Source organism: Actinokineospora sp. PR83, from assembly GCF_021056305.1.
Lineage (GTDB): Bacteria > Actinomycetota > Actinomycetes > Mycobacteriales > Pseudonocardiaceae > Actinokineospora > Actinokineospora spheciospongiae.
In genome coordinates this window covers 1-42,453 of sequence record NZ_JAJCXD010000052.1, presented here as the reverse complement: position 1 = coordinate 42,453, position 42,453 = coordinate 1, and the positions used below count along the sequence as shown (strand labels likewise).

Here is a 42,453-nt window from a genome sequence, read left to right as displayed (position 1 = left end):
CCGACGCGCTGGCGCGGGTGCTGCGGGCGGAGGGCATCGGCGAGCCGCACGTGGTGCTGGCGCCGTCGGCGTACTGGCGGCCCGCCGCCGAGGAGCGGGAACTGGACGCGCGAGCGCGGGCGGCGCTGGCCGCCGAGGGCGTCGTGGACCGCCGGGGGCGGCTCGACGTGGAGGTGGCGGCGTCGCTGGCGGTGCTGTGCCGGGCGACGACCGAGTACTTCGGGTGGCTGACGTCCGGCCCGCGGTCGCACGGCGTGCTGGTCGCCGCGACCGGCCGGGAGGCGGTGCTGGCGGTCCGCGAGGGCGACACCGTGGTGTTGCGGCGGGCGCGCGCGTCCCGCCTGGCCGAGACGGTGGCCGAGCAGACGCCCGACACCCGGCCTGCGCAGGCCGAACGGGCGGTGCTGCACCGCGCCGTCCTCGCCGCGGCGACCGCCCCGGCGGACGGGGCGAGCCTGCTGCACCCGCCCCCGGTGAGCCCGGCCCTCCGCCTGGCCAGGCGGGTGGCGGCCCTGCCCGCCACCGGCGGCGGCCAGCTCCACGCGGCCCACCGCGACGGCGTGGGCAGGCGGGCGGTGAGCGCGTCGCCGGTCGGCTACCTCGACACCGAGCACGGCCGGTTCGTCAACGCCCCGCTCCCCGGCCCCGAGGAGCGCACGGTCCTCGCCCCCGGTGACCGCGGCACCCTGGCCCACCACTTGCACTCCGTCTACACGCGACTGTCCACAACAGTCAGACGGTAGAACGCGGCTGCGCATCGACCGGTCGGACCCCGCCCGGCGAAGTGCGAACCACGCGCCCTCGAAGGAGGGGCAACCCGACCGGTCAACGACACCGGACTGTCCACTTCGGCCAGACGAGTTCCACCGACCGGGTCCGGGAGCCCGACCTATGGGCGCAGGACCGACAGGTTGTTCATCGCCGAGCCCAGGTCGGGCACGATGCGCACCTGCATCCCCTCCGGCAGTTCGCCCGGGTCCGGGGGCACCAACGCCTTGGTGAAGCCCAGCCGCATCGCCTCGGTGAGGCGGGCGCGGACGCCGCTCACCCGGCGGACCTCCCCCGCCAGGCCGACCTCGCCCAGCACGACCAGGTCCGGGGGCAGGGCCACGTCCCGCGCCGCGGTGGCCACCGCCAGGGCTATGGCCAGGTCGGCGGCGGGTTCGGGGATCTTCATGCCGCCCACCGTGGCGGTGAACACGTCCGCGTCGCCCAGTTTGACGCCGCCGCGGCGTTCCAGGACGGCCAGGACCATCGCCACCCGTGCCGAGTCCAGGCCGCTCACCGCTCGGCGGGGGGTGCCCAGGGGGGACTTGGCCACCAGGGCCTGCACCTCGCCGAGCAGGGGGCGCTTGCCCTCGACCGCCACCGTCACCGCCGTGCCCGCGACGCCCGCCTCGCGCTTGTTGAGGAACAGGCCGGAGGGGTCCGGGACGCCCACGATGCCGCCCTCGACCAGTTCGAAGCAGCCGACCTCGTCGGCGGGGCCGAAGCGGTTCTTCACCCCGCGCAGCATCCGCAGGGACGAGTGGCGGTCGCCCTCGAAGTGCAGGACGACGTCGACCAGGTGTTCCAGGACGCGGGGGCCCGCGATGGAGCCCTCCTTGGTGACGTGGCCGACCAGGACCACCGGGAGGGCGCGCTCCTTGGCCAGGGCCACCAGGGCCGCGGTCACCGCGCGGATCTGGGTGACGCCGCCGGGGGTGCCCTCGGCGGCCGGGGAGGACATGGTCTGCACCGAGTCGACGACCAGCATCCCCGGTTTGACGGCGTCGACGTGGCCCAGGACGGCGGACAGGTCGCTCTCGGCGGCCAGGAACATGGCGCCGTGCACGTTGCCGGTGCGCTCGGCGCGCAGCCGCACCTGCCCGGCCGACTCCTCGCCCGTCACGTACAGCGTGGGGCCGTACTCGCCGTCGCGGGCGGCCCAGCGGTAGGCGACCTCCAGCAGCAGGGTGGACTTGCCGACGCCCGGTTCACCCGCCAGCAGCACCACCGCGCCGGGCACGAGACCGCCGCCGAGGACGCGGTCGAGTTCGGAGACGCCGGTGCGCCGGGCCCGGGCCGCCTCCACGTCGACCTCGTCGATCGGGCGGGCCGGGGTGCTCGGCGCCCCCGCGGCGATCCGGGCCAGGCCGGGGCGGGGGGCGCCGACCTCCTCCAGCGTCCCCCAGGCCTGGCACTCCGGGCAGCGGCCGAACCACTTGGCGACGCCGTGCCCGCACTCGGCACAGCGGTAGTTCGGCTTCGGGGTCTTGGTCGTGGCCACGGGGACAAAACTACGGGCGGGCACCGACAGTCGGCGCCCGCCCGTCCACGACCGGTGGGTCAGTGCTCCTCGGCGTGGTGCTCCTCGCGCGGCTCGCTGCTGGCCGCGATGGGCAGTTCGACGGTCACCGGGCCCGCGTTGGCGAAGACGAAGGTGACCGGCACGTTCTTGCCGGGGAACAGCCTGGTGTTGACGCCCTCGAGCACGATCTCCAGCGTGCCCAGCTTCTCGTTCGGGGCCTTGGCCGAGGTGGTCGGCGCGACCGAGCCGGGCGCCGTCGTGCTGCCGGGCGCCGAGGAGGGGGCGCCGGAGGGGGTGGGAGCGACCGAGGAGGACTTGCCGACCTCGACGTCCTCGCCGGGGGTGCCGACCTCGATGGCGAAGCCGCCGGGCAGGTCCTTGCTGCCGGTGACGGTGGCCGAGGCGGCGACCGGGCTGGTGACCTCGGTCAGCACGTCGTCGGCGGAGCCGGTGTTGACGATGGTGAGCACCAGCGGGGCCTCGGAGCCCTCGGGGTACGAGCCGCCCTCCGGGTAGGCGAGCACCGCGTTGCGCAGGGCGATGGCGCCCTGGGTGCGCTCAGCGCCGTTGACCGCGGGGAGCTGCGAGTCGGTCTGGGTGATCTGACCCGCCGAGCACCCGGTCACCCCGAGGACCGCGGCCAGGCCGAGGCCGGCCAGGGCCGGGGCCAGGCGCCGCCCACCGGTCAGGTTCTGCTGTCCACGACTCACGAAGGGCTCCTGCGTCCGCTGCCGACATTGCCGGGCGAAGCCTAGCCCGCGCAATGGATCGGAGCCGCGTGTGGTCCGCCATAGTGGCCCGCCGGGGCCGCCGCCACACCGTCCACAGTGGATCAAGCAGCCCCGATCGGGTGATGGCTGAGTACGCGACAGGGGCGTTTGTCAACCCCGAACATCTCCCCCATTTGGCCCTTGACCTGCGAAGACGGATCACAGGTCCATCACCGGCACCGCCCGACCCGTGTTAAGATGGAGTCAGCGAAAGGGGCAGAGGACACATGGTTTTCAAGGTCGGAGAGACCGTCGTCTACCCGCACCACGGTGCCGCACTCATCGAAGCGATCGAGACCCGGGTGATCAAGGGCGAGGAGAAGAAGTACCTCGTCCTCAAGGTCGCCCAGGGTGACCTCACGGTTCGCGTCCCCGCAGACAACGCCGAGATCGTGGGCGTGCGGGATGTCGTGGGTCAAGAGGGCCTCAACCGCGTCTTCGATGTCCTGCGCGCGCCGCACACCGAGGAGCCGACCAACTGGTCGCGTCGGTACAAGGCCAACCTGGAGAAGCTCGCCTCCGGCGATGTGAACAAGGTGGCCGAAGTGGTGCGAGACCTCTGGCGGCGAGAGAAGGACCGGGGCCTGTCCGCGGGTGAGAAGCGGATGCTGGCCAAGGCGCGCCAGATACTGGTCAGCGAGTTGGCGCTGGCCGAGGGGACCGACGAGGACAAGGCGGAAGTCCTGCTGGACGAGGTCCTGTCCACCGCGGCCGTCTGATCCCTGGCGAAAGACCCGGCAAGTCCCGACCGGGCCACCGCGCGACCCGGCCCGATTGAGACGCAGATGACACCCCGCAGGATGACGTCCCGGTGAGCACGGTTGTGCTGGTGCCTGCCGCGGGCCGAGGTGAACGCCTCGGCCACGGCATGCCGAAGGCGCTCGTCCCGGTGCGCGGTGTCGCACTGCTCGTCCATGCCGTGCGCGGCCTGCTCAACGCGGGCCGCGTGCGGCATGTCGTCGTCGCGGCCCCGCCCGCCGAGGTGGACGGCACCGCGGCGCTGCTGCGCGAGCACGGCCTGCGCGCGGAGGTCGTGCCCGGTGGCGCCGACCGCACCGAGTCCGTCCGGCTGGCGCTGCGGCACGCGCTGGCCGTGCACCCGGACGTGCGGGTCGTGCTGGTGCACGACGCCGCCCGCGCTTTCACCCCGCCCGCCGTCGTCGACGCCGTCGTCGCGGCCGTGGAGGCGGGTGCCCCCGCGGTGATCCCGGTGCTGCCGATGGCCGATACGGTCAAGCGCGTGGACATCGACGAGGTCGTCCAGGACACCCCCGACCGGGCCGCGCTGCGGGTGGTGCAGACCCCGCAGGGATTCACCGTCGACACGCTGAGCAGGGCATATGCCGCCGCGGGCGACTCGGCGACCGACGACGCGGGCCTGGTCGAGAAGCTCGGCGTGCCGGTGCTGGCGATCCCCGGCCACCCGCATGCGATGAAGATCACCACCCCGTTCGACCTCGCCATCGCCGAGGCCGTCCTCGCCGGGGAGCAGTCGCGGTGAGGGTCGGCATCGGCACCGATGTTCACCCGATCGAGCCCGGCCGCGCGTGCTGGATCGCGGGGCTGCTCTGGGAGGGCGTCGACGGCTGCGCGGGCCACTCCGACGGCGACGTCGCCGCGCACGCCCTGTGCGACGCGCTGCTGTCGGCCGCGGGCCTGGGCGACCTCGGCGCCGTCTTCGGCACCGGCGACCCGCGCTGGGCGGGCGCGCACGGCGCGGTCCTGCTGGCCGAGGTGCGCAGGCTCGTCGAGGCCGGGGGGTACCGGGTGGGCAACGCCGCGGTGCAGGTCATCGGCAACGCGCCCAAGATCGGCAAGCGCCGCGCGGAGGCCCAGGAGGCGCTGTCGGCGGCGGTCGGCGGGCCCGTGTCGGTGTCCGGCACCACCACCGACGGCCTGGGCCTGACCGGCCGCGGCGAGGGCATCGCCGCGGTGGCGACCGCGCTGCTCGTCCCGGCGGGCTGAACACCGCGCGGCCCGGCTCGCGCCGTCGTAGGTTCGAGCCATGGCAGCGCTGAGCGAGACCGCACGCAAGATCTTCGACGACCACAACCACGTCGTCCTGGCCACGATCAACCCCGACGGCAGCCCGCAGACCTCGGTGCTGTGGGCCAAGCGCGACGGCGACGACATCCTGCTCTCGACGGTGCGCGGCAGGAAGAAGGCCCGCAACCTCGAACGCGACCCGAGGGTCAGCCTGACCGCCTACGACCGGGAGAACCCGTACAGCTACGTGGAGCTCCGCGGGTCGGTGTCGATCACCGAGGAGGGCGGCCGGGAGCTGATCGAGGAGCTGTCGCAGGCCTACGCGGGCGAGTCCTACCCCGAGGAGCCGGAGGGCACCGTGCGCGTTGTGGTGCGCCTCACACCGGACCGGATTACAGGCAACGCCGCCTGACCCTCTAGCGTGGACGCCGTGGGCATCCGCGGCGTCCTGCTGGACTTCTCGGGCACCCTGTTCCGTCTGGAGCCGGGTGCCCGGCCCGACGACGACTTCTCCAGCCTCGACGGCAGCCCGCTGACCCCCGAACGGGTGGTCGAGCTGTTCGCGCTGATGACCATCCCGACCGGCGTGCCCGAGCACCTGCCCGCCGAGCTGCACGACACCTGGCACCGCCGCGACCTCGACCCGCAGGCGCACCGCACGGGCTACGAGGCATCCTTGGGCGCCCCGGCGCTGGCCCTGGCCCCGGACGTGCCGAGCAGGCTCTACGACCGGATGCTCGACCCGGAGTCCTGGCGGCCTTACCCGGACACCGGCGCCGTCCTGCGGCTGCTGCGCGAGCGGGGCATCCGGGTGGCCGTGCTGAGCAACATCGCCTGGGACCTGCGCCCGACCTTCGCCGCGCACGGCCTGCTCGACCTGGTCGACGAGTTCGTCCTCTCCTTCGCCGAGGGCGTGGTCAAGCCGGACCCGAAGATCTTCCGCCTGGCCTGCGAGCGCCTGGGGGTCGACCCGGCGGACGCGCTGATGGTCGGCGACAGCGCCGAAGCCGACGGCGCGGCCACCCGGATCGGCTGTCGATTCGAGCGGGTGGAGCCGCAGGCGACCGCGAACCGCCCCGACGCGCTGCTGCGCGCGGTGGGCGCCCACGGCATCGCGGGGTAAGTCAAGCCAAACCGGGCACGACCGCGTGTCGCGTTGCCCGTACCATTCTTCCCAAGAATCTCGTGCTCCCACCAGGAGATAACCGTGTCCCTGCACATCTTCGACAGCGCCAGCCGTTCGCTGCGCGAGTTCGCGCCGCGCGAGCACGGGATCGTCTCCATCTACGTCTGCGGCGCCACCGTGCAGGGCATCCCGCACATCGGGCACGTGCGCAGCAGCCTGAACTTCGACGTGCTGCGCCGCTGGCTGGCCCACCGGGGCGACGACGTGCGGCTGGTCCGCAACGTGACCGACATCGACGACAAGATCCTGACCAAGGCCGCCGAGGCGGGCAGGCCGTGGTGGGAGTGGGCGGCGACGCACGAGCGCGCCTTCGACGACGCCTACGACGTGCTCGGCTGCCTGCCGCCGTCGATCGCGCCGCGCGCCACCGGCCACATCACCCAGATGGTCGAGCTGATGGAGCGGCTGATCGCCGCGGGCCACGCGTACGCCGCCGACGGCGACGTGTACTTCTCGGTCGGCTCCTACCCGGCCTACGGCGAGCTGTCCCGGCAGAAGCCGGACGAGGTGCAGCAGGGCGAGGGCCCGGCCCTGGCGGGCAAGCGCGACCCGCGCGACTTCACGCTGTGGAAGTCCGCCAAGCCCGGTGAGCCGTCTTGGCCCACCCCGTGGGGCGCGGGCCGCCCCGGCTGGCACCTGGAGTGCTCGGCGATGGCGCGCACCTACCTGGGCGCCGAGTTCGACATCCACGGCGGCGGCCAGGACCTGGTGTTCCCGCACCACGAGAACGAGCAGGCGCAGTCGCGGGCGGCCGGTGACGGGTTCGCCCGGTACTGGATGCACAACGCCTGGGTGACCATCAGCGGCGAGAAGATGGCCAAGTCGCTGGGCAACACGGTGTCGATCCCGGAGATGCTCAAGCGGGTGCGGGCCCAGGAGCTGCGCTACTACCTGGTGGGCCCGCACTACCGCTCGAACATCGAGTACTCGGAGGCGGCGCTGGAGGAGTCGGTGCGCGCCTACCAGCGGGTCGAGTCGTTCCTGCGCAAGGTCGTGCAGCGCACCGGCGTGGTGCCCGAGGGCGACCCGGGCCCGGAGTTCGCCGCCGCCATGGACGACGACCTGGCCACCCCGGCCGCGCTGGCCGCGGTGCACAGCGCGGTCCGCACCGGCAACACCGCCCTCGACGGCGGCGACGACGCGGCGGCGCGGGCCGCGGCGGCGGCGGTGCGCGGGATGACCGGGGTGCTGGGCCTGGACCCGTTGTCGGCCAAGTGGTCCGATACCTCCACAGTGGACAACGGGCTGCGCGAGGCGGTCGGCGCCCTGGCCGACGGCCTCCTCGCCGAGCGGCAGCAGGCCAGGGCGAACCGCGACTTCGCGGCCGCCGACGCGATCAGGGACCGCCTGCAGAGCGCGGGCATCACCGTCGAGGACACCCCCGACGGTCCATTGTGGACATTGAAGGACAGCTGACGTGGCAGGGAACTCCAGGCGCCAGGGCGCGATGCGCAATCCGGGCACCAAGAAGGGCGCGGTCGTCGGCTCCGGCGGCCAGCGGCGCAAGGGGCTGGAGGGCAAGGGCCCGACGCCGAAGGCCGAGGAGCGCCCCGGGCACAAGAACTACCGCAAGCCCACCACCAAGCGCGTCGCGGGCAGCAAGGACAAGCCCACCAGCGAGCTGATCGCGGGCCGCAACCCGGTGGTGGAGTGCCTGCGCGCCCAGATCCCGGCCACGGCCCTCTACGTCGCCATCGGCGTCGAACCCGACGACCGGGTGGCCGAGTCCATCCGGCTGGCGGCCGACCGGGGCATCTCGGTCCTGGAGGTCTCCCGCCCGGAGCTGGACCGGCTGACCGCGGGCGCCATGCACCAGGGCCTGAGCCTGCAGGTGCCGCCGTTCGAGTACGCCCACCCCGACGACCTGCTGGAAGCCGCCGCGGCCACCGCGGAGCCCCCGCTGCTGGTCGCCCTGGACGGCGTCACCGACCCCCGCAACCTGGGCGCGGTCATCCGCTCGGCGGCGGCGTTCGGCGCCAACGGTGTGCTGCTGCCGCAGCGCCGCAGCGCGGGCATCACCGCCGTCGCCTGGCGCACCAGCGCGGGCACGGCTGCGAAGATCCCGGTCGCGGTGGCCACCAACCTGACCAGGGAACTGCGGGCCCTGGCCGCCAAGGGCCTGATGATCGTCGGCCTCGACGCCGACGGGACGATGGAGCTGGACAACCTGGACCTGGCCACCGGGCCCCTGGTGGTCGTGGTCGGCTCCGAGGGCCGGGGCCTGTCGCGGCTGGTCCGCGAGGCCTGCGACGCCACCATCAGCATCCCCATGTCGGCCGGGGTGGAGTCGCTCAACGCCTCGGTCGCCGCGGGCGTCGTGCTGGCGGAGGTGGCTCGGCGCCGCCGGGTGGCGGGTCGCATCTGACCGCGCCCCGGTGACCGCGGGTGAGCGGTCCCCCACGGGCCGCTCCCGCGGCGGAGCGAGCGGCGTGACCAGGCAGCCGACCCGTTAGGGTCTGGGAGCCGTTGGCACGCCGAGGGGGCAGAGGATGTCGTTCGCCAGTCCGTTGTTCCTCTGGTACTTCACCCCGGTCGTCCTCCTGGCGGTCCTGCTCTGCCCCCGCTCCTGGCGCAACGGGATCATCGCCGTCGCCAGCCTGCTGTTCTACTCGGCGGGGGCGGGGTCCACCACGCTCCTGCTGCTCACCTGCATGGTGGTCAACTACCTGGTGGGCCCCTGGCTGGAGCCCGACGAGTGGGACACCGACCGCGCGCGCAGGCGCAACGTCCTCGTCGGCGTCATCGGCTTCGACGTGCTGGTGCTGGTGGTCTGGAAGTACGCGGGCTTCGCCACCGAGCAGCTCGCGGGCTTCGCGGAGATCTTCGGCGGCGACTTCCCGGTGGTCCACCTGGCACTGCCGATCGGCATCTCCTTCTACACGTTCCACCACATCTCCTACGTGGTCGACGTGTACCACGGCGAGCGCCCGGCCAGCCGCGACCCGGTGTCGTTCATCGCCTACATCGCCATGTTCCCGCAGCTCGTGGCGGGTCCGATCGTGCGCTACCGGGAGATCGCCGACCAACTCCCGCAGCAGCGCACGCACCGCCTCGACGACATCTCCTCCGGCTTCCCGCGCTTCGCCCTCGGCCTGTGCAAGAAGGTGATCGTCGCCGACTCGCTGAGCCCGCTGGTCGAGCAGTGCTTCGCCACCCCGCCGGACCGGATGACCTTCGCCGTGGCCTGGCTGGGGGCCATCGCGTACACGCTGCAGCTCTACTTCGACTTCTCCGGCTACTCGGACATGGCGATCGGGCTGGGCCGGATGCTGGGCTTCCGGCTGCCGGAGAACTTCGCCCGCCCGTACTCGTCGGTCACCATCACCGAGTTCTGGCGCCGCTGGCACATGTCGCTGTCGCGCTGGTTCCGCGACTACGTCTACATCCCGCTCGGCGGCAACCGCGGCGGCGCCGCCCGCACCTACCGCAACCTGGGCATCGTGTTCGTGCTGACCGGCTTCTGGCACGGCGCGAACTGGACGTTCCTGGTCTGGGGCGTCTTCCACGGCGCGCTGCTGGTGGTCGAGCGCGGGTTCGGGCTGGAGCGGGCGCCGACCCGGCGGTGGCCGCGGCTGGGCAGGCGGGTGCTGACGATGCTGCTGGTCGTCGTCGGCTGGGTGTTCTTCCGGGCCGCCGACCTGGGACAGGCGCTGGTGGTGGTCGGGCACATGCTGCTGCCGGACTTCACCGGCCTGACCGACCAGGTGGACGTGGCGCTGGGCAACCAGGTGCTGGTGACGCTGCTGCTGGCGCTGGTGATCTTCGCGCTGCCCGCCGGACCGGTCACCGGGCCGCTGTTGGAGTCCTCGCGCGGCCGGTTGGCGCAGGCGCTGCGGGTCGCGGTCATGGTGCCGGGGCTGCTGTGGGCGGCGATTCTTGTCGCATCCGGCACGTTCAGCCCGTTCCTGTACTACCAGTTTTAGCACACCAATTGTGATCTGGATCACTGTTCATAAACTGCCCGGTACCGGTGGTTATGTTTTCCTGAGCAGTCAATTCCGGTGAATCGGCGCCCTGATCAGGCGGCCGGTGACGGCGCGGACAGAGGCGTCCGCGCGAAGGGAGAGATCCACCATGCGCATGCTTTCCACCTCGCGCGCCACCGCTGGGCTGATCGCCGCCGGGCTGATCAGCCTGGTCGGCGCGGTACCCGCCCTCGCCGCCCCGTCGGTCACCGCCCAGGCCGACCTCAACGGCGACGGCACCACCGACGCCATCACCCTCACCACCCAGACCGACGGCACCGAGCAGGTGCTCAGCGCCACCGTCGGCGGCCAGACCCGCACGCTGGTCCTGCCGCTGTCCTCGACCGACGGCACCCAGCCGATCCGCGTCGTCGACATCAACAAGGACCGCAAGGCCGAACTCCTGGTCACCGAGAGCACCGGCGACGGCACCACGACGTTCAACATCGTCGACCTCGGACCCGGCGGCTTCCGCGTCGCCACCACCCCGGACGGGCAGGCCCTGCGCTTCTTCGAGGGCGGCGGCCCCGGCGCCCGTTCCGGCTACACCTGCAAGGAGTTCTTCGGCATCCGCGAGTTCACCATCCTGTTCGCCGTGGCGACCAGCTCGGACCCGAACCCGGACTTCATCGGCACCCTCGCCTCCTACCGGTTCGCAGGCGGCGTGGCCACCCCCAGCTCGCAGATCCCGATCTTCGGCGTCAAGGGCGACAACCCGCAGCTCGTGGTGAACCCGAGCGCCTGCAACGCCTGACCCCGGCACCCCGACCGGCCCGCCCCCGAGCGGGGGCGGGCCGGTCCTCTGTGTCCACTTCCGCCGCACCGGCGCCGCGGCGTGCGAAACTGACCCGGCGGCGAGGGGGGTGATCGGGTGGACTGGCGGGCCGTCGCCGACGACATCGGCGAGCACTGGCACGTCTACCTGACGATGCCGCTCATCGCGGCGGTCATCGGGTACGTCACCAAGCGCGCGGCGATCGAGATGATGTACAAGCCGCTGGAGTTCGTCGGGATCGGCAGGCTGGGGTGGCAGGGGGTGATCCCGGCCAACGCCGAGCGGATGGCCTCGGTCGCCATGGACCTGATGACGACGAACCTGATCGACCCGAAGGAGGTCTTCTCCCGGCTCGACCCCAAGGCCGTGGTGGCCGAGCTGCGCGAACCCATCGAGCGGGTGGTCGAGGAGATCACCACCGAGCTGGTCAGCGAGTACCAGCCGAACCTGTGGGAGCGGCTGCCGAACCGGGCCAGGGCGCTGCTGCTGGCCAGGGTCCGCGCCGAGGCGCCGCGCATGGTCGAGCGGGTGATGCGCGAGCTGGCGGCCGACATCGACCAGGTGCTCGACGTCAAGGACATGGCGGTGCGCAACCTGGTCCGCGACAAGGCCGTGCTGAACCGCCTCATCCGCGACACCGCCACCCCGGAGATGCGGTTCATCGCCCGGTCCGGCATCTGGTTCGGCCTGGTGATCGGGCTGGTGCAGGTCGCGGTGTGGGCGCTGACCAAGAGCGCGTGGGTGATGCCGGTCTTCGGCGGCCTCACCGGCTGGCTGACCGACTGGCTCGCCCTGAAGATGATCTTCTTCCCCCGGCAGCCCACGCGCTTCCTGGGCCTGGTGACCTGGCAGGGCATGTTCCAGCGGCGCAAGTCCGAGGTGGCCGAGGACTACGGCGACCTCATCGCCAAGGAGGTCCTGACCGTCCACAACGTGCTGGAGGCCGTGCTCACCGGCCCCAAGTCCGACCGGCTGTTCGAACTGATCCACCGCGAGGTCCGCCGTTCCATCGACGCCCAGGCGGGCACGGTCAAACCGCTGGTCGTCGCCGCCGTCGGCTCCCGCCGCTACCAGGAGATGAAGCGCGCCGCGGCGCACAAGGCGGTGGCCCGCATCCCCGACACCGTCCGCCACGTCGAGGACTACGCCACCGGCGCCCTGAACATCCGCGACACCATCGTCGCCCAGATCCGGGCGCTGACGCCGATCCAGTACGAGGGCCTGCTGCGGCCCGCGTTCCGCCAGGACGAGTGGAAGCTCATCGCGGTCGGCGCCGTCATCGGGTTCCTGGTGGGTGAACTGCAGGTCCTGCTGGTGCTGCACTAACCTGGAAGCCCGCAGGCAAAGGGGTCCGCTTGAACATCGACGCGTTCCTCAGCGGCTTCGCGGCCAACTGGCCGGTCTACGCGTCGATGCCGTTCATCGCGGCGGTCATCGGGTACGTGACCAAGCGGGTGGCCATCGAGATGATGTTCCGGCCGCTGCGCTTCATCGGCATCGCCGAGCCCTACCTGGGCTGGCAGGGCGTGGTCCCGCGCAACTCGGCCAGGATGATCCGGGTCTCCGCCGACCTCATCACCGGCAAGCTGGTCGACCCCGCCGAGATCGTCGCCCGCCTCGACCCCGACGCCATCGCCCGCCAGATCCAGACCCCCCTGCTGCTCACCGTCGACCGGATCGCCCGCGAGGTGCTGGAGGAACACCACCCCCAGCTCTGGGAGATGCTCCCGGTCCTCGCCCAGGACCTGGTGGTCAAGCAGGTCCAAGCGGGCACCCCCGACCTGGTCCGCCGGGTCGTGGACGAGGTCCGCCGCAACATCGGCGAGGTCCTCGACGTCCAGCAGGTCGCCGTCACCGCCCTGGAGCGCGACAAGGAACTCCTGGTCCGCCTGGTCCGCGACATCTCCCGCCCGGAGATGTCGTTCATCGCCCGCTGCGGCATCTACTTCGGCTTCATCCTGGGCGTCGTGCAGACCGTCGTCTGGGCGCTGACCCAGCAGCCGTGGGTCCTCCCGGTCTTCGGCGCCGCCATCGGCTGGTTCACCGACTGGCTGGCCATCAAGCTGGTCTTCTTCCCCCGTTCCCCCGTCCTCGGCTTCCAGGGCGTCTTCCAGCGCAGGCGGGTGGAGGTGGCCCGCCAGTACGGCGACCTGATCGCCCGCGAGGTGATGACGGTCCCGAACCTGGTCGAGGGCGTGCTGAACGGTCCCCGGTCGGAGAAGCTGCTGACCTCGATCCAGAAGCTGGTGACCGACTCCGTGGAGGCGCAGGCCCGGCTGGCCCGGCCGTTCGTGTCGGTGGCGGTCGGCTCCCGCCGGTTCGAGGAGATCAAGGTCGCCGCCGCCCAGAAGGCCATGACCCACCTGAGCGCCACCGCCCTCGCCGCCGAGCCGTACGCCCGCGAGGCCCTGGACATCGGCAACACCATCGCCGCCAAGATGAACCAGCTCAGCCGCGTCGAGTACGAGGGCCTGCTGCGCCCGGCCTTCCGGCAGGACGAGTGGAAGCTGATCGCCGTGGGCGCCGTCATCGGCGCCCTGGTCGGCGAACTCCAGGTCCTGCTGCTCCTGGGCTGAGCTACGCCAGGGCGGTGCGGCGGGCTCGGCCGAAGAGCCAGCAGACCAGGTAGATCAGGAACGAGATCGCCGTGACGAAGGCGCTCACCGGTGCCCCGGGGGCCAGCGACAGCACGATCCCGCCCACCGCCGACACCTCAGCGAACACCACCGCCAGCACCGTCGCCCGCAGTGGACTGGCCGTCACCCGAGCCGCCGCGGCGGCGGGGGTGACCATCAACGCCAGCACCAGCAACGACCCGACCGTGCGGACCCCCAGCGCCGTGGCCACGCCCACCAGCACGGCGAACACCACCGCCAGCAGCGTCGTCGGGACGCCCCGGGCGCGGGCCACGTCAGGGTCGACGCTGGCGAACAGCAGCGGCCGGTAGACCACGGCCAGCACGGCCAGCACCACCACCGCGGCCCCGGTCAACAGCGCCATGCTGGCGAAGTCCTGCCCGACGATCTGCCCGGTGAGCAGGCCGAACTTGTTCGCCGCGCGCCCCTTGTAGAGCCACAGCATCAGCACGCCCAGGCCGAGCCCGAACGCCAGGACGACACCGATGACCGAGTCGTACTCGGAGCTGCGGCGGGTCAGCAGGCCCAGGACCAGTGCGGCGACGATCGCGCCCGCGAGCGCGCCGTTGCCGACGTCCCAGCCCAGCAGCAGGGCCGCGGCCCCGCCGGTGAGGGCCAGCTCGGAGGTGCCGTGCACGGAGAAGGCCATGTTGCGGCTGACGATCAGCGGGCCGAGGACCCCGGCGAGCAGGCCGAGGACGGCCGCGACGAGCAGGGCGCTGAGCACGAAGTCGAGGGAGAGCAGCTCCCAGGTGAGCCGGAAGTCGAAGATGTTCTCCACCGTCAGTGCTCCGCCATGTGGAAGTCCTCGCACACCGCGCCGTGCCCGCCGACGATGTGGACCTGGCCGCGGACGCGGAGGACGTCGACCTCGGTGCGGTAGAGCTCGGAGAGGGTTTCCGAGGTCATGACCTCGTCCGGGGGGCCGATGCGGAAGCGGCCGTCCACCAGGTACAAGACCCGGTCGACCAGGGGGAGGACCGGGTTGATCTCGTGGGTGACGAACAGGACGGCCGTGTCGGCGGTGCGGCGGCGGGTGTCGATCAGCTCGCTGACCGCGCGCTGGTGGGCCAGGTCGAGGGAGAGCAGCGGTTCGTCGCACAGCAGTACCGCCGGGTCTCCCACCAGGGCCTGGGCGACCCGGAGGCGCTGCTGCTCACCCCCGGAGAGCATCCCCACCGGGCGGTTGGCGAAGGTCTCCGCGCCGACCTCGGCCAGTGCGGTGTCGACGCGGCGGCGGCGTTCGCGGATGCCGGTGAGGCCCAGGCCCCAGTGGTGCCCGTCCCAGCCGAGGCCGACCAGGTCGCGGCCGCGCAGGGCCAGCGCCGGGTCGAGGGCGCGCTGCTGCGGGATGTAGCCGATCCGGCGGTTCGCCCGCCCCGGGGCCGCCCCGGCGACGGTCACCGTGCCCGAGCTGAGCGCGCGCAGGCCCAGCAGCACGCGCATCAGGCTGGTCTTGCCGGACCCGTTCGGGCCGAGCACGGCGATGAACTCGCCGGGGGCGACGTCGAGGTCCAGCCCGTCCCAGAGCACCCGGTCGCCGTAGGCGAGCCGGGCTCCGGACAGGGTGACCGCCGGGGTGGTGCTCATGATCCGGACACGGCTCCCGCGAGTGAGTCGACCTGCTTGGTCATCCACTCAAGGTATCCGGTGGCGTCGGCGGGGAGCGTCTCGGTCACCGCGACGACCGGGACGGCGACCGCGGCGGCCTTGTCCTTGAGCTGCTTGGTGACCGGGGTCTCGGTCTGTGCGTTGTAGACGACCGCGGCGACCTGCTTGCCGGTGACCAGGGCGTCGATGTCGGCGACGGCGGCGGCGGGCGGGTCGGTCTCCTCCTCGATGGCCTCGGCGAAGGCGGGCGGGGTGGCGTCGGCGAGCCCGGCGGCGGCGAACAGGTAGGCGGCGACCGGTTCGGTGGCGACGACCTTCGCGCCCGGCTTGGCCTTGCCGATGGCGGCGGCGGAGGTGGTGAGCTTGTCCAGGCCCTCGCCGAAGGACTTGGCGTTGGCGGCGAAGCGGTCCTTCTTGTCCGGTGCGATCTCGCCGAGCTGGGTGGCGAGGGTGTCGGCGACCTTGCGGACGGTCCCGAAGTCGTACCAGACGTGCTCGTTGACCTCCTCGCCGTCGGCCGGGTCCGCGTCGAGCAGGTCGAAGGCGACGATCTTGCGGGCGTCGGCGGCGCCCTGGGACAGGCCCGCGATGAAGTCGTCGTAGCCGCCGCCGTTGGACAGCACGACCTTCGCGCCGGTGAACTTGGTGGCGTCGGCGGGCTTGGCCTCGTACCCGTGCGGGTCCGCCGCCGGGTCGCTGAGGATCGCGTTCACGGTGACGCCGTCGCCGCCGACCGCCTGCGCGACGCTGGCCCAGACGTTGGTGGAGGCGACGACCACGACCTTGCCGTCGGCTGCCGCGCCGCTCCCGGGCGCCGGGGTGTCCTGTGAGCCACCACACGCCGTGACCGAGGCGAGGGTGACCGCTGTGAAGCCCACCGCGACGGCGAGTGGTCTGCGGGAACGGGGTGTCATGAGGCTCTCCCAGGGCAAGCGCGATCCATGATCACGGTAATGGTAATCGTTGTCGGTTTCAGACTACGTCAGCTCGCGCAGCGCCACTCATCCGACCGGGTGACGCCAACCGCGCGACCGGGCGGTAACCGGGCTTCTACTAGTGGTTCTGAACCGTTACGGTCAGTCCATGGCGCGGTCAATGCACGTTCGACGCCCGGCGACCCTCGCGTCCCTCGCGGCGGAACTCGGAGTCTCCCGGACCACGGTTTCCAACGCCTACAACCGACCCGACCAGCTCTCACCGGAGCTGCGCAGGCGCGTACTGGAAACCGCCCGGCGCCTCGGCTACCCCGGCCCGGACCCGGTGGCCCGGTCACTGCGGACCCGCAAAGCGGGCGCGGTGGGGCTGCTGCTGACCGAGAACCTGTCCTACGCCTTCCGCGACCCGGCCGCGCTCGGCTTCCTGGAGGGGTTGGCGCTGGCCTGCGAGGACGCGGGCCAGGGCCTGCACCTGGTGCCGGTCAACCCCGAGCGCGAGGACGTCGCCGCTGTGCACCGCGCGGGCGTCGACGGCTTCGTCGTCTACTCGGTGCCCGACGACGACCCGCACCTGGCCGCCGTGCTGTCGCGGCCGGTGCCGACCGTGGTCGCCGACCAGCCTGTCGTCGACGGCGTGGACCGGGTCGGCATCGACGACCGGGCCGCCATCACCGCCCTCGCCCAGCGGCTGATCGCGCTGGGCCACCGCCGCGTCGGCGTGGTCTGCATGCGGCTGGCCCGCGACCGCAACGACGGCTTCGCCTCGGTCGAGCGCCAGCACGCCGCGCACTTCCACGTCCAGCGGGCCCGGCTCGCCGGGATCGCGGACGCCTTCACCACCGCGGGGGTGGAGTGGTCCAGGGTGCCGGTGGTCGAGCGCTTCGACCACAGCACCGCCAGCGGCGCCTCCGCCGCCGCCCAGCTCCTCGACTCCGACCCGCAGGTCACCGCCCTGGTCTGCACCTCCGACATCCTCGCCCTCGGCGCCCTCACCGAGGCCAAGCGGCGCGGCCTGCGGGTGCCGCAGGACCTCACCATCACCGGTTTCGACGGCATCCCCGACGGGGAGCGCATCGGCCTGACCACGGTGCGCCAGCCGGTCCTGGAGAAGGGCAAGGCCGCGGGCAAGCTGCTGCTCGGCTCCGTCGACCCGACCCGGCCGCGCGAGATCACCCTGGAGACCGAGCTGATCACCGGCGCCACCGCCGCCCCGCCGCGCACCGCAGAGGAGCGCTGGTTCGGGCCCTGAGCGCGGACCCGTCACGGGAGCAGCGCGAGCGGCACCCCGGTGCCCACGAGCGCCCCGAGCCGCGGCACCACCAGGTAGTTCCCCGGCGGGACCGCGGTCCGCGACAGCGGGCAGCCGGGTGCCGAGGTGCGCCCCGCCCAGTTGACCTCGAACACCAGCCGCTCCCCCGGCTGCAGCACCTGCGGCTGCTGCCCGGACACGCGCGCGCAGTCGTTGTTCGACCACACCCGGGTGACGCCGTCCGCGCCGGTCACGACCAGTTCGCGCAGCGCGCGGCCGACGTCGCGGGTGCACGGGACCGCCCCGGCGTTGGTCACCACCAGCCGCAGCGCGGGACGCCGGCCCACCCGGTACGACGGCGCCTCCACCTCCGCGGTCACCGCCACCGCCGCGTCGGGGCACGGCAGGTTCGGGTCCGGCGGTGGCGGGGGCGGGGCGGGACTGGGTGGCGGTTCGGGCGCCGCGGTGGTGGACGACGACGGCGGGGGTGTGAGCGCGGAGGTGGACGGCGGCGCGCTGGTCGGCTGGTCCTCCGCCCCGGTACCGCGCACCTCCCGGCCGTCGGCCCCGCCGTCGAGCAGTGCCGTGATGCTCCAGATGAGCACGACCACGCCGCCTGCCGCCAGCGCCACGGCCAACGCCCGGCGTCGCAGGTAGGTGCCGCGCGGGAGCGGTCCTTTCGGGTCAATCACCTGCGGAACGGTAACGCCGCCGCGCGGCCGAGCGGGGCAAGACGTCGTCCCCCATCGGGCGGTTTTCACAGCGACCGTACGCACCAGGAGTGATATTGGGCAGGACCACCTTGTTCCGCCGGTGAACATCCGGTTCCCTGGACCGGACACAGAGGAATTGACGGAAGGGCCGCCGTGACTGCGATCGACGACCTGCTCCAGCGCCACATCGAGGGGCCCGACCACGGGGCCCCGGAGATCCCCACCCCGGTGCCCAACCTGCACCTGGCGGTGGTGACCTGCATGGACGCCCGGATCAAGGTGTTCGACGTGTTCGGCCTGCGCCACGGCGAGACGCACATCATGCGCAACGCGGGCGGCATCGTGACCGACGACGTCATCCGGTCGCTGTCGATCAGCCAGCGCAAGCTCCAGACCCGCGAGGTCGTGGTGATGCAGCACACCTCGTGCGGCCTGGCCACCTTCACCGACGACGAGTTCCGCGACGAGGTCGCCGCCGACACCGGGATGCGCCCGCCGTGGGCAGTGGAGTCGTTCCGCGACGTCGAGCAGTCCGTGCGGCTGTCGGTCGAGCGGGTGCGGCGCAGCCCGTTCATCCCGCACACCGACAACGTCCGCGGCTTCGTCTACGACGTGCACACCGCGAAGATCACCGAGGTTCAGTAGTACCTACACTCGCCGGGTGGACGCCGCCGACCTCGCCGACCTGACCGACTGGTTCGACCGGACCGCCCGCGACCTCGCCTGGCGCAGGCCGGGCACCACCGGGTGGGGTGTGCTGGTCAGCGAGATCATGCTCCAGCAGACCCCGGTGGCCAGGGTGGAGCCGATCTGGCTGGAGTGGATGGCGCGCTGGCCGGTGCCCTCGGCGCTGGCCGCGGCGAGCCAGGGCGAGGTGCTGCGGGCGTGGGGCAAGCTCGGCTACCCGAGGCGGGCGCTGCGCCTGCACGCCGCGGCGACCGCGATCGCCACCGACCACGGCGACGTGGTCCCCGCCGACGTCGACACCCTGCTCGGCCTGCCCGGCATCGGCGCGTACACCGCCCGCGCGGTGGCGGCGTTCGCCTACGGGCAGCGCTGCCCGGTGGTCGACACCAACGTCCGGCGGGTCGTGGCGCGGGCGGTGCACGGCGCGGGTGACGCCGGTCCGCCGTCGACCACCCGGGACCTGGCCGACGTGGCGAAGCTGCTGCCGCAGGACCCGGCGACCGCGGCGAAGGCGTCGGCGGCGCTGATGGAGCTGGGCGCGGTGGTGTGCGTGGCGCGCGGGCCCCGGTGCGCGGATTGCCCGGTGTTCCACGCCTGCGCCTGGCAGCACAACGGCCGCCCGGCCTACGACGGCCCGGCGAAGGCGGTGCAGCGGTTCGCCGGGACCGACCGGCAGGTGCGCGGCCTGCTGCTGGACGTGCTGCGCGGCAGCGCCGAACCCGCCTCGAAGGCCCGGCTGGACCTGGCGTGGTCCGACGCGGGCCAGCGCGACCGCTGCCTGGACTCGCTGCTGGTCGACGGGTTGGTGGAGCAGACCGCGAACGGCATGTTCGCGCTGCCCGGGGAGCACTGAAACCGACCAACCAATTAGCCCGATGGTTGGCAAACTATTGCCTCAAGAGTGATCCCCTGGCTACGGTCGGCGACACCAGTTCCCGGTCCGGGGCCGTCCGGCTCCTTCGTCGAGGGAGATCGAGATGACTCTGACCAGGCGCGACTTACTGCGGACGAGCATCGCCGTCGGTGCGGCGGGAGCTGCGCTCCCCGTGTTCACCGCCACCGCCACCGCCACCGCTGCCCCGGTGATCGCCTCCTGCCAGACCTGGGGAGCGCGGGAACCGAGGGCGGCCGTGGAGATGCTGGACCGCAGGCCGACCTACATCGTGGTGCACCACACCGCGGGCCCCAACAGCAGCGACCTGTCGCTGGAGCACGCGTACGCCATCTCGCGGTCCATCCAGGACCACCACATGGACAACAACGGCTGGATCGACAGCGGCCAGCAGCTCACCAACAGCCGCGGCGGGCACGTGACCGAGGGCCGCCACCGCAGCCTGGAGGCGCTGCGCGACGGGACCAGGCACCTGATGGGCGCCAACGTCGGCAACCACAACAGCGAGGTCATCGGCATCGAGAACGAGGGCCTCTACACCAGCGTGGACGTGCCCGCGCGGCTGTGGAACTCCCTGGTCAACCTGGTCGCCTACATCGCGGCCCAGTACGACATCGCGCCGTCGGAGATCCGCGGGCACCGCGACTTCAACAGCACCGAGTGCCCCGGCGGCGTCCTCTACCGGCGGCTGCCGGAGCTGCGCACGGCCGTCGGCGGCGTCCTGGGCCGCGCGGTGGCGCACCCGGAGACCTGGCCGCTGCTCAAGCCGGGCGACACCGGCGACAAGGTCAAGGCCGCCCAGCACCTGCTGCGCGACAGGGGTTCCCGCGACCTGCCCGCCGACGGCGTGTTCGGCGCGGCCACCGCCGCCGCGGTGCGCCGCTTCGGCGACGCCGCGGGCCTGCGCTCCGACCCCTGCTACGCGAGCCGGGCGGCCGACGAGAGCGGCTTCCTCGGCGCGGGCGCGTGGCCCGCGCTCATCCGCCCGGTCGAGCTGTCCGAGACCGGCGAGGCCGCCGCCGCGGCCCGCACCCTGGTCCGCGACCGGTCCCTGACCCGCGTCGAGTCCCGCGACTGGCGCACCCTGCTGAACCGGTAGCGGCGCGTCCCGTGGCCGGCCCGGGAATCGCAGGGGCGAGCCGGGCACGGGACCTGGCACACTGCGGCCATGCCCCAGGGAGTGGTCGCCACCTTCGACGCCGACGCCGACCGGTCCGTCCGCGCCCTGTGGTCCCGCCTGGACGCCGCCGGACTGCCCCCCGCGCGCCCGTTCCCGCCGCACCTGACCTTCGCGCTGGCCTCGGACATCCCGGCGAAGACCCGCACCGCCCTGGCCGCGGAGCTGCGCCTGCTGGCCGTGCCGGACATCTGGCTCTCGGCCCTGTCGACGTTCAGCGCCAACGAGAACGCCCTGGTGCTCGCCGCGGTGACCGACGCGGAGCTGCTGGCCGTCCACTCCGCACTGCACGACGTGCTGGCGGGCAAGGTGCGCAACCCCAGCGCCTACTACCTGCCCGGCAACTGGATGCCGCACTGCACCCTGGTGCAGGGCGTCCCCACCTCGGACATGACCACGGCGTTCAACGCGGTGTTCCCCACCGACACCATCCGCGCCAAGGTGGTGAAGGTGTCCATCTTGGACACCAACAACCCGGGCACCGAGGACGTCCTCTTCACCCGCTGAACCCTCAGCGCCCCAACAGCTCCGACAGGAACGCCTCCACCGCACCGCGGTAGAACTCCGGCGCCGATCCGTGCACCAGGTGCCCGGCGCCGGGGGCGACGACGTGGCGCCCACCGCCCGGCGCGCGCAGCGGGATCAGCTCCTGCTGCCCCGCGGGCATCACCGAGTGCTCCGCCTCGATCGCCAGCACCGGGCACGACACCGCGTCCACGTACGCCCAGAAGTCCCGCCGCCCCCACTCCTCGGCGATCCCGAACAGGTCGTCCAGGTCGGCGATGAGCCGGTAGCCGCCGTCCCGCTCCTCCACGCACTCGGCGAAGTAGTCCGCCGCGGGCCCGAAGAACCCCCGGACGTGCGCCAGCGACGGGAACGGCACCGGCCACTCGGCGAACAGCGCCCGCCAGTCGTCCGCGGTCCGCCCGACCAGGTCCACCCCCACGTCCTCGGTCACCACACCCCGCACCAGCGTCGGCGCGGACGCGGCGGCCCCCAGCGCGTGCAGCCCGCCCATCGAGTGGCCGATCAGGACGGCGGGCTCGCCCAACCCGGTCAGCACGTCGACCAGGTCGCCGACGAAGTCCTCGGTGGTCCACACGCCCCGGTGCGGGTTGCGCCCGTGGCTGCGGGCGTCGAAGCCGAGCACCCGGCCGTAGCGGGTCAACCACGCAGCGCACGGCCACCAGGTGGAGGCCCGGCCCATCAGCGCGTGCAGCACCACGATCGGTCGGCCCGTGCCGCCGAACTCCACGATCTCCACCGCACCGAGTGTGCCCGAAGCCACCGCGACCTCACCGGACAGCACCCAGAATGGGCCCATGCCCAAGGTCCCCGCTGTCCGCCTCACCGCCACGCTGCTCGCCGCGGTGGCGTTCACCGGGTGCACCGCCACCCCCGAGCCGCCCGCGCCGCCCGGCACCACCGGTTCCGCACCGCCCGAGGTCGAGGGGGCCGAGGGCGCGGAGGGCATCGGCGACCCGTACTACCCCGACGACGGCAACGGCGGTTACGACGTGACCGACTACGCCGTGGGGATCAGCTACGACCCGGCGGCGCGGCGCCTCGACGGCGACACGACCGTCACCGCGCGGGCGACCGCCGACCTGTCCCGGTTCAACCTGGACCTCACCGGCTTCGACGTCAGCCGGGTCGAGGTCGACGGCGTGGAAGCCGGGACCGAGCGCTCCGGCGAGCACGAGCTGGTGATCACCCCGGCCACCCCGGTGGTCAAGGGCGAGGAGTTCACGACCCGCGTCGTCTACTCCGGCGAACCGCAGGCCGAACCCGACGGCGACCTGGGCACCAACGGCTGGCAGGTCTCCACCTCCGGCGGGGCGTACGCGGCGGGCGAGCCGCACTCCGCGTCGAGCTGGTACCCGGTCAACGACCACCCCCGCGACAAGGCGACCTTCAGCGTCCGGGCCCGCGTGCCCGACGGCTGGAGCGTGGTGTCCAACGGCCGCGAGGAGCCGCCGAAGCCCGAGGGCGGGTGGACGACGTTCACCTGGGTGGAGCCGAACCCGGTCGCGCCGTACGTGACGACCGTGGCCATCGACCGGTGGACCATCGTCCGGTCGACGCTGCCCGGCGGTGTCCCGCTGGTCGACGCGTACGCGCCGGGCACCGAGCGCAAGCGGGCCGAGGAGGAGCGGCTGCCGGAGGTGCTGGCGTTCCTGGCCGACCGGTTCGGGCCGTACCCGCAGAGCGGCGCGGGCGGGATCTTCCTCAACGAGAACATCGGCTTCTCCCTGGAGATCCAGGGCAGGCCGATCTACGCCAAGTGGGCCGACCTCGACACGATCGTGCACGAGCAGGCCCACCAGTGGTACGGCGACAGCGTGTCCGTCGAGAGCTGGGCCGACATCTGCCTCAACGAGTGCTTCGCCTCCTACGCGCAGTGGCTCTGGGACGAGTCGGCGAACCGGGTGGACCTCGACGCCCGGTTCCGCGCCACGGTGTCCAAGACGGCGAGGAACACCCGCTACTGGAACCGCAAGCTCTACGACATGGGGCCGGGCAACGAGTTCACCGCCGTCTACGACAAGGGCCAGCTCGCCATGCACGCCCTGCGCCGCCGGATCGGCGAGGACGCGTTCAGCACCCTGCTCAAGCGGTGGGCGAGCACCCACCGCGACGGGAACGCGAGCTGGCCGCAGTTCGAGGACATGGCCGTGGAGGTCTCCGGGCAGGCCGACCTGCGCCCGTTCCTCACCGCCTGGTTCCGCGACGCGGCGAAGCCGGAGGACCGCTACCTGTTCCCGGGCACTCTCCGGTAATCCCGGTTTGGGAGGCTGGTCGCGTGCAGGTGGCGATGCTCGGCCCGGTGCGGGTCACCGGCGCGGGCGCGGTGGAGGTCGAGCTGGGCGGGACCCGGCTGCGGATGCTGCTCGCCCGGCTGGCCCTCGACGCGGGCCGGGTGGTCGGGTCGGCCGCGCTGATCGACTCGCTGTGGGGCGACGACCCGCCCGCGGACGCGGTGAACGCGCTGCACTCGCTGGTGTCGCGGCTGCGCCGGGCGCTGCGCGCCGGGGCGGACGGGCTGGTCGAGTCGTCGGCGTCCGGGTACCGGCTGGTGCTCGACCGCGACGACGTCGACGTGCACCGGTTCGAGCGGCTGGCCGCCGAGGGCAGGCTGGCGCTGCGCGAGGGCAGGCCCACCGAGGCCGCGGCGGCCCTGCGCGCCGCGCTGGAGCTGTGGCGCGGCCCGGCGCTGTCCGGGCTGGCCGAGGCGCCGTTCGCCGGTGCCGCGATCACCCGGCTCACCGAGCTGCGGGTGGCCGCCCTGGAGGACCGGCTGGCCGCCGACGTCGACCTGGGCAGGCACGCCGACACCGTGGCCGAGCTGCACGGCCTGGTCGCCGAGCACCCGCTGCGCGAGCGGGCGGCCGGGCTGCTGGTGCGCGCGCTGTACCTGTCCGGCAGGCAGGCCGAGGCGCTGGCCGCCCACGACCGGATCCGCCGGGCGCTGGCCGAGGAGCTGGGCGTGGAACCGTCCGCCGAGCTGCGCGACCTGCACCTGGCCGTGCTGCGCGGCGACCTCGCCCCGGCGGACCAGGCCGCCATCCCCGCCCCCGCGCTGACCAGCTTCGTCGGCAGGCGGGTCGAGCTGGCGCAGGTGCGCGGGCTGCTCGCCTCGGCCCGGCTGGTGACCCTGGTCGGGCCGGGCGGGGCGGGCAAGACGCGGCTGTCCTGCGAGGCCGTCGCGGGTTCCGAGCGGCCGACGTGGCTGGTGGAGCTGGCCCCGGTGCGCGACGGCGAGGACGTGCCCGGCGCGGTGCTGGCCGCGCTCGGCGCCCGCGAGACCCGGCTGCTGGACGCCCCGGGCGGTGCGCCGCCGCGGCCCGGCCGGGTGCTGGACCGGGTGGTGGAGATGCTGTCGGCGCAGCGGGGCGTGCTGGTGCTGGACAACTGCGAGCACCTGGTCGAGGCCGCCGCGGCCCTGGCGGGCGCGGTGCTGGCCCGCTGCCCGCGGCTGACCGTGCTGGCCACCAGCCGCGAACCGCTGGCGATCACCGGCGAGGTGGTGTTCGGCGTCGGCCCGCTGGGGCTGCCCGCCGAGCGCGCCGAGGACGCCGAGGTGCTCGCCGCCGAGGCGGTGCGGCTGTTCGCCGACCGGGCCGAGGCCGCCGCCCCCGGGTTCGCCGTCGCCGAGCACGCGGGCGCGGTCGCCGAGGTCTGCCGCCGCCTCGACGGGCTGCCGCTGGCGCTGGAGCTGGCCGCCGCCCGGCTGCGGTCGATGACCCTGGGCCAGGTCGCCGCGCGGCTCGACGACCGGTTCCGGCTGCTCACCGGCGGCAGCCGCACCTCGCTGCCCCGGCACCGCACGCTGCGCGCGGTGGTCGAGTGGAGCTGGGACCTGCTGGAGGAACCGGAGCGGGTGCTGGCCGCGCGGCTGTCGGTGTTCCCGGCGCCCGCCGCGGCCGACTGGGTTCCCGCGGTCGCCGCCGACGACACCCTGCTCGCGGCCGAGGACGTCGTCTACGTGCTGGCCTCGCTGGTGGAGAAGTCGCTGGTGCAGGTGGCCGAGGGCCGCGACGGGCAGGTCCGGTACCGGGTGCTGGAGACGGTCCGGGCGTACGCGGCCGAGCGGCTCACCGAGCACGGCGCCGCCGAGACCGCGCGGGTGCGCGCCGCGTTCAGCCGGTGCGTGCTGGCCTTCCTCGACGACGCCGAACCCCGGCTGCGCGGCCCCGACCAGGTGCGCTGGCTGGCCAGGATCGCCGCCGACCAGGAGAACGTCCTGGCCGCCACCCGCTACGCCGCCGAGGCGGGCGACGCCGACCTGGCCACCCGGCTGGCGCTGCGCGCGGGCTGGTTCTGGCTGATCAGCGGCCACCACCGGGAGGCGATGAACCTGATGCGGTCGGTCGTCGCGCTGCCCGGCCCGGCCCCCGCGCACGCCACCGCCACGCTGCGCGCCCTGACCGCCTTCGACGACGCGGCCGGGATGCCCGACCTGGCGGTGCTGGCCGAGCTGCGCACCGAACTGGCCGAGACCCGCGCCATGGACCACTACCCGTCGATGGCGATGGTGGAACCGATGCTCGCCGCGTTCGCCGGGGAGGTCGACGAGGCGTTCGCCGGGCTGGCGCGGGCGGCGGCGCACCCGGACCCGTGGGCGCGCGCCATGGCCGAGCTGGGCCGGGCCTTCCTGCTGGAGAACACCGGCGACCTGGCCGGGTCGGAGACCGCGGCGGCCGAGGCGCTGGCGCGCTTCCGCGAGCTGGGCGACCGCTGGGGCCAGGCCATGGCGATCGGGCAGGTGGCCGAGCGCCGCTCACTGCTCGGCGACCACGCTGGCTCGATCGCGGCCGTCGGAGAGGCCGTCCGCCTGGTCCGCGAACTGGGCGCGGCCGACGAACTGCCCGGCATGCTCGCCCGGCTGGCCATCCAGCACGGCCGCGCGGGCGACCTCGACGGCGCCGAGCGCGGCCTGCGCGAGGCCCTGTGGATGCTGCGCGAACGCGGCACCAACGACCTGGGCATCCTGGTGCAGAGCTGGCTGTCCACGGTCCTGCGGCTGCGCGGCGACCTGCCCGCGGCGGTGGCGGAGTACGAGGCGGTCACCACGCGGGTGGCGACGTTGGAGAACCGGGCCCCGCACATGGCCAGGACGCTGACGACCGTCGGCGCCCAGCTCGCCGTCGCCACCGGCGACCTGCCGCTGGCACTGGCCCGGTTGCGCACCGCCGCGGCGGACCTGTCGATCGTCTCGGACATGCCGGTGGTCAGCGCCGTCGCGGAAACAGCCGCCGCGGCGTGGCTGGCGGCGGGCGACCCGGCGGGCGCGGCCCACCTGCTCGGCCTGAGCACGGCCATCCGCGGCGCCCCCGACCTCGGCAACCCGGAATTGGTGCCCATGAGGGCCGCGATCGACGAGCGGATCGGTGCGCGGGCGCGGGAAGCGGCCTACGCGGCAGCCGCCGCACTCGACCGCGCCACCGCGCTCAAGTCCCTCCACAATGCAGTGTCCACAGCAGAATTCACTGGTCCGGCCACGGCGGGCTGAGTAGCGTCGCGGCATGCGCACGACCGAACTGTGGCGGCCGACCGGGCCGGAGGAGCTGGAGCTCGTGCGCGCCTCCGGGTGGCGGCGGTGGCCGCCGCGGCTGCCCGACCAGCCGATCTTCTACCCAGTCCTGGACGAGGACTACGCGATCACGATCGCCCGCGACTGGAACGTCCCGCACAGCGGCGTCGGCTACGTGACCCGGTTCTCGGTGGACACCGCGTTCCTGCGGCGGTACCCGGTGCGGCAGGCGGGCGGCCGGACGATCCTGGAGCTGTGGGTGCCCGCCGAGGAGCTGGCGGAGTTCAACCGGCACATCGCGGGCCTGATCGAGGTCGTGCACGAGTTCCGGTGACGGCCCGCCCCGCGCGCGGCGGAGCGGGCCGTCACCGGTTCGATCAGCCGACGCGGCGGCGGTAGGCGCGCAGTGCCAGCGGGAAGAACACCGCGGCGATCCCGACCCCCCACACGAAGGCCCAGACCGCGTCGCCCACCCACTCCCCGCCCAGCAGCAGGCCGCGGGCGGCGTTGGTCAGGTGCGACACCGGGTTGATCTCCACCCAGCCCCTGAGCCAGCCCGGCATCGTCTCGGCGGAGACGAACACGTTGCTGCCGAAGGTGAGCGGCAGCACGAACGCCACCAGCGTGCCCGGGACGGCCTGCGGGCTCTTGACCAGCATCCCGACGAACACCGACACCCAGCACAGGCACAGCCCGAACAGGATCATCAGCACCACCGCGATCAGGAACCGCCCCGGGTCCGTCTGCACCCGGAAGCCCAGGATCACCGCGAACACGATCAGCACCGCCAGCGTGACCACGAACCGCACCACGTCACCGAGGACCGCGCCGACCAGGGGTGCCGAGCGGGCGATGGGCATGCTGCGGAAGCGGTCGAAGACGCCCTTGCTGATGTCGGTGCACAGCGCCATGCCGGTGCCCAGGCTGGCGAAGGCGATGTTCTGCACCATCAGGCCGGGCAGCAGCAGTTGCAGGTACTGCTCGGGGCTGCCCGCGAGCGCGCCGCCGAACAGGTAGACGAACAGCAGCAGGAAGATGATCGGCTGGAGCGTGACGTCCAGCAGGGACTCGGGGTTCTTGCGGGTCTTGGTGATGGACCGGCCCGCCAGGGCGAAGCCGTGGCGCAGGGCCAGGCCGGGGCTGATGTGGGTGATGGTGGGCGTGCTCATGCCGCGCTCCCCTCGGTCACCGGGGCGGTCCGGCCGGTCAGGGACAGGAACACCTCGTCCAGGCTGGGCAGCCGCAGCGCCAGCTCGTCGGCGGTGATGCCCGCCTCGTCCAGCCTGCGGACGAGCGCCGACAGCAGCAGCGAGTTGTCCACCGGGGTGCTCAGCAGGCCGGACTCGGCGTCGGTGATCGGGTCGATGCCGGTCAGCTCGCGCAGGATCGCCGCGACCGCGGGCAGGTCGGTGGGCAGGCTCGGGCGCACCTGGAGGGCCTGGCCGCCGGTGCGGCGCTTCAGCTCGTTCGGGGTGCCGTTGGCGATGACCCTGCCGTGGTCGATCACCGTGATCAGGTCGGCCAACCGGTCGGCCTCCTCCAGGTACTGGGTGGTCAGCAGCACCGTCGTCCCGTCGTCGACCAGGGTGCGGACGGTCGCCCACACCTCGTTGCGGCTGTGCGGGTCGAGGCCGGTGGTCGGCTCGTCGAGGTAGAGCACCTCGGGGCGACCGACCAGGCTGGCCGCCAGGTCGGCGCGGCGGCGCATGCCGCCGGAGTAGGTCTTGACGGAGCGGCCCGCGGCGTCGGTCAGCTCGAAGCGCGCCATCAGGTCCTTGGCGCGCGCCTTGGCCTCAGCCTTGGGCAGGCCCAGGAGCTTGCCGATGAGCACCAGGTTCTCGGTGCCGGACAGGTCCTCGTCGACCGAGGCGTACTGGCCGGTGAGGCCGATCAGCCCGCGCACGGCCGTCGCCTGCTCGCGCACGTCGTACCCGCCGACCCTGGCCCACCCCTCGTCGGCGCGCAGCAGCGTCGCCAGGACCCGGACCGCGGTCGTCTTGCCCGCCCCGTTCGGGCCGAGCACCCCCAGCACCTTCCCCCTCGGCACGGCCAGGTCGACCCCGTCGAGGGCGACCGTGTCCCCGAAGCGCTTCACCAGCCCCTCGGCCTCCACGGCCAGATCTGTGTTGCCGGACATCCGTCCCCCTTCTTCGTGTCCACCCAGGCTGCACCCGACCGCTGTCAGCGCGGGCACAGCGCGCTGTCAGCGGCGGCCCGCCGTGACAGCGGCCCGGTGGGGCATCCTGGTGGCATGGCGCTCACCCGGCCGACCAGCGCGGAGATCCCCCCGCCGGAAGGTCCACCCCCACCACCCCGGCGCAGGCGACGGCGCTGGGTGACGGTGCTGGTGGCCCTGCCGGTGCTGGCCCTGCTGGGGCTGACGATCCTCCGGCTCAGCGGCCAGGACGGCAATCGGTTTACCGCCGCCGCGCTCGCCCTCACCCCGTACATCGCCGCGGGCGGGCTGGTCATCACCCTGTTCGCCCTGGTCCTGGGCCGCCGCCTCCAGTCACTGCTGGCCCTGGTCCTGTCGATCTCCCTGGGCATCGTCCTGACCCCCCGCGTCCTCCCCGACGGCGGCTCCCTGCCCGACGGCCAGCACGTGCGGGTGATGACCGCCAACCTCCGCCTCGGCCTCGCCGACCCGGCCGCCCTGGTCCGCCTGGTCCGCGACGCCCGGGTCGACGTGCTGGCGTTGCAGGAGCTGACCCCGGCCGCGGTGTCCGCCCTCGACCGGGCGGGCATCGCCGACCTGCTCCCGAACCGCGTACTGCGCCCCAAGGCGGGCGGCGAGGGCGGCGGCATCCTGGCGAAGGTGCCGCTGCGGCAGATCGTGCTCGTGCCGGAGCGCAGCCGCTTCGAGATGCCCGCGGCGGTCCTGGACCTGTCGGGCAGCCAGGACCTGGAGGTGGTCTCGGTGCACACGGTGCCGCCGGTCGGCTCCGAGGTGGACCGCGCGCAGTGGCAGCGGGAACTGGCCGCTTTTCCCAGCCCGGACGGGCGTGCCCGGCCTCGGGTTCTGGTGGGGGACTTCAACGCCACCCTGGACCACGCGTCGTTCACCCAGCTCATCGATCGGGGGTACTCCGACGCCGCCGAGGTGACCGGGGAGGCTCTGCGCCCCACGTGGTCGCAGTGGCCGGTGGGACCGCCGGTCACCCTGGACCACGTGTTGTTCGACCGGCGGTTGGGGGCGGCTTCCGCGGCGGTCTACGACCTGCCGGGCAGTGACCACAACGTGCTGTTCACCGACCTGGTGCTGCCCCGCTAGAGAACCCGCGGGGGCTAGAGCCGGTCCTGGATGGCGGTGAGCGCTTCGAGGGCTCCCATCGGCAGGGAGACGCCGCGGTTGTGGCGGATTTCGGGCTCCCGGGGGTTGATCCGGATGAGGGCGCCGGTTGCCGCGCCCGCCAGTTCGGCGTACCTGCGGACGGTGGGAACGGCTTGACCGGCGCCGATCTCCACGACGGTGACCTTGCGGCCGCGCCGCCAGGTGTTGAGGGCGTCGAGTTGGGCTTGGCTGCGGTCCGGGACCCAGTGGGAATCGCCGAACATCAGGATGTTGGGGCGGGCGAGGCTGCCGCAGGACGGGCAGGTGGGGAGGTCGCCCACGGCACGCATGGTGTCGGGGTCGATGGTGATGTCCTGCGTGGCGGGCCAGATGTCGCTGCGGCAGGGCAGGGTGCACTGGAGGTGGTGGATCGACCCGTGCACCTCGGCGACCTCGGGGAAGCCCGCCTTCTGGAACTGGCCGTCGACGTTCGAGGTGAAGACCCGGGCGCCCCAGGAGCGGAGGATGGCGAAGCCCTCGTGCGGGACCGTGTCGCGGTAGAGGTGGGTGCGGTGGCCGTAGAAGCCCCAGGCCAGCTCCGGGTCGTCGGCGAAGTGCACCGGGTCGGCCAGTTCCTCGAAGGCCAGGCCCAGGCGCGCGTACGGGGGGTACGCGCGCCAGAAGCCCTGGTTGCCCCGGAAGTCCGGGAGGCCGGAGTCGACGCCCATGCCCGCCCCGGCGCACACCAGGACCGCGTCGGCCTCCCGGATGAGGTCGGCCGCCCGCTCGAAGCTCACTCAGCCGGGCGGGGGCTCGTGCTCTGGACGACCTCGAACTCCAGCAGCGCCGAGCCGGTGCCCACCGGCTTGGCGCGCTCGCCGGAGTGCGCCTCCTTGGCGGAGCCCTTCATCCAGGCCTGGAAGTGCTCCTCGGTCTCCCACCGGGTGTAGACGAAGTAGCGGGTCTCCCCACCGGTGGGCCGGAGGAGTTCGAACCCGAGGAAGCCGGGTTCGCCGTCCACCGCGCCCAGCCGGGCGGCGAACCGCTTCTCCAGCTCGGGGCCGGAACCGTCGGGGACCTCAATCGCGTTGATCTTCACCACTGCCATGCCCCCAGCGTACTGGCGTCCACCGCCTCCGCGCTCCACTCGTCCACAGGGGCCCGCGCCGGGGCCGGAACGCCGGAAGGCGGCCTCCCCGTGGGGAGACCGCCTTCCGGTTCAGAACGTCGGGCTCAGCCCTCGGCCGAGTCCTCGCCAGCCTCGCCGCCGCTGGGGGCGGAGAGCTCGACCGGCGGGGAGTCGGGGACCTGCGACGGCTTGGCCTCACCGCGGAAGACGAACTTCGCCTTGTCGGTGGAGCCCTCGCCGCCGTCCCAGCCCTCGACGTCGGCGATGATGATCTGGCCCGGCTGGATCTCGCCGAACAGGATCTTCTCCGAGAGCTGGTCCTCGATCTCGCGCTGGATCGTGCGGCGCAGCGGGCGGGCGCCCAGCACCGGGTCGAAACCGCGCTTGGCCAGGAGCAGCTTGGCGCGCTCGGTCAGCTCGATCGCCATGTCCTTGTTCTTGAGCTGGGTCTCGACCCGGCCGATCATCAGGTCCACCATGGTGATGATCTGCTGCTCGTTGAGCTGGTGGAAGACGATGATGTCGTCGATGCGGTTGAGGAACTCCGGGCGGAAGTGCTTCTTCAGCTCGTCGTTGACCTTGTTCTTCATCCGCTCGTAGTTCGAGCCCTGGTCGTTGCCGCTGGTGAAGCCCAGGCCCACGGCCTTGGAGATGTCCTGGGTGCCGAGGTTCGAGGTGAAGATGATCACGGTGTTCTTGAAGTCCACCGTGCGGCCCTGGCCGTCGGTCAGGCGACCGTCCTCCAGCACCTGCAGGAGGGTGTTGTAGACCTCCTGGTGCGCCTTCTCGATCTCGTCGAACAGGACCACCGAGAACGGCTTGCGGCGCACCTTCTCGGTGAGCTGGCCGCCCTCCTCGTAGCCCACGTACCCGGGAGGGGCACCGAAGAGCCGCGAGGCGGTGTAGCGGTCGTGGAACTCGCCCATGTCGATCTGGATGAGGGCGTCGTCCTCGCCGAACAGGAAGTTCGCCAGCGCCTTCGACAGCTCCGTCTTACCCACACCGGACGGGCCCGCGAAGATGAACGAGCCCGAGGGGCGCTTGGGGTCCTTGAGGCCCGCACGGGTGCGGCGGATCGCCTGGGAGACGGCCTTGACGGCGTCCTCCTGGCCGATGATCCGCTTGTGCAGCTCGTCCTCCATGCGCAGGAGGCGGGTGGTCTCCTCCTCGGTGAGCTTGAAGACGGGGATGCCGGTCCAGTTCGCCAGGACCTCGGCGATCTGCTCGTCGTCCACCTCGGCGACGACGTCGAGGTCGCCGTCCTTCCACTGCTTCTCCCGCTCGGCCTTCTGGCCCAGGAGCTGCTTCTCGTTGTCGCGCAGCTTGGCGGCGCGCTCGAAGTCCTGCGCGTCGATCGCGCTCTCCTTCTCGCGGCGCACGTCGGCGATCTTCTCGTCGAACTCGCGCAGGTCCGGCGGCGCGGTCATCCGGCGGATGCGCATCCGCGCGCCCGCCTCGTCGATCAGGTCGATCGCCTTGTCCGGCAGGTACCGGTCGTTGATGTAGCGGTCGGCCAGCGTGGCCGCGGCGACCAGGGCGGCGTCGGTGATCGTGACGCGGTGGTGCGCCTCGTACCGGTCGCGCAGGCCCTTGAGGATCTCGATGGTGTGCTCGAGCGACGGCTCGCCCACCTGGATCGGCTGGAAGCGGCGCTCCAGCGCGGGGTCCTTCTCGACGTACTTGCGGTACTCGTCGAGCGTGGTGGCGCCGATGGTCTGCAGCTCACCGCGGGCCAGCATCGGCTTGAGGATGGAGGCCGCGTCGATCGCGCCCTCGGCGGCACCGGCCCCGACGAGGGTGTGGATCTCGTCGATGAACAGGATGATGTCGCCGCGGGTCTTGATCTCCTTGAGGACCTTCTTCAGGCGCTCCTCGAAGTCACCGCGGTAGCGCGAGCCCGCGACCAGGGAACCCAGGTCGAGGGTGTAGAGCTGCTTGTCCTTGAGGGTCTCGGGCACCTCGCCCTTGACCACCATCTGCGCCAGGCCCTCGACGACGGCGGTCTTGCCGACGCCGGGCTCGCCGATGAGGACCGGGTTGTTCTTGGTGCGCCGCGACAGCACCTGCATGACCCGCTCGATCTCCTTGGTCCGGCCGATGACCGGGTCCAGCTTGCCCTCGCGGGCGGACGCGGTCAGGTTGCGGCCGAACTGGTCGAGCACCAGCGACGACGACGGGGTGCCCTCGCCGCGACCGCCGGTCTCGGTGGACTCCTTGCCGCCCTGGTAGCCGGAGAGCAACTGCAGGACCTGCTGGCGGACCCGGTTGAGGTCGGCGCCGAGCTTGACCAGCACCTGGGCGGCGACGCCCTCGCCCTCGCGGATCAGGCCGAGCAGGATGTGCTCGGTGCCGATGTAGTTGTGTCCGAGCTGCAGCGCTTCGCGCAGTGACAGCTCCAGGACCTTCTTGGCCCTCGGGGTGAAGGGGATGTGCCCGCTCGGCGCGTGCTGGCCCTGGCCGATGATCTCCTCGACCTGCTGCCGCACGCCTTCCAGCGCGATCCCCAACGACTCGAGCGCCTTGGCGGCGACACCCTCACCCTCGTGGATCAAGCCCAGGAGGATGTGCTCGGTGCCGATGTAGTTGTGGTTGAGCATCCGGGCCTCTTCTTGGGCCAGGACGACCACCCGCCTCGCGCGGTCGGTGAACCTCTCGAACATTCGCACTCCCTGACTGCTGCGCCGGCGGCCCTCATCCGCTCCGCTCGGATCGGATTCAGCACCGTGGGACCACTGTAGTAGGCCCGACGCAAGCTCTCAGTGCCACTTGCGGCCGAACCCCCGTGGCGCCGTTGCCCGGTGGTCCCTTCGTTGTGTCCAACGTGCGGTGACCGGGAGGGATTCCGCAACCGGGGCCGTGTCCGCTGAGCGCGAACACGCGCCGGCAGCACCCCTTCGGTGGGCTTCGCCACGTGGGAAAGCGCACTGCGGGCTGTTCCGGTGGCCGATCCCACGGGATGCTGGGTAAGGTAAGGCATACCTCAGTAACCGTACGGAGCAGAAGGGCCACGCCATGTGGACCAGCGGCCACGTCGCACACCGTGACGGTACCCGCCGGTGACGACCGGGTACCGGGTCCGACCCGACGCCCTGGACCGGCGCGGGCCCCTGGCCGACTCGCTGTCCAGGGTGAACCCGCGGCAGGCGCGCGTCGAGCTGCGGTACGGCCTGCCCGCGGGCGCACCGAGGTGGACCACCTGCGCGGACTTCCTCGACCTGCCCGACGGGTTCGACCGCTGGCGGTCCGGGCTGGCGGGCTGGCTGCGGGCCCAGTACGGGGATTCGCCCGATCGGACGACCGCCGGTTACGTGATGTCCTGGTACCTGACCGTCCCCGGCTACCTGGCCGGGCTGCTGTTCCACCACGAGCGGCGGGTCCCGTCGCTGCGCCCGGAGGACCTGGCGTTCCGGATGGCCGAGCCCCGGCCGCACCCGGACGCCATCGCGGTGCTGAGCCCGAAGTTCGTGTGCCTGCCCGAGGACCCGGCCGCGGGCACCCCCGAGGCCACCGTGGTGGCCGACGAGCGGGCGCTGGCCGCGGTGCTGCGCGGCCGGTTCGCCGCGCACGCGGGCCGGTTCGCCGACGTGTTCGGCCCGCAGGTCCGGTTCGGCAGGCGGATGCTCTGGGCGGCGGCGACCGACGCGCTCGACAACGCCCTGTGGCTCTCCGGCCGCTACGGCGGCGACGAGGGCGCCGGGGTGCTCGACGCGGCCCTGGTCCTCGACGACGGCCCGGCGCCGTTCACCTCGGGGTCGACGCTGCGCGCGGTGCACCCCGCCGACGGCGGCCCGGTCGAGTGGACCAGGCGCCGGGAGAGCTGCTGCTTCCACTACCTGCTCGCCGCCGGGCAGGGCACCTGCTCCACCTGTCCGCGGGTGTGCCCCAAGGGGTGAGCGGTCCGGGTGGGGCGTGAGTGACGAATGCGACTCCGCTCACCCGCCGGAATCGTCGGGGCGCACCGGCAGACAACTCCGACCGTGAATTCGCGCGGACTCGCCGAAGATCATCGGAATGCCCGAAGGGGCACCGGCGCACCGGTGCCCCTTCGGGCCTGTCCGCGTTTCGGGCTCAGGCCTGCTCGTTGTAAGCGTCGAGAACCTCCGACGGGATTCGGCCGCGATCGGAGACCTTCATCCCCTGCTTGCGCGCCCACTCGCGAATTGCCTGGTTCTGCTCGCGGTCGGCGGACGCCGTGCGCGGGGCGCGACCGACCGCCACCTTGCCCGGCAGGCGCTTGCGGCCACCGGAACGGCGCGCGCTGTCGATGAAGTCGGCGAGTGCCTCGCGCAGTTTCTCGGCGTTGTCCGAGGACAGATCGATCTGGTAGGACGCGCCGTCGAGGCCGAACTCGACCGTCTCCTCCGCGATCGACCCATCGAGGTCGTCGACGAGCGAAACAGTGACCTTCTGCGCCATATGGGCCTCCTCGGGCTGAAATGTACCGGCTCATTGAGCGACTCGGCCACCATGTGGTGAATTGCTCCCGGAAGCAGGTTAGCGCAAATCCACCGGATTGCGTTAGCGCCCGATACCCGAACGGGTCACCCGCGCGGGGGGAGCGAAAGCGGATCGACCCCCGAGGCACTCGCCATACTCGACAACGCGGAACTTGCCGAGCACCGGGGTGGAACTCGCGCGAATGCGATGCCGGTCGGTTGACACCGCCCCGGCCGACGCCGAACGCCGGTCGAACGGGACCGGCCGAACGCGGGACACCCGAGCACTCGCGCGGCGTGCCCCGTACGCCCGCACAAAGCGGGCTCACCACTGCCGAATGCGCTTCGCCGACGCGAGCGCGACCCGCCCGGAATGCGCGCCGCGGCGGTCCCGCCGGGGACGCACACCCGGGTGGTGGCAAGGTGAACTCCCCCACCGGGTACCGCCGGGGGACGAGGCTACGGTGGCGCCATGGACTCCGAGGAGTTGTTCGCCAGGCGGGCCGCCTCATTCGGCTCCGCGGCCGCCGACTACACCCGCCACCGGCCCGGCTACCCCGTCGAGGCCATCGAGTGGGCGGTCGGCGACCGCGACCGGGTGCTGGACCTCGCCGCGGGCACCGGGAAGCTGACCGAGAGCCTGCTGGAGCTGGGCCTGGAGGTCACCGCGGTCGAGCCCGACCCGGCGATGCGCGCGGAGTTCACCCGGCTGTTCCCGGACGTGCCCGCCCTCGACGGCACCGCCGAGGAGATCCCGCTGCGCGACGCCTCGGTCGAGGCCGTGGTGATCGGGCAGGCCTACCACTGGTTCGACCCGGCCCGCGCCCTCCCGGAGATCGTCCGCGTCCTGCGCCCCGGCGGCGTCCTGGCCGCCCTCTGGAACCACGACGACCTGTCGGTGCCGTGGGTGGCCGGGCTGGAGAAGCTGACCACCACCACGGTCGGGGAACTCCCCCGGCAGCCGAGGGTCGTGCCGGAGCACCCGCAGTTGAAGCCGCCGGAGCAGGTGCAGGTGCACCACTCGCAGCGGCGGACCGTGGAGTCGATGGTCGCCACCCTGCGGACGCAGAGCCACATCTCCCAGGCCCCGGAGGAGGAGCGGGAGGCGGTGCTGAACCAGGTCCGCTCCTACCTCCAGACGCACTCGGAGACTTCGGAGGGCGAGTTCGAGCGCCCCCTGATCACCACGGTGATCCGAGCCTTCCGCCGCTGACCGGAACTCCCCCGGCAATCGGAACCCCTGTGGCGATCCGCCCTTCCGCGGCGATCCCGACCCGCGCGATGCCATCCCCGGCTTTGCCGCGGATTCAGCCCCCCGAGGGATACGAGTTGTCCACAGGCAAGATCCACTTCCCCCCGCTTTCGCCTTTGCCCCGGTAGAATGGCCGCAAGGGCGCAGGTCCCCTTGGGAGGGTGGGGGCTGGGGATGGTTACGCGCGCGCGAGGAAAAGCGGCGTGTGTGCTTGGTTCGGGTTCGCCGGTGGCGGGGTTGCCGAGTGGGGGCCGCCGGGTTTTCGGGTGAGCGGGTCTGGTGGACCGGTTTCGCGGGGGAAAGCCGGAAAGGCGAGGGCCTTCGGGATGTCCGCTTGCGCGTTGCCCGCTCGGGCGAAGCCGACAACGCGGGTGTGCGATTCAGCGTTGGTTTCGTTCGTAGATGAGGCGCAGGCCCTGGAGGGTCAGGTCCGGTCGGTGGTGGGTGATGGTGGTGGTTTCGTCGATGACTATCGGGGCGAGACCACCGGTGGCGATCACCGTGATGTCGTCGGCGTGGCCGGTGTCGCGCAGTTCCCGGGTGATGCGGGTGACCAGGCCGTCTATCTGGCCCGCGTAGCCGTACATGATGCCGGATTGCAGGCATTCCACCGTGTTCTTGCCGATGACCGACCTGGGGCGGACCATCTCCACTTTGCGCAGGGCGGCGGCCCGCGACGCCAGGGCGTCGACCGAGATCTCGATGCCGGGGGTGAAGACGCCACCGAGGAATTGGCCCTTGGCGGAGATGACGTCGATGTTGGTGGAGGTGCCGAAGTCGATCACCACGCACGCGGTGCCGAAGTAGTGGTGCGCGGCGAGGGTGTTGGCGATGCGGTCGGAGCCGACCTCCTTGGGGTTGTCGACCAGCAGCGGAACCCCCGTCCTGACCCCGGGTTCGACGATGACCCTGGGCAGGGACCGGTAGTGGCGGCCCAGCATGGCGCGGACCTCGCGCAGGACCGCCGGGACCGTCGACAGGGCGGCGACACCGGTCACGCGTTCCGCGTGCTCGCCGAGGAGCCCGCGCATGGTGAGGGCGAGTTCGTCGGCGGTGATCCTGGCGTCGGTGCGCATCCGCCAGTCGCGCAGGAGGTCGTCGGCGTTGTGCAGGCCGAAGGCGATGTTGGTGTTGCCGACGTCGATCGTGAGCAGCAAGGGTCAGCTCTCGTGGGCCAGGAGGGCGTCCAGCCTGGCCGCGTCGACCGTCTCCGCGCCGCTGGTCAGCTCGGTGCCCTCGGGGACGTGGGCGGCGTCCGCGCCCAGGTGCACGACCTTGTTGTCGGCGTCGACGAAGACGACCTTCGGGGCGAAGGCCGCCGCCTCGGCGCTGTCCATCAGGCCGTAGGCGATGAGGATGACGATGTCGCCGGGGTGCACGAGGTGGGCGGCGGCGCCGTTGATGCCGATGACACCGCTGTCGCGCTCCCCCTCGATCACGTAGGTCTCCAGGCGGGCGCCGTTGGTCACGTCGACGATGGCGACCTGCTCGCCGGGCAGCAGGTCGGCCGCCTCCATGAGCACCGGGTCGACCGTCACCGAACCCACGTAGTGCAGGTCGGCCTGGGTGACCGTGGCGCGGTGGATCTTCGACTTCAGCATGGTGCGGAACATGGGCCGGTCCTTCTGGCGGGGGCTAGACGTACTGGGCGAGGTCCTGGGTGCCGAGCAGCACCGGGACGTTGTCGATCAGGCGGGTGGTGCCGAGGCGGGCCGCGACCAGCAGCCGGGCGTCGCCGCCGTCCGGGGCGGGACCCAGCTCGGGGTCCCGCAGGGCGAGGTAGTCGACCTCGAGCTCCGGGGTGCCGTCGAGCACGGCCTGGGCCGCTTCGAGGACCGCGGTCGCCCCACCCGCACCGGCGTGCCCACCCGCGGCCAGGGCCGCGGACAGGGCGACGGCCGCCGTGCGCTGGGCGTCGTCGAGGTAGGCGTTGCGGGAGGACTTGGCCAGCCCGTCGCGGTCGCGGACGGTGGGGACCCCGACGACCTGCGTCTCCATGTCCAGGTCGCGCACCATCTTCTTGATCAGGACGAGCTGCTGGTAGTCCTTCTCGCCGAACATGGCGTAGTCCGGGCGGACGATGTTGAGCAGCTTCGCCACCACCGTCAGCACCCCGGCGAAGTGCCCGGGCCGCACCGCGCCCTCCAGCTCCTCACCCAGGGGTCCGGGGTGGACGGTCACCTGGGCGCCCGGCGGGTAGAGGGCCTCGACCGGCGGGGTGAGGACCAGCTCGACCCGCTCGGCCTCGCACACCTCCAGGTCGGCCTCCAGCGGCCGCGGGTAGCGCTCGAAGTCCTCCCCCGGCCCGAACTGCAACGGGTTCACGAAGATCGAGGCGACCAGCACCGTGTTCGGGATGCGGCGGGCGCGGGCCATCAGCTCCCGGTGCCCCTCGTGCAGGGCGCCCATGGTGGGCACGAACGCGATCTTGCGGCCGGTGGCCCGCAGCGCGCGGGTGACCCTGGCGAGCTGCTGCGGGTCGTCGTGGACGTGCAGCTTCCCGGCGGTGAAGCGCGGGGCGGTCATCGTTGCTCCTGTGGTGGTTCGTGGTCGAGGGCAGCCAGGACGTCCGGCAGTTGGTCTGGGCGCAGCAGGCCCGCGGCGCCCGCCCGGTCGGCGGTGCGGGCCGCCAGTGCCCGGTAGGCGGGCAGCAGGTCGGGGGCGTGCTCGCCGAGCACGTCGACGTGCTTGGCGACGGTGCCGCTGTCACCGCGCGCCACCGGGCCGGTGAGGGCGCGGTCACCGTGGCGCAGCGCGTTGTCCAGGGCGGCCGAGAGCAGCGGGGCGATGACCCGCTCGGCCAGGCCGGGGGCGGTCACGCCCGCTCCGCGCAGCAGGTCGGCGCAGTCACCCACCAGCGCCATCAGGTGGTTGGCGCCGTGCGACAGGGCGGTGTGGTAGAGCGGCCGGGCGGCTTCGGCGATGCGCACCGGCTCGGCACCCACCTCCACCACCAGCGCCTCGGCGACGCTCCAGGCCACCTCGTCCCCGTCGGCCGCGGTGACGCCGAAGGAGCAGGTCGCCACCCGGTGCAGGTCCTCGGCGCGGCCGGTGAAGGTCATCACCGGGTGCACGGCCAACGCCAGCGCACCCGCATCGACGGCGGGTTGCAGCACACCGACACCGTTGGCACCGGAGGTGTGCGCGACGATCTGCCCCGGCCGCAGCGCACCGGCGGCGACCAGACCACGCACCATGCCGGGCAACCGGTCGTCGGGGAGAGCGAGCAACACCAGGTCGGCGGTCGCGGCCACCTCGTCCGGCGGCCGGATCGGGGTGTCGGGCAGCAGTTCCTCGGCGCGGCGCAGCGATTCCCGGGACACCGCGGCCGCGGCGGTCACGGTGTGCCCGGCCCGCCCCAGGGCGGCACCGAGCACGGCACCAACGCGCCCCGCGGACACCACACCGACCCGCAACCGCGCAGGCCTGCTCACGACGCACCACCGGAGACCGGCACAACACCGAACGACATCGCCACGGCTCCTCGACCTCGTTCCAGTCCCGCATCGGCGCGGGTACCGGACGACGGCCGCGAGAGTAGCCGCCGCCGGGCCCGGGGGTGGCACCCGGGTGACGGCCACCACGCTGTCCGCTGGACCACAACGGCCGAGCCGCACCCGGGAAGCGCCGTGCCACCGGGAGCCGCACCCGGCACGGACCCAGGCCACCAGGACCAACGGCCTGCCACCGAAGCCAGTCGGTCACCCGGAGCACCGGTGGCCCAGCAGCCGACACCCCACCCACTCACCGCAGGCCCGGTTACCAACTGCCCGATCCCCACCGGGCGCAGCAAGCGACCACCCCGCCAACCGCCTGCCCGGCTACGGGTCCACCCACCCGGGCACGCCCCGAAAAATCCCGGCGCTCTTGAAACCACGACACGCGGATCCAGACAGGCACCGAGAACATCCCGGCTCTTCAAGCAGAGACCGAAGAGCCGGGTTCACGGTCACGATGGGCAGAAGCCTGCACAGCGCGCTTCCTCGCCTGCTTGAGCACACTGATCAACTTCGTCTCGTGCGCAGGCCCGGTGGGCCCGGCAGTACCGACGGCCATGGCGTGCCACAGGAATGCCAACTCGCTGACCGAAGCCTGGTACTCCTCCACGGCGGCGGCCGCCTTCCGCCCGTTGCGCCGCCGCACCCGGGCACGCCACTCCTTGCGCCCCCGCAGGCTCGCCAGCGCCTCGACCTCCGACGGCAGGATCCACCGCGATTCCACCATGGCGGGCAGGGCGGCGGCGATCACCCGCTGCTCCCGCTTGCGGTGCCAGCCGACCAGCCACAGCACGGAACCGAACAGCGGCACCATCAGCAGGAAGTACACCCCGAGGAAGGTCGACGCGGTGCCGAGGGTGGCGGAGGCGTTCCAGGTGGCGTGCAGCAGGACCGCCGCGGCGTACCCCGCGATGGGGGCGAGGACGCGGGTGCGCGCGGAGGTGGCGCGCGCGGCCACCCCGATCCCGATGCCGATCATGCTCGTGAACAGCGGGTGGGTGAACGGTGAGAGCAGCCCGCGCAGCACGAACGCGGCGATCACCCCGGGCGAGGTGCTGTCGCCGAAGCCGTAGTCGGAGAACGCGCGGCCGAAGTAGTAGATGTTCTCGGTGAAGGCGAACCCGGCCGCGGTGAAGCCTGCGAACACGATCCCGTCGATGACCCCGTCGAACTCGGTGCGCAGGAACAGGTAGACGCCGAGGATGAACACCCCCTTGGCCGCCTCCTCGAACAGCGGCGCCGACACGATCGCGCTGAGCTTGTCCCCGTTGCCCTGCCCCAGCAGCAGGTCGCCGACGGCCTCGGCGGTGTTGTTGATCAGCAGCGCGGTGATCGTCGCCCCGCACGCCCCCCACGCGAAAGCCGACCAGAGCAGCTTCGCGGGCTCCGGCTCCCACCGGTCCACCCACAGGAACGCCGCCACCACCGGCCCCACCGGCAGCAGCGCGGCACCCACACCCACCAACTCGGCCACCAACCCGACCCTGGCCGTGCTCAACGCCAACAGCGTCAGCCCGCACCCGGCGAGCACCACCAGGGCGACGACGGGCAGCAGGACCGTCAGCCTGCGGGGCGTATGCCGGTGCAACTGCGCTTCAGACACGAATGGCGATCTTACGGAGCGAGGCGCGGGAACCCACCCAGCGGTGGACGTGGCCTGTGGACAACTCCGGTTCGGGTACGCGGTTCTGTCGGTGCTCCACGCTTGGATTGATTCGGGGGCTGCTCAAAACGACACGCGGCCGACTTGAGCTATGTGCTGGTGCGGCGACGGCAGCGGTGCGGCAGCGGTGCGGCAGCGGCAGCGGTGCGGCAGCGGCAGCGGTGCGGCAGCGGCAGCGGTGCGGCAGCGGCAGCGGTGCGGCAGCGGCAGCGGTGCGGCAGCGGCAGCGGTGCGGCAGCGGCAGCGGTGCGGCAGCGGCAGCGGTGCGGCAGCGGCAGCGGTGCGGCAGCGGCAGCGGT

The 42,453-nt window shown here is 72.6% G+C and carries 42 protein-coding genes; 23 read left to right on the top strand and 19 right to left on the bottom strand.

The genetic code is table 11. The annotated features are described in order from the left end of the window. On the top strand, positions 1 to 743 hold a 743-nt coding region (locus L6E12_RS18780; protein WP_236229226.1), incomplete at its 5' end, for an ESX secretion-associated protein EspG. Positions 744 to 889: 146 nt separating this feature from the next. On the opposite strand, the gene radA is transcribed toward L6E12_RS18780, so the two are convergent. Together radA and L6E12_RS18770 are read right to left on the bottom strand one after the other, a co-directional pair. Then, positions 890 to 2,269 (bottom strand): DNA repair protein RadA, encoded by a 1,380-nt coding sequence (gene radA / locus L6E12_RS18775; RefSeq protein WP_035281905.1) that lies wholly within the window; start codon positions 2,267 to 2,269, stop codon positions 890 to 892. A gap of 59 nt (positions 2,270 to 2,328) precedes the next feature. Next, a complete protein-coding gene (locus L6E12_RS18770) occupies positions 2,329 to 3,000 on the bottom strand; it encodes a hypothetical protein (RefSeq protein ID WP_236229225.1) in 672 nt (223 codons plus the stop codon). A 287-nt stretch (positions 3,001 to 3,287) separates the two neighbouring features. On the opposite strand from L6E12_RS18770, the gene L6E12_RS18765 reads away from it, so the two are divergent. From L6E12_RS18765 to L6E12_RS18715, 11 genes are all read left to right on the top strand, one after another. Then, positions 3,288 to 3,779, top strand: a complete 492-nt coding sequence (locus L6E12_RS18765) for a CarD family transcriptional regulator (RefSeq protein WP_035281903.1) — start codon at positions 3,288 to 3,290, stop codon at positions 3,777 to 3,779. Between the two features lie 92 nt (positions 3,780 to 3,871). Next, the gene (ispD, locus tag L6E12_RS18760; RefSeq protein WP_236229224.1) at positions 3,872 to 4,561 is read left to right on the top strand and encodes a 2-C-methyl-D-erythritol 4-phosphate cytidylyltransferase; all 690 of its coding nucleotides are present in this window, start codon (positions 3,872 to 3,874) and stop codon (positions 4,559 to 4,561) included. After that, complete coding sequence (gene ispF, locus L6E12_RS18755) at positions 4,558 to 5,025, top strand: 2-C-methyl-D-erythritol 2,4-cyclodiphosphate synthase (protein WP_236229223.1); 468 nt, start codon at positions 4,558 to 4,560, stop codon at positions 5,023 to 5,025. The genes ispD and ispF overlap by 4 nt, the downstream gene beginning before the upstream one ends. A gap of 40 nt (positions 5,026 to 5,065) precedes the next feature. Further along, positions 5,066 to 5,458, top strand: coding sequence for a PPOX class F420-dependent oxidoreductase (locus L6E12_RS18750; protein ID WP_236229222.1), 393 nt, complete (start codon positions 5,066 to 5,068; stop codon positions 5,456 to 5,458). A gap of 18 nt (positions 5,459 to 5,476) precedes the next feature. Then, entirely contained in the window at positions 5,477 to 6,169 is a 693-nt protein-coding gene (locus L6E12_RS18745) for an HAD family hydrolase (protein WP_236229221.1), read from the top strand. A gap of 84 nt (positions 6,170 to 6,253) precedes the next feature. After that, positions 6,254 to 7,648, top strand: coding sequence for a cysteine--tRNA ligase (cysS, locus tag L6E12_RS18740; protein WP_236229220.1), 1,395 nt, complete (start codon positions 6,254 to 6,256; stop codon positions 7,646 to 7,648). Position 7,649: 1 nt separating this feature from the next. Continuing rightward, positions 7,650 to 8,597, top strand: a complete 948-nt coding sequence (rlmB, locus tag L6E12_RS18735; protein ID WP_236229219.1) for a 23S rRNA (guanosine(2251)-2'-O)-methyltransferase RlmB — start codon at positions 7,650 to 7,652, stop codon at positions 8,595 to 8,597. A 124-nt stretch (positions 8,598 to 8,721) separates the two neighbouring features. Then, positions 8,722 to 10,155 (top strand): MBOAT family protein, encoded by a 1,434-nt coding sequence (locus L6E12_RS18730; protein WP_236229218.1) that lies wholly within the window; start codon positions 8,722 to 8,724, stop codon positions 10,153 to 10,155. Positions 10,156 to 10,306: 151 nt separating this feature from the next. Beyond that, complete coding sequence (locus L6E12_RS18725) at positions 10,307 to 10,951, top strand: hypothetical protein (RefSeq protein ID WP_236229217.1); 645 nt, start codon at positions 10,307 to 10,309, stop codon at positions 10,949 to 10,951. A 117-nt stretch (positions 10,952 to 11,068) separates the two neighbouring features. Next, entirely contained in the window at positions 11,069 to 12,298 is a 1,230-nt protein-coding gene (locus L6E12_RS18720) for a DUF445 domain-containing protein (RefSeq protein ID WP_236229216.1), read from the top strand. Between the two features lie 35 nt (positions 12,299 to 12,333). Then, a complete protein-coding gene (locus L6E12_RS18715) occupies positions 12,334 to 13,548 on the top strand; it encodes a DUF445 domain-containing protein (protein ID WP_236229227.1) in 1,215 nt (404 codons plus the stop codon). A 1-nt stretch (position 13,549) separates the two neighbouring features. Here L6E12_RS18715 and L6E12_RS18710 read toward each other — a convergent pair whose 3' ends face one another. From L6E12_RS18710 to L6E12_RS18700, 3 genes are read right to left on the bottom strand one after another with little or no spacing between them, the layout of a single operon-like run. Then, complete coding sequence (locus tag L6E12_RS18710) at positions 13,550 to 14,389, bottom strand: metal ABC transporter permease (protein ID WP_236229215.1); 840 nt, start codon at positions 14,387 to 14,389, stop codon at positions 13,550 to 13,552. A 2-nt stretch (positions 14,390 to 14,391) separates the two neighbouring features. Next, a complete protein-coding gene (locus L6E12_RS18705) occupies positions 14,392 to 15,198 on the bottom strand; it encodes a metal ABC transporter ATP-binding protein (RefSeq protein ID WP_236229214.1) in 807 nt (268 codons plus the stop codon). Then, positions 15,195 to 16,133 (bottom strand): metal ABC transporter solute-binding protein, Zn/Mn family, encoded by a 939-nt coding sequence (locus L6E12_RS18700; protein ID WP_236229213.1) that lies wholly within the window; start codon positions 16,131 to 16,133, stop codon positions 15,195 to 15,197. The genes L6E12_RS18705 and L6E12_RS18700 overlap by 4 nt, the downstream gene beginning before the upstream one ends. A gap of 169 nt (positions 16,134 to 16,302) precedes the next feature. Between L6E12_RS18700 and L6E12_RS18695 the strand changes: the two genes are divergently transcribed. After that, entirely contained in the window at positions 16,303 to 17,403 is a 1,101-nt protein-coding gene (locus L6E12_RS18695) for a LacI family DNA-binding transcriptional regulator (protein ID WP_236229212.1), read from the top strand. Positions 17,404 to 17,414: 11 nt separating this feature from the next. Here the strand turns inward: L6E12_RS18695 and L6E12_RS18690 are convergent, their stop codons facing one another. Continuing rightward, on the bottom strand, positions 17,415 to 18,095 hold the full coding sequence (locus L6E12_RS18690) for a hypothetical protein (protein WP_236229211.1): 681 nt from the start codon (positions 18,093 to 18,095) through the stop codon (positions 17,415 to 17,417). A 174-nt stretch (positions 18,096 to 18,269) separates the two neighbouring features. On the opposite strand from L6E12_RS18690, the gene L6E12_RS18685 reads away from it, so the two are divergent. The 4 genes from L6E12_RS18685 (at position 18,270) to L6E12_RS18670 (ending at position 21,379) form a co-directional block, all read left to right on the top strand. Then, a complete protein-coding gene (locus tag L6E12_RS18685; protein ID WP_236229210.1) occupies positions 18,270 to 18,761 on the top strand; it encodes a carbonic anhydrase in 492 nt (163 codons plus the stop codon). Positions 18,762 to 18,777: 16 nt separating this feature from the next. Then, the gene (locus L6E12_RS18680) at positions 18,778 to 19,656 is read left to right on the top strand and encodes an A/G-specific adenine glycosylase (protein ID WP_236229209.1); all 879 of its coding nucleotides are present in this window, start codon (positions 18,778 to 18,780) and stop codon (positions 19,654 to 19,656) included. Between the two features lie 124 nt (positions 19,657 to 19,780). Then, on the top strand, positions 19,781 to 20,794 hold the full coding sequence (locus L6E12_RS18675) for an N-acetylmuramoyl-L-alanine amidase (RefSeq protein ID WP_236229208.1): 1,014 nt from the start codon (positions 19,781 to 19,783) through the stop codon (positions 20,792 to 20,794). Positions 20,795 to 20,863: 69 nt separating this feature from the next. After that, positions 20,864 to 21,379 (top strand): 2'-5' RNA ligase family protein, encoded by a 516-nt coding sequence (locus L6E12_RS18670; RefSeq protein ID WP_236229207.1) that lies wholly within the window; start codon positions 20,864 to 20,866, stop codon positions 21,377 to 21,379. A gap of 4 nt (positions 21,380 to 21,383) precedes the next feature. Here the strand turns inward: L6E12_RS18670 and L6E12_RS18665 are convergent, their stop codons facing one another. Further along, positions 21,384 to 22,196 carry an alpha/beta fold hydrolase gene (locus L6E12_RS18665; protein WP_236229206.1) on the bottom strand — a complete coding sequence of 271 codons (813 nt, stop codon included), beginning with the start codon at positions 22,194 to 22,196 and terminating at the stop codon, positions 21,384 to 21,386. Here L6E12_RS18665 and L6E12_RS18660 point away from each other — a divergent pair. From L6E12_RS18660 to L6E12_RS18650, 3 genes are read left to right on the top strand one after another with little or no spacing between them, the layout of a single operon-like run. Continuing rightward, the gene (locus tag L6E12_RS18660; protein ID WP_236229205.1) at positions 22,195 to 23,652 is read left to right on the top strand and encodes a M1 family metallopeptidase; all 1,458 of its coding nucleotides are present in this window, start codon (positions 22,195 to 22,197) and stop codon (positions 23,650 to 23,652) included. The genes L6E12_RS18665 and L6E12_RS18660 overlap by 2 nt on opposite strands. Positions 23,653 to 23,675: 23 nt before the next feature. Then, positions 23,676 to 26,885, top strand: coding sequence for a BTAD domain-containing putative transcriptional regulator (locus tag L6E12_RS18655; RefSeq protein WP_236229204.1), 3,210 nt, complete (start codon positions 23,676 to 23,678; stop codon positions 26,883 to 26,885). Positions 26,886 to 26,898: 13 nt separating this feature from the next. Further along, positions 26,899 to 27,240 carry a hypothetical protein gene (locus L6E12_RS18650; protein WP_236229203.1) on the top strand — a complete coding sequence of 114 codons (342 nt, stop codon included), beginning with the start codon at positions 26,899 to 26,901 and terminating at the stop codon, positions 27,238 to 27,240. A 43-nt stretch (positions 27,241 to 27,283) separates the two neighbouring features. On the opposite strand, the gene L6E12_RS18645 is transcribed toward L6E12_RS18650, so the two are convergent. Both L6E12_RS18645 and L6E12_RS18640 read right to left on the bottom strand, forming a co-directional pair. Then, positions 27,284 to 28,075 carry an ABC transporter permease gene (locus L6E12_RS18645; protein ID WP_236229202.1) on the bottom strand — a complete coding sequence of 264 codons (792 nt, stop codon included), beginning with the start codon at positions 28,073 to 28,075 and terminating at the stop codon, positions 27,284 to 27,286. Beyond that, positions 28,072 to 29,043, bottom strand: a complete 972-nt coding sequence (locus L6E12_RS18640) for an ATP-binding cassette domain-containing protein (protein ID WP_236229201.1) — start codon at positions 29,041 to 29,043, stop codon at positions 28,072 to 28,074. Before L6E12_RS18640 ends, L6E12_RS18645 begins: the two co-directional genes overlap by 4 nt. Positions 29,044 to 29,157: 114 nt before the next feature. On the opposite strand from L6E12_RS18640, the gene L6E12_RS18635 reads away from it, so the two are divergent. Then, on the top strand, positions 29,158 to 30,177 hold the full coding sequence (locus L6E12_RS18635; RefSeq protein ID WP_236229200.1) for an endonuclease/exonuclease/phosphatase family protein: 1,020 nt from the start codon (positions 29,158 to 29,160) through the stop codon (positions 30,175 to 30,177). Positions 30,178 to 30,191: 14 nt separating this feature from the next. Here the strand turns inward: L6E12_RS18635 and L6E12_RS18630 are convergent, their stop codons facing one another. The 3 genes from L6E12_RS18630 to L6E12_RS18620 form a co-directional block, all read right to left on the bottom strand. Continuing rightward, positions 30,192 to 30,974 carry a Sir2 family NAD-dependent protein deacetylase gene (locus L6E12_RS18630; protein WP_236229199.1) on the bottom strand — a complete coding sequence of 261 codons (783 nt, stop codon included), beginning with the start codon at positions 30,972 to 30,974 and terminating at the stop codon, positions 30,192 to 30,194. Then, positions 30,971 to 31,285: an antibiotic biosynthesis monooxygenase gene (locus tag L6E12_RS18625; RefSeq protein WP_035281875.1), complete on the bottom strand. Its 315-nt coding sequence runs from the start codon at positions 31,283 to 31,285 to the stop codon at positions 30,971 to 30,973. Before L6E12_RS18625 ends, L6E12_RS18630 begins: the two co-directional genes overlap by 4 nt. 125 nt (positions 31,286 to 31,410) lie before the next feature. Continuing rightward, positions 31,411 to 33,966 carry an ATP-dependent Clp protease ATP-binding subunit gene (locus L6E12_RS18620; protein WP_236229198.1) on the bottom strand — a complete coding sequence of 852 codons (2,556 nt, stop codon included), beginning with the start codon at positions 33,964 to 33,966 and terminating at the stop codon, positions 31,411 to 31,413. Positions 33,967 to 34,362: 396 nt separating this feature from the next. On the opposite strand from L6E12_RS18620, the gene L6E12_RS18615 reads away from it, so the two are divergent. Continuing rightward, positions 34,363 to 35,199 carry a (2Fe-2S)-binding protein gene (locus tag L6E12_RS18615; protein ID WP_236229197.1) on the top strand — a complete coding sequence of 279 codons (837 nt, stop codon included), beginning with the start codon at positions 34,363 to 34,365 and terminating at the stop codon, positions 35,197 to 35,199. 175 nt (positions 35,200 to 35,374) lie between these two features. Here L6E12_RS18615 and L6E12_RS18610 read toward each other — a convergent pair whose 3' ends face one another. Then, positions 35,375 to 35,722 carry an Lsr2 family protein gene (locus L6E12_RS18610; protein ID WP_236229196.1) on the bottom strand — a complete coding sequence of 116 codons (348 nt, stop codon included), beginning with the start codon at positions 35,720 to 35,722 and terminating at the stop codon, positions 35,375 to 35,377. 492 nt (positions 35,723 to 36,214) lie between these two features. Between L6E12_RS18610 and L6E12_RS18605 the strand changes: the two genes are divergently transcribed. Next, a complete protein-coding gene (locus tag L6E12_RS18605; protein ID WP_236229195.1) occupies positions 36,215 to 36,955 on the top strand; it encodes a class I SAM-dependent methyltransferase in 741 nt (246 codons plus the stop codon). 419 nt (positions 36,956 to 37,374) lie between these two features. Here the strand turns inward: L6E12_RS18605 and L6E12_RS18600 are convergent, their stop codons facing one another. From L6E12_RS18600 to L6E12_RS18575, 6 genes are all read right to left on the bottom strand, one after another. Beyond that, entirely contained in the window at positions 37,375 to 38,151 is a 777-nt protein-coding gene (locus L6E12_RS18600) for a type III pantothenate kinase (protein ID WP_236229194.1), read from the bottom strand. Positions 38,152 to 38,154: 3 nt separating this feature from the next. Further along, positions 38,155 to 38,607 carry an aspartate 1-decarboxylase gene (panD, locus tag L6E12_RS18595; protein ID WP_236229193.1) on the bottom strand — a complete coding sequence of 151 codons (453 nt, stop codon included), beginning with the start codon at positions 38,605 to 38,607 and terminating at the stop codon, positions 38,155 to 38,157. A gap of 22 nt (positions 38,608 to 38,629) precedes the next feature. Then, positions 38,630 to 39,520, bottom strand: a complete 891-nt coding sequence (panC, locus tag L6E12_RS18590; RefSeq protein WP_236229192.1) for a pantoate--beta-alanine ligase — start codon at positions 39,518 to 39,520, stop codon at positions 38,630 to 38,632. Continuing rightward, on the bottom strand, positions 39,517 to 40,428 hold the full coding sequence (locus L6E12_RS18585; RefSeq protein ID WP_236229191.1) for a Rossmann-like and DUF2520 domain-containing protein: 912 nt from the start codon (positions 40,426 to 40,428) through the stop codon (positions 39,517 to 39,519). The genes panC and L6E12_RS18585 overlap by 4 nt, the downstream gene beginning before the upstream one ends. A 484-nt stretch (positions 40,429 to 40,912) precedes the next feature. After that, positions 40,913 to 42,094, bottom strand: coding sequence for a PrsW family intramembrane metalloprotease (locus tag L6E12_RS18580; RefSeq protein ID WP_236229190.1), 1,182 nt, complete (start codon positions 42,092 to 42,094; stop codon positions 40,913 to 40,915). A gap of 149 nt (positions 42,095 to 42,243) precedes the next feature. Continuing rightward, positions 42,244 to 42,453 (bottom strand): hypothetical protein (locus tag L6E12_RS18575; RefSeq protein WP_236229189.1); only part of this gene is annotated, 210 nt, incomplete at its 5' end.

Excerpts from the sequence above, each read along its gene's own strand:
- L6E12_RS18620 (WP_236229198.1), bottom strand. The coding sequence starts at position 33,966 with ATGTTCGAGAGGTTCACCGACCGCGCGAGGCGGGTGGTCGTCCTGGCC.
- L6E12_RS18635 (WP_236229200.1), top strand. The coding sequence starts at position 29,158 with ATGGCGCTCACCCGGCCGACCAGCGCGGAGATCCCCCCGCCGGAAGGT.
- L6E12_RS18625 (WP_035281875.1), bottom strand. The coding sequence starts at position 31,285 with ATGGCAGTGGTGAAGATCAACGCGATTGAGGTCCCCGACGGTTCCGGC.
- L6E12_RS18750 (WP_236229222.1), top strand. The coding sequence starts at position 5,066 with ATGGCAGCGCTGAGCGAGACCGCACGCAAGATCTTCGACGACCACAAC.
- L6E12_RS18675 (WP_236229208.1), top strand. The coding sequence starts at position 19,781 with ATGACTCTGACCAGGCGCGACTTACTGCGGACGAGCATCGCCGTCGGT.
- L6E12_RS18650 (WP_236229203.1), top strand. The coding sequence starts at position 26,899 with ATGCGCACGACCGAACTGTGGCGGCCGACCGGGCCGGAGGAGCTGGAG.
- L6E12_RS18695 (WP_236229212.1), top strand. The coding sequence starts at position 16,303 with ATGGCGCGGTCAATGCACGTTCGACGCCCGGCGACCCTCGCGTCCCTC.
- panD (WP_236229193.1), bottom strand. The coding sequence starts at position 38,607 with ATGTTCCGCACCATGCTGAAGTCGAAGATCCACCGCGCCACGGTCACC.
- L6E12_RS18700 (WP_236229213.1), bottom strand. The coding sequence starts at position 16,133 with ATGACACCCCGTTCCCGCAGACCACTCGCCGTCGCGGTGGGCTTCACA.
- L6E12_RS18605 (WP_236229195.1), top strand. The coding sequence starts at position 36,215 with ATGGACTCCGAGGAGTTGTTCGCCAGGCGGGCCGCCTCATTCGGCTCC.
- panC (WP_236229192.1), bottom strand. The coding sequence starts at position 39,520 with ATGACCGCCCCGCGCTTCACCGCCGGGAAGCTGCACGTCCACGACGAC.
- L6E12_RS18610 (WP_236229196.1), bottom strand. The coding sequence starts at position 35,722 with ATGGCGCAGAAGGTCACTGTTTCGCTCGTCGACGACCTCGATGGGTCG.
- L6E12_RS18705 (WP_236229214.1), bottom strand. The coding sequence starts at position 15,198 with ATGAGCACCACCCCGGCGGTCACCCTGTCCGGAGCCCGGCTCGCCTAC.
- L6E12_RS18730 (WP_236229218.1), top strand. The coding sequence starts at position 8,722 with ATGTCGTTCGCCAGTCCGTTGTTCCTCTGGTACTTCACCCCGGTCGTC.
- L6E12_RS18765 (WP_035281903.1), top strand. The coding sequence starts at position 3,288 with ATGGTTTTCAAGGTCGGAGAGACCGTCGTCTACCCGCACCACGGTGCC.
- L6E12_RS18640 (WP_236229201.1), bottom strand. The coding sequence starts at position 29,043 with ATGTCCGGCAACACAGATCTGGCCGTGGAGGCCGAGGGGCTGGTGAAG.
- L6E12_RS18645 (WP_236229202.1), bottom strand. The coding sequence starts at position 28,075 with ATGAGCACGCCCACCATCACCCACATCAGCCCCGGCCTGGCCCTGCGC.
- L6E12_RS18660 (WP_236229205.1), top strand. The coding sequence starts at position 22,195 with ATGCCCAAGGTCCCCGCTGTCCGCCTCACCGCCACGCTGCTCGCCGCG.
- L6E12_RS18725 (WP_236229217.1), top strand. The coding sequence starts at position 10,307 with ATGCGCATGCTTTCCACCTCGCGCGCCACCGCTGGGCTGATCGCCGCC.
- L6E12_RS18665 (WP_236229206.1), bottom strand. The coding sequence starts at position 22,196 with ATGGGCCCATTCTGGGTGCTGTCCGGTGAGGTCGCGGTGGCTTCGGGC.
- L6E12_RS18670 (WP_236229207.1), top strand. The coding sequence starts at position 20,864 with ATGCCCCAGGGAGTGGTCGCCACCTTCGACGCCGACGCCGACCGGTCC.